56 protein-coding genes are annotated in these 52,036 nt (G+C 66.6%); 31 read left to right on the top strand and 25 right to left on the bottom strand.

The window, feature by feature from the left end; genetic code table 11:
- Positions 1 to 25: 25 nt before the first annotated feature.
- From J1N50_RS09685 to J1N50_RS09710, 6 genes are all read right to left on the bottom strand, one after another.
- Positions 26 to 1,084: an enoyl-CoA hydratase/isomerase family protein gene (locus tag J1N50_RS09685; RefSeq protein ID WP_215353333.1), complete on the bottom strand. Its 1,059-nt coding sequence runs from the start codon at positions 1,082 to 1,084 to the stop codon at positions 26 to 28.
- Positions 1,081 to 2,226 (bottom strand): acyl-CoA dehydrogenase family protein, encoded by a 1,146-nt coding sequence (locus J1N50_RS09690; RefSeq protein WP_215353334.1) that lies wholly within the window; start codon positions 2,224 to 2,226, stop codon positions 1,081 to 1,083. The genes J1N50_RS09685 and J1N50_RS09690 overlap by 4 nt, the downstream gene beginning before the upstream one ends.
- Before the next feature lie 48 nt (positions 2,227 to 2,274).
- On the bottom strand, positions 2,275 to 2,583 hold the full coding sequence (locus J1N50_RS09695; RefSeq protein WP_246553321.1) for a GIY-YIG nuclease family protein: 309 nt from the start codon (positions 2,581 to 2,583) through the stop codon (positions 2,275 to 2,277).
- Positions 2,584 to 2,625: 42 nt separating this feature from the next.
- Positions 2,626 to 3,030 (bottom strand): RidA family protein, encoded by a 405-nt coding sequence (locus J1N50_RS09700; protein ID WP_343227863.1) that lies wholly within the window; start codon positions 3,028 to 3,030, stop codon positions 2,626 to 2,628.
- Positions 3,023 to 3,322: an I78 family peptidase inhibitor gene (locus J1N50_RS09705; protein WP_215353336.1), complete on the bottom strand. Its 300-nt coding sequence runs from the start codon at positions 3,320 to 3,322 to the stop codon at positions 3,023 to 3,025. The genes J1N50_RS09700 and J1N50_RS09705 overlap by 8 nt, the downstream gene beginning before the upstream one ends.
- A gap of 100 nt (positions 3,323 to 3,422) precedes the next feature.
- Complete coding sequence (locus J1N50_RS09710) at positions 3,423 to 4,916, bottom strand: CoA-acylating methylmalonate-semialdehyde dehydrogenase (RefSeq protein ID WP_215353337.1); 1,494 nt, start codon at positions 4,914 to 4,916, stop codon at positions 3,423 to 3,425.
- A gap of 97 nt (positions 4,917 to 5,013) precedes the next feature.
- On the opposite strand from J1N50_RS09710, the gene J1N50_RS09715 reads away from it, so the two are divergent.
- The 7 genes from J1N50_RS09715 (at position 5,014) to J1N50_RS09740 (ending at position 17,562) form a co-directional block, all read left to right on the top strand.
- The gene (locus tag J1N50_RS09715) at positions 5,014 to 5,901 is read left to right on the top strand and encodes a LysR family transcriptional regulator (protein WP_215353338.1); all 888 of its coding nucleotides are present in this window, start codon (positions 5,014 to 5,016) and stop codon (positions 5,899 to 5,901) included.
- Positions 5,902 to 6,039: 138 nt separating this feature from the next.
- Positions 6,040 to 7,218, top strand: coding sequence for an efflux RND transporter periplasmic adaptor subunit (locus J1N50_RS09720; protein ID WP_215353339.1), 1,179 nt, complete (start codon positions 6,040 to 6,042; stop codon positions 7,216 to 7,218).
- 6 nt (positions 7,219 to 7,224) lie between these two features.
- A complete protein-coding gene (locus tag J1N50_RS09725) occupies positions 7,225 to 10,419 on the top strand; it encodes an efflux RND transporter permease subunit (RefSeq protein ID WP_215353340.1) in 3,195 nt (1,064 codons plus the stop codon).
- Positions 10,416 to 11,822, top strand: a complete 1,407-nt coding sequence (locus J1N50_RS09730; protein ID WP_215353341.1) for an efflux transporter outer membrane subunit — start codon at positions 10,416 to 10,418, stop codon at positions 11,820 to 11,822. Before J1N50_RS09725 ends, J1N50_RS09730 begins: the two co-directional genes overlap by 4 nt.
- Before the next feature lie 211 nt (positions 11,823 to 12,033).
- Positions 12,034 to 12,834: an ImuA family protein gene (locus tag J1N50_RS09735; RefSeq protein WP_215353342.1), complete on the top strand. Its 801-nt coding sequence runs from the start codon at positions 12,034 to 12,036 to the stop codon at positions 12,832 to 12,834.
- Entirely contained in the window at positions 12,725 to 14,275 is a 1,551-nt protein-coding gene (locus J1N50_RS17800) for a Y-family DNA polymerase (RefSeq protein ID WP_246553323.1), read from the top strand. The genes J1N50_RS09735 and J1N50_RS17800 overlap by 110 nt, the downstream gene beginning before the upstream one ends.
- Positions 14,272 to 17,562, top strand: coding sequence for an error-prone DNA polymerase (locus J1N50_RS09740; RefSeq protein ID WP_246553325.1), 3,291 nt, complete (start codon positions 14,272 to 14,274; stop codon positions 17,560 to 17,562). Before J1N50_RS17800 ends, J1N50_RS09740 begins: the two co-directional genes overlap by 4 nt.
- Positions 17,563 to 17,726: 164 nt before the next feature.
- Here J1N50_RS09740 and J1N50_RS09745 read toward each other — a convergent pair whose 3' ends face one another.
- Entirely contained in the window at positions 17,727 to 18,548 is an 822-nt protein-coding gene (locus tag J1N50_RS09745) for a flagellin N-terminal helical domain-containing protein (protein ID WP_058456370.1), read from the bottom strand.
- 247 nt (positions 18,549 to 18,795) lie between these two features.
- On the opposite strand from J1N50_RS09745, the gene fliE reads away from it, so the two are divergent.
- From fliE to J1N50_RS09830, 17 genes are read left to right on the top strand one after another with little or no spacing between them, the layout of a single operon-like run.
- Entirely contained in the window at positions 18,796 to 19,140 is a 345-nt protein-coding gene (gene fliE, locus J1N50_RS09750) for a flagellar hook-basal body complex protein FliE (RefSeq protein ID WP_058456371.1), read from the top strand.
- A 3-nt stretch (positions 19,141 to 19,143) separates the two neighbouring features.
- The gene (fliF, locus tag J1N50_RS09755; protein ID WP_215353344.1) at positions 19,144 to 20,805 is read left to right on the top strand and encodes a flagellar basal-body MS-ring/collar protein FliF; all 1,662 of its coding nucleotides are present in this window, start codon (positions 19,144 to 19,146) and stop codon (positions 20,803 to 20,805) included.
- Positions 20,798 to 21,838, top strand: a complete 1,041-nt coding sequence (locus tag J1N50_RS18025) for a flagellar motor switch protein FliG (protein WP_215353345.1) — start codon at positions 20,798 to 20,800, stop codon at positions 21,836 to 21,838. Before fliF ends, J1N50_RS18025 begins: the two co-directional genes overlap by 8 nt.
- Positions 21,831 to 22,433, top strand: coding sequence for a FliH/SctL family protein (locus tag J1N50_RS09765; protein WP_215353346.1), 603 nt, complete (start codon positions 21,831 to 21,833; stop codon positions 22,431 to 22,433). The genes J1N50_RS18025 and J1N50_RS09765 overlap by 8 nt, the downstream gene beginning before the upstream one ends.
- Complete coding sequence (locus tag J1N50_RS09770) at positions 22,430 to 23,761, top strand: FliI/YscN family ATPase (RefSeq protein WP_215353347.1); 1,332 nt, start codon at positions 22,430 to 22,432, stop codon at positions 23,759 to 23,761. The genes J1N50_RS09765 and J1N50_RS09770 overlap by 4 nt, the downstream gene beginning before the upstream one ends.
- Positions 23,758 to 24,201 carry a hypothetical protein gene (locus J1N50_RS09775; RefSeq protein ID WP_215353348.1) on the top strand — a complete coding sequence of 148 codons (444 nt, stop codon included), beginning with the start codon at positions 23,758 to 23,760 and terminating at the stop codon, positions 24,199 to 24,201. The genes J1N50_RS09770 and J1N50_RS09775 overlap by 4 nt, the downstream gene beginning before the upstream one ends.
- Positions 24,198 to 25,511 (top strand): flagellar hook-length control protein FliK, encoded by a 1,314-nt coding sequence (locus tag J1N50_RS09780; RefSeq protein WP_215353349.1) that lies wholly within the window; start codon positions 24,198 to 24,200, stop codon positions 25,509 to 25,511. Before J1N50_RS09775 ends, J1N50_RS09780 begins: the two co-directional genes overlap by 4 nt.
- A gap of 17 nt (positions 25,512 to 25,528) precedes the next feature.
- Complete coding sequence (locus J1N50_RS09785) at positions 25,529 to 26,146, top strand: flagellar basal body-associated FliL family protein (protein WP_215353350.1); 618 nt, start codon at positions 25,529 to 25,531, stop codon at positions 26,144 to 26,146.
- Positions 26,143 to 27,057: a FliM/FliN family flagellar motor switch protein gene (locus J1N50_RS09790; RefSeq protein ID WP_215353351.1), complete on the top strand. Its 915-nt coding sequence runs from the start codon at positions 26,143 to 26,145 to the stop codon at positions 27,055 to 27,057. Before J1N50_RS09785 ends, J1N50_RS09790 begins: the two co-directional genes overlap by 4 nt.
- Entirely contained in the window at positions 27,050 to 27,382 is a 333-nt protein-coding gene (gene fliN / locus J1N50_RS09795; RefSeq protein WP_058456577.1) for a flagellar motor switch protein FliN, read from the top strand. Before J1N50_RS09790 ends, fliN begins: the two co-directional genes overlap by 8 nt.
- Positions 27,382 to 27,663: a flagellar biosynthetic protein FliO gene (locus tag J1N50_RS09800; protein WP_215353352.1), complete on the top strand. Its 282-nt coding sequence runs from the start codon at positions 27,382 to 27,384 to the stop codon at positions 27,661 to 27,663. Before fliN ends, J1N50_RS09800 begins: the two co-directional genes overlap by 1 nt.
- Positions 27,653 to 28,453: a flagellar type III secretion system pore protein FliP gene (gene fliP / locus J1N50_RS09805; protein WP_246553327.1), complete on the top strand. Its 801-nt coding sequence runs from the start codon at positions 27,653 to 27,655 to the stop codon at positions 28,451 to 28,453. Before J1N50_RS09800 ends, fliP begins: the two co-directional genes overlap by 11 nt.
- 3 nt (positions 28,454 to 28,456) lie before the next feature.
- Positions 28,457 to 28,726, top strand: a complete 270-nt coding sequence (locus J1N50_RS09810) for a flagellar biosynthetic protein FliQ (RefSeq protein ID WP_058456574.1) — start codon at positions 28,457 to 28,459, stop codon at positions 28,724 to 28,726.
- Positions 28,727 to 28,735: 9 nt separating this feature from the next.
- Complete coding sequence (gene fliR / locus J1N50_RS09815; RefSeq protein ID WP_215353353.1) at positions 28,736 to 29,518, top strand: flagellar biosynthetic protein FliR; 783 nt, start codon at positions 28,736 to 28,738, stop codon at positions 29,516 to 29,518.
- A 3-nt stretch (positions 29,519 to 29,521) separates the two neighbouring features.
- Entirely contained in the window at positions 29,522 to 30,661 is a 1,140-nt protein-coding gene (gene flhB, locus J1N50_RS09820; protein WP_215353354.1) for a flagellar type III secretion system protein FlhB, read from the top strand.
- 59 nt (positions 30,662 to 30,720) lie between these two features.
- Complete coding sequence (gene fliD, locus J1N50_RS09825) at positions 30,721 to 32,091, top strand: flagellar filament capping protein FliD (protein WP_215353355.1); 1,371 nt, start codon at positions 30,721 to 30,723, stop codon at positions 32,089 to 32,091.
- A gap of 8 nt (positions 32,092 to 32,099) precedes the next feature.
- Positions 32,100 to 32,495, top strand: coding sequence for a flagellar export chaperone FliS (locus tag J1N50_RS09830; protein WP_215353356.1), 396 nt, complete (start codon positions 32,100 to 32,102; stop codon positions 32,493 to 32,495).
- 129 nt (positions 32,496 to 32,624) lie between these two features.
- Here the strand turns inward: J1N50_RS09830 and J1N50_RS09835 are convergent, their stop codons facing one another.
- The 14 genes from J1N50_RS09835 to J1N50_RS09900 all read right to left on the bottom strand — a co-directional run bounded on the left by J1N50_RS09835 (position 32,625) and on the right by J1N50_RS09900 (position 43,425).
- A complete protein-coding gene (locus tag J1N50_RS09835) occupies positions 32,625 to 33,692 on the bottom strand; it encodes a sigma-54 interaction domain-containing protein (protein ID WP_246553329.1) in 1,068 nt (355 codons plus the stop codon).
- A gap of 181 nt (positions 33,693 to 33,873) precedes the next feature.
- Entirely contained in the window at positions 33,874 to 34,731 is an 858-nt protein-coding gene (locus J1N50_RS09840; RefSeq protein ID WP_215353358.1) for a flagellar motor protein MotB, read from the bottom strand.
- Positions 34,732 to 34,735: 4 nt separating this feature from the next.
- A complete protein-coding gene (gene motA, locus J1N50_RS09845; RefSeq protein ID WP_215353359.1) occupies positions 34,736 to 35,599 on the bottom strand; it encodes a flagellar motor stator protein MotA in 864 nt (287 codons plus the stop codon).
- Between the two features lie 91 nt (positions 35,600 to 35,690).
- Positions 35,691 to 36,521, bottom strand: coding sequence for a flagellin N-terminal helical domain-containing protein (locus J1N50_RS09850; protein WP_215353360.1), 831 nt, complete (start codon positions 36,519 to 36,521; stop codon positions 35,691 to 35,693).
- Between the two features lie 13 nt (positions 36,522 to 36,534).
- Positions 36,535 to 37,860 carry a flagellar hook-associated protein FlgK gene (gene flgK / locus J1N50_RS09855; RefSeq protein WP_215353361.1) on the bottom strand — a complete coding sequence of 442 codons (1,326 nt, stop codon included), beginning with the start codon at positions 37,858 to 37,860 and terminating at the stop codon, positions 36,535 to 36,537.
- Positions 37,857 to 38,174, bottom strand: coding sequence for a rod-binding protein (locus J1N50_RS09860; protein WP_082657903.1), 318 nt, complete (start codon positions 38,172 to 38,174; stop codon positions 37,857 to 37,859). The genes flgK and J1N50_RS09860 overlap by 4 nt, the downstream gene beginning before the upstream one ends.
- The gene (locus tag J1N50_RS09865; RefSeq protein WP_425516935.1) at positions 38,171 to 39,280 is read right to left on the bottom strand and encodes a flagellar basal body P-ring protein FlgI; all 1,110 of its coding nucleotides are present in this window, start codon (positions 39,278 to 39,280) and stop codon (positions 38,171 to 38,173) included. The genes J1N50_RS09860 and J1N50_RS09865 overlap by 4 nt, the downstream gene beginning before the upstream one ends.
- A gap of 14 nt (positions 39,281 to 39,294) precedes the next feature.
- Entirely contained in the window at positions 39,295 to 39,954 is a 660-nt protein-coding gene (locus J1N50_RS09870; RefSeq protein WP_215353362.1) for a flagellar basal body L-ring protein FlgH, read from the bottom strand.
- Positions 39,935 to 40,723 carry a flagellar basal-body rod protein FlgG gene (gene flgG, locus J1N50_RS09875; protein WP_058456564.1) on the bottom strand — a complete coding sequence of 263 codons (789 nt, stop codon included), beginning with the start codon at positions 40,721 to 40,723 and terminating at the stop codon, positions 39,935 to 39,937. Before flgG ends, J1N50_RS09870 begins: the two co-directional genes overlap by 20 nt.
- 12 nt (positions 40,724 to 40,735) lie before the next feature.
- Positions 40,736 to 41,479: a flagellar basal-body rod protein FlgF gene (flgF, locus tag J1N50_RS09880; protein ID WP_215353363.1), complete on the bottom strand. Its 744-nt coding sequence runs from the start codon at positions 41,477 to 41,479 to the stop codon at positions 40,736 to 40,738.
- Between the two features lie 34 nt (positions 41,480 to 41,513).
- The gene (locus tag J1N50_RS09885; protein ID WP_215353364.1) at positions 41,514 to 42,344 is read right to left on the bottom strand and encodes a flagellar hook-basal body complex protein; all 831 of its coding nucleotides are present in this window, start codon (positions 42,342 to 42,344) and stop codon (positions 41,514 to 41,516) included.
- A 24-nt stretch (positions 42,345 to 42,368) separates the two neighbouring features.
- Entirely contained in the window at positions 42,369 to 42,677 is a 309-nt protein-coding gene (locus J1N50_RS09890; protein ID WP_215353365.1) for a flagellar hook assembly protein FlgD, read from the bottom strand.
- Between the two features lie 2 nt (positions 42,678 to 42,679).
- On the bottom strand, positions 42,680 to 43,087 hold the full coding sequence (gene flgC / locus J1N50_RS09895) for a flagellar basal body rod protein FlgC (protein WP_215353366.1): 408 nt from the start codon (positions 43,085 to 43,087) through the stop codon (positions 42,680 to 42,682).
- Positions 43,084 to 43,425 carry a flagellar basal body rod protein FlgB gene (locus J1N50_RS09900; protein ID WP_204992580.1) on the bottom strand — a complete coding sequence of 114 codons (342 nt, stop codon included), beginning with the start codon at positions 43,423 to 43,425 and terminating at the stop codon, positions 43,084 to 43,086. The genes flgC and J1N50_RS09900 overlap by 4 nt, the downstream gene beginning before the upstream one ends.
- A 278-nt stretch (positions 43,426 to 43,703) precedes the next feature.
- On the opposite strand from J1N50_RS09900, the gene J1N50_RS09905 reads away from it, so the two are divergent.
- From J1N50_RS09905 to J1N50_RS09930, 6 genes are all read left to right on the top strand, one after another.
- Complete coding sequence (locus J1N50_RS09905; protein WP_215353367.1) at positions 43,704 to 44,210, top strand: flagella basal body P-ring formation protein FlgA; 507 nt, start codon at positions 43,704 to 43,706, stop codon at positions 44,208 to 44,210.
- 170 nt (positions 44,211 to 44,380) lie between these two features.
- Positions 44,381 to 44,677 carry a flagellar biosynthesis anti-sigma factor FlgM gene (gene flgM / locus J1N50_RS09910; protein ID WP_058456558.1) on the top strand — a complete coding sequence of 99 codons (297 nt, stop codon included), beginning with the start codon at positions 44,381 to 44,383 and terminating at the stop codon, positions 44,675 to 44,677.
- Positions 44,677 to 44,976, top strand: coding sequence for a hypothetical protein (locus tag J1N50_RS09915; protein ID WP_215353368.1), 300 nt, complete (start codon positions 44,677 to 44,679; stop codon positions 44,974 to 44,976). The genes flgM and J1N50_RS09915 overlap by 1 nt, the downstream gene beginning before the upstream one ends.
- A gap of 79 nt (positions 44,977 to 45,055) precedes the next feature.
- Positions 45,056 to 45,895, top strand: a complete 840-nt coding sequence (locus J1N50_RS09920; RefSeq protein WP_215353369.1) for a transglycosylase SLT domain-containing protein — start codon at positions 45,056 to 45,058, stop codon at positions 45,893 to 45,895.
- Positions 45,895 to 48,012, top strand: a complete 2,118-nt coding sequence (gene flhA / locus J1N50_RS09925; protein ID WP_215353370.1) for a flagellar biosynthesis protein FlhA — start codon at positions 45,895 to 45,897, stop codon at positions 48,010 to 48,012. The genes J1N50_RS09920 and flhA overlap by 1 nt, the downstream gene beginning before the upstream one ends.
- Positions 48,002 to 48,748 carry a sigma-70 family RNA polymerase sigma factor gene (locus tag J1N50_RS09930; protein WP_215353371.1) on the top strand — a complete coding sequence of 249 codons (747 nt, stop codon included), beginning with the start codon at positions 48,002 to 48,004 and terminating at the stop codon, positions 48,746 to 48,748. The genes flhA and J1N50_RS09930 overlap by 11 nt, the downstream gene beginning before the upstream one ends.
- 43 nt (positions 48,749 to 48,791) lie before the next feature.
- Here the strand turns inward: J1N50_RS09930 and J1N50_RS09935 are convergent, their stop codons facing one another.
- The 4 genes from J1N50_RS09935 to J1N50_RS09950 are packed head-to-tail and all read right to left on the bottom strand — an operon-like array spanning position 48,792 to position 50,657.
- Positions 48,792 to 49,289, bottom strand: a complete 498-nt coding sequence (locus J1N50_RS09935) for a MarR family winged helix-turn-helix transcriptional regulator (RefSeq protein WP_215353372.1) — start codon at positions 49,287 to 49,289, stop codon at positions 48,792 to 48,794.
- A gap of 20 nt (positions 49,290 to 49,309) precedes the next feature.
- A complete protein-coding gene (locus tag J1N50_RS09940) occupies positions 49,310 to 49,729 on the bottom strand; it encodes a hypothetical protein (RefSeq protein ID WP_058456552.1) in 420 nt (139 codons plus the stop codon).
- Between the two features lie 22 nt (positions 49,730 to 49,751).
- Entirely contained in the window at positions 49,752 to 50,129 is a 378-nt protein-coding gene (locus tag J1N50_RS09945) for a hypothetical protein (protein ID WP_215353373.1), read from the bottom strand.
- A gap of 48 nt (positions 50,130 to 50,177) precedes the next feature.
- On the bottom strand, positions 50,178 to 50,657 hold the full coding sequence (locus J1N50_RS09950) for a response regulator transcription factor (RefSeq protein WP_283404306.1): 480 nt from the start codon (positions 50,655 to 50,657) through the stop codon (positions 50,178 to 50,180).
- Positions 50,658 to 50,845: 188 nt separating this feature from the next.
- Between J1N50_RS09950 and J1N50_RS09955 the strand changes: the two genes are divergently transcribed.
- The gene (locus J1N50_RS09955; protein ID WP_215353375.1) at positions 50,846 to 51,982 is read left to right on the top strand and encodes an aminotransferase class V-fold PLP-dependent enzyme; all 1,137 of its coding nucleotides are present in this window, start codon (positions 50,846 to 50,848) and stop codon (positions 51,980 to 51,982) included.
- Positions 51,983 to 52,036 lie beyond the last annotated feature (54 nt).

Here is a 52,036-nt window from a genome sequence, read left to right on the forward strand (position 1 = left end):
CCCCCGCTTTCGCGGGGGCGACGATCTAGGCGAGCGGGGTCCATTTCTCTTTTTCGGGCAACGGCTCGAAAATTGCGTCGATCCAGTCTTCGGTGACGGCCTCTGCGGTCGGCGGGTCCCATTTCGGGCTGTTGTCCTTGTCGATAATCAGCGCACGGACGCCCTCGATGAAGTCGTGCATCCGCACGACGCGGCTGCCGATCGCATATTCCTGTGTCATCTGCGCCGCAAAGTCGTGCATCGCGGCGCCTTCCTTCAGCTGGCGCAGCGCGACCTTGCACGTCTGCGGCGATTTCGAATGCAGCGCCGCAAGTTCCTTCTCCGCCCATTCGCCGCCATCGGCTTCGAGCGCGGCGAGGATGTCCTCATAGGTGTCGCTGGCGAACAGGCGGTTGATCTTGTCGATCTGGTGGGTGATCGCGGCAGGCGGCGCGGTGACCGACAGTTCGCCCAATATGCCACCGATACGGTCGGGGTGCTGCGCGATGCGCTCTTTCGCCTCGGCGAGCTTCTCCGACGGCAGATAATGCGTCGCGAGGCCGAGCGCCAAACATTCCGCCCCATCGAGCCGCGCGCCGGTAAGCGCAAGGAACACGCCGACGCGGCCTTCGAGGCGCGGCAGATACCAGCCGCCGCCGACGTCGGGGAACAGCCCGATCCCCGTCTCGGGCATCGCGAAGCGCGTATGCTCGGTCGCAACGCGATATTTCGCCGGCTGCGAAATGCCGACGCCGCCGCCCATAGTGATGCCGTCCATGAAGGCGACGACGGGCTTGGCGTAGGTGAACAGCAGATGGTTGAGGCGATATTCGGTGTGGAAGAAGGCGCGGGCTTCGACGCCGTCCTTCGCACCGCTCTCCGCCAGCATGCGGATGTCGCCGCCGGCGCAGAAGCCGCGGCCCTCGCTATGGTCGACGATCACCGCCTCGACGGCGTCGTCATCGCGCCATTCGAGCAGCGCCTCGATCATCGCCTCGCACATCGGCAGGTTGAGCGCGTGGATCGCCTTCGGGCGGTTGAGCGACAGACGGCCGATCCGGCCATCGGTCGAAATCAAGACATCGTCTGTGTGATGAGGGGTCATTGGCGCAGCAGATCCCTTCCGACGATCATCCGCATCACCTGGTTCGTGCCTTCGAGGATCGAATGGACGCGCAGGTCGCGCCAGAAACGCTCGATCGGATAGTCCTTCAGATAACCGTAGCCGCCGAACAGCTGGAGCGCGTCGTTGACGATCTTGCTGCCATTGTCGGTCGCAAGCCGCTTTGCCATCGCCGAGAAGCGCGACTTGTCGGGGGCGTTGGCCGTCACCTTCGCCGCGGCAAGATAGAGCAGGGCGCGCGCGGCTTCGAGGTCGGTCGCCATGTCGGCGAGCATGAACTGGGTGTTCTGGAAATCGGCGACCGGTTGGCCGAACTGCTGGCGGTCCTTGGTGTAGGCGATCGCCTCGTCGAGGCAGCGCTGCGCGCCGCCGAGCGAGCAGGCGCCGATATTGAGGCGGCCGCCGTCGAGCCCCGCCATCGCGAAACGGAAGCCGTCGCCCTCGGCGCCAACCAGATTCTCCACCGGCACGCGGCAATCCTCGAAGATCACCTGCGCGGTGGGCGAGGCGTTCCAGCCGAGCTTCTTCTCGGGTGCGCCGAAGCTGAGGCCCGGCGTATCCTTTTCGACGACGAGGCAGGAAATCCCTTTGGACTTCTCTTCGCCGGTGCGGACCATGCAGACATAGATGTCGTTGACCCCGGCGCCCGAGATGAACTGCTTGGTGCCGTTCAGCACATAATGGTCGCCGTCCCTTTTCGCCGTCGTCTTGAGCGCCGCGGCGTCGGACCCCGACCCCGGCTCGGTCAGGCAATAGCTCGCGATCTTTTCCATGCTCACGAGGTCGGGCAGAAAGCGCGCCTTGATCCCGGCGCCGCCGAAGCGGTCGATCATCCACGTCGCCATATTGTGGATCGAGACATAGGCGCTCGTCGCGGGGCAGCCATAGGCCATCGCCTCCATGATGAGCGCGGCTTCCAACCGGCCGAGCCCGATGCCGCCCGATTCCTCGGCGACGTAGATCGCACCGAAGCCGAGCTCGCCCGCGGCCTTCCACACGTCGACGGGATAGTGGCTCTTCTCGTCCCATTCGGCAGCGAAGGGCGTGATGCGGTCCGCGGTGAACTTGCGCGCCATATCCTGAATGGCGAGCTGGTCGTCGGTAAGCTGGAACTGGTCGGTCATTTCTTTTTCTCTTGCGTCATGCTGACGAAAGTCAGCATCCATTCCGAACTAGGGTAAAGGCGAAAAGCCGAGCCCGACGGCCCGATCCTCCCAAAAGGGGTTTTCCTTCTCGATCAGGGCGATCTTCCAGTCCCGCTTCCACGCCTTGAGCTGTTTTTCGCGCGTGATCGCCGAATCCATCGAGCCGTGCATCTCGTAGAAGACGAGCCGCTTTACGCCATAACGCTTGGTGAAGCCGCCTGTCAGGCCTTCGCGATGTTGATGAATGCGCGCCATCAGGTCGGATGTCACGCCGATGTAGATGGTGCCGTGACGGCCGCTCGCCATGATATACACGCACGGATACCGCTCGCGCAATTTGCGCCTCCCGACAAAGCGCCGAATGGATGCTGACTTTCGTCAGCATGACGAGTCCGACAAAATGGCTTCGGCTTCGATTTCGACTTTCCACTCGGGGCGGATCAGGGCGGGGATGACGAGCATCGTCGATGCCGGGCGGATATCGCCAAACATCGCGCCATGCGCGCGGCCGACGAGATCGGCGTCGGCGGGATCGGTAATGTACATGCGGGTGCGCACGACGTCGGCAGGCGAGCCACCGAGCGCTTCGAGCGCCTCGCGAATGATCGTCAGGCAGCGCGCCGCTTGCGCGCCCGCGTCGCCCGGCGTCGAGGTGCCGTCGGGCTCGATCGGCGCGCAGCCCGCGACGTCGATGCGATTCCCCACCCGAACCGCACGGCTGTAGCCATAGACGGGTTCGAAAGGCGAGGCAGAGCTGTGGTTGCGACGCGCCGGATCAGCCACAGGTGACCCGCTCGATCTTGTAGGCGTCGTCATACATGATGTTCACGCGATCCTGCCGGTAATCCATCGTCATCGCCGAACGCGGCGGGCCCCAGCGCAAGGTGCGCGCGCCGGTCGCCTTGAGCACCGCAGCGCCGACCTCGGGCGTTGCGGTCTGCCCGACGAAAGAGGCGCCGCCGTCGGCATTGCACGTCATCGGAGGAGGCGCGGGCGCCGGTTCGGTTCCGTCACCCATCGTGGCGCAGGCGGCAAGCGGCAGCATGGCGGCGGCGGCGACAAAGCGAATATCCATGTCTGTTCTCCCCTGATGGCACCACCCCGATGGCGGCAGCGCGACCATAGCCCGGCGACCCTCGCGCGTCGATGACGGGAAAGCGCCGAACCGGCCCGGCTCACCCCATCGTCGGGATGACGAAGGCGTTGCCGCCGTCGGGCGAGCCGTCGGGCCAGCGCGCGGTGACGGTCTTGACCTTGGTCCAGAACTTCACGCCTTCCATGCCGTGCTGGTTGGTGTCGCCGAACGCCGACCGCTTCCAGCCGCCGAAACTATGGTACGCGACCGGCACCGGGATCGGCACGTTGATGCCGACCATGCCGACGTTGACGCGCGCCGCGAATTCGCGCGCCGCGTGGCCGTTGCGGGTGAAGATCGCGACGCCGTTGCCGTACTGGTGCTTCGACGGCAATTCGAGCGCGGTCTCGAAATCGGGGGCGCGGACGATCTGCAGCACCGGGCCGAAGATTTCCTCCTTGTAGCTTTCCATGTCGGTCGTGACATGGTCGAACAGGGTCGGGCCGACGAAGAAGCCCTTTTCATGTCCCTGCAGCGTGAAGCCGCGGCCATCGACAACGAGTTCGGCGCCCTCGTCAGCGCATTTCGCGATCCACCCCTCGACCTTGTCCTTGTGCGCCTGCGTCACGACGGGGCCGTAATGCGCCTCGGCATCGGTCGACACGCCGACTCGCAGCGCCTCGATCGCCGGGATCAGCTTGTCGCGGAGGCGGTTTGCGGTGTCCTCGCCGACGGGAACGACGACCGGCAGCGCCATGCAGCGCTCGCCCGCCGAGCCGAAGGCCGCGCCGGTCAGATCGTTCACGACCTGGTCGAGATCGGCATCGGGCATGACGATGCCGTGGTTCTTCGCGCCGCCCATCGCCTGCACGCGCTTGCCGTTCGCGACGCCGCGATTGTAGACATAATGCGCGATATCCGACGAACCGACGAAGCTGACCGCGCCGATGTCGGGATGATCGAGGATCGCGTCGACCATTTCCTTGTCGCCATGGACGGTCTGGAAAATGCCTTCGGGCATACCCGCTTCGAGAAAGAGTTCCGACAGGCGCACGGGGACCGAGGGGTCGCGCTCGCTGGGCTTCAGAATGAAGGCATTGCCGACCGCGGTCGCGACGCCGCCCATCCACAGCGGAATCATCGCGGGGAAGTTGAACGGGGTGATACCCGCGCCGATGCCGACCGGCTGGCGCATCGAATAGACGTCGATGCCCGGCCCGGCGCCCTGCGTATATTCGCCCTTCAGCACATGCGGGATGCCGCAGCAGAATTCGATGACCTCGAGGCCGCGCTGGATGTCGCCCTTCGAATCGGCGATCACCTTGCCATGTTCGGCCGACAGCATTTCGGCGAGCTGGTTCATATTGGCTTCGACGAGCCGCTTGAATTCGAACATCACGCGTGCGCGGCGCTGCGGGTTGGTCGCGGCCCAGGCGGGCTGCGCGGCCTTGGCAGCGGCGACGGCGCGGTCGAGAACAGCGCGGTCGCCGAGCGCGACCCGCGCCTGCACGCCGCCGTTGTTGGGGTCGAGGACGTCGCCGAAGCGAGCGGAGCCGGCGGAACCGCCGACGATGTGATGGTCGATCTGTCGCATATCCGAATCTCCCGTAAGATGTTGCCGCTGCCACAGCCGAGTTGCGGGGCGATTGCAAGGGATAGACTTGCAGAGTCACCCTGCATATTTGCAGGTTATGGACTGGGACAGGCTGCAATATTTCCTGATGGTCGCACGCCATGGCACGCTCGCGCGCGCGGCGGCGGCGCTGCATGTCGATGCGACGACCGTCAGCCGCCAGGTCAGCGCGCTGGAAGCCGCGCTGCAGCAGACCTTGTTCGAACGCGCGCCGACGGGGTTCGTTCTGACCGCGGCGGGCCGGGCGCTCGTTCCGCACGCCGAAGCGATGGCGGCGGCGGCGGCGCGCATCCATTCGGCGCAGCCGGGCGGGTCGGCGTTGTCGGGGCAACTCCGCGTCAGCGTCTCCGAAGGCTTCGGCAACAGTTTCATCGCGCCGCGCCTGGGCAAATTCGTCGCGGCGCATCCGGAGCTCGAGATCGACCTCGTCGCCTCGTCAGGCTTCCTCAATCCTTCGCGGCGCGAGGCCGATATGGCGGTGCTGCTTGCACGGCCCAGAAAAGGCCCGCTGATCACGCGCAAGCTGTCGGACTACAGCCTCGGCCTTTACGCCCCCGCCGACCGGCCCGACTGGCAGGATGCGGTCGCCGCGGCGCCGCTGTCGCGCGCGGGCATTCCGGTGATCGGCTATATGCCCGACATCCTCTATGCGCCCGAACTCGACTATCTCGGCGAGATCGAGCCGGGCCTTCGCGCGAACGTCCGCTCTTCGTCAATCCTCGCGCAGCGGCGAATGATCGCCGGCGGCGCAGGGGTCGGCGTGTTGCCCTGCTTCCTCGCGGGCGACGATCCCGCGCTGGTCCGCGTGCGCCCCGACCAGACGATCGCGCGCGCTTTCTGGCTTGCGCTGCACCGCGACGTCGCACCGCAGCCGCGCATCCGCGCCTTTATCGACTGGCTCGACGGCGAGGTGCGCGAGAGCCGGACGCTTCTCGTCCCCGCCTGATCTGCAACGCACCCAAATTGTCGCACTTTGTCGCAAGTGCCTGAAAGCGCTTGCATGGGGCAATGCGATGGGCTGAATAGCCCGAATCCGACGCTTTACTCCCCCGCCGCCCGGCCTAACCCGAGACGGATTTTTCGAATGACGATGACGAAGCCGCCGCTCCTGATCGGAGCCCTGTGCGCCCTGACGCTTTCGCTCGGCGCCTGTTCGGGCAAGCAAGAGGAAGGCCGCGGCAATCGCGCCGCGCAGGTCGGCTATGTCGTGGTCAAGCAGGAGCCGGTGCCGCTGACCACGTCGCTCGGCGGGCGCACGGTCGCTTTCGAGACGAGCGAGGTCCGGCCGCAGGTGAACGGCATCATCCGCCGCCGTCTGTTCACCGAGGGCGGCTTCGTGCGCGCCGGCCAGCCGCTCTACCAGATCGACGCCAGCCTCTATCAGGCGGCGGTCGACCAGGCCGCCGCGAACCTCGCGAGCGCGCGCGCCAGCGTGCAGGCGGCCGAAGAGAAAGCCAAGCGCTTCGAACCGCTCGCCAAGATCCAGGCGGTATCGCAGCAGGATTACAGCGACGCACTCGCGCAGGCGCGCAGTGCGCGCGCCGCGGTGGCGCAGAACGCCGCCGCGCTCGAAACCGCGCGGATCAACCTGCGCTACACGACGCTGTCGGCGCCGATCAGCGGGCGTATCGGACGCAGCCTGGTGACACCGGGCGGGCTCGCGAGCGCAAACCAGGCGACCCCGCTGGCGGTAATCCAGCAGACCGACCCGATCTATGTCGACATGCAGCAATCGAGCGCCGACCTCACGCGGCTGCGCCAGGCGCTGGCGAGCGGCGGAGTGACCCCCGGCAGCACCTCGGTCCGGCTGAAGCTGGAGGACGGCAGCGACTATGGCTTTGCCGGCACGGTGCAATTTTCCGAGGTCACGGTCAACGAAGGCACCGGGACCGTCACGCTGCGCGCGCGCTTCCCCAATCCGCAGGGGCTGCTGCTGCCTGGCATGTTCGTGACCGCGCTGTTCGACCAGGCGGTCAACCCGTTCGCGATACTGGTCCCGCAAGCGGCGGTGCAGCGCGATTTCGACGGATCGGCGTTCGTCTATCTGGTGGGCAAGGACAATAAGGCGGCGCGGCGCAAGATCGTCGCCGAGCGTACCGTCGGGCCGAACTGGGTCGTCACCGGCGGGTTGAAGCCCGGCGACAAGGTCATCACGCAGGGGGTCGGCAATCTCAAGGCGGGGGCGCCGGTCAAGCCGGTTCCAGCCGGCAGTCCGCAGCGCTTGGGGGCAGGTGCGGGCAAGGGCGAAGCAAAAGGGAAATAGGCCCCCATGTCGCGTCTCTTCATCGACCGGCCGATCTTTGCCTGGGTGCTGGCGATCATCGTCATGCTCGGCGGACTCGGCGCGCTGCGCGCGCTGCCGATCGAGCAATATCCCGACATCGCGCCCGCGCAGGTCAACATCCGCGCGACCTACCCCGGCGCCTCCGCCGAGGCGATCGAGAACAGCGTCACGCAGGTACTCGAGCAGCAGCTGACCGGGATCGACGGCCTGCTCTATTTCAGCTCGCAATCCAGCTCGCGCGGGCAGGCGACCATCACCGCCATCTTCGCCAAGGGCACCGATCCCGACATCGCGCAGGTCCAGGTCCAGAACAAGATCGCCTCGGCGATCTCGCGCCTGCCGGCGCAGGTGCAGAGCCAGGGCATTCGCGTCACCAAAGCCAATTCGGATACGCTGCTGCTCGTCGGCGTCTATGACACCACCGACACGCGCTCGTTTCAGGACGTGTCGGACTTCCTGTCGTCGAACATCCAGGATCCGCTGTCGCGCGTCGAGGGGGTCGGCGACGTCAACGTCTTCGGCTCGCCGCACGCGATGCGCATCTGGCTCAACCCGCAGCGGCTCGCCGCGGTGTCGCTGATGCCCGGCGATGTCGTCACCGCGATCACCGCCCAAAATGCCGAAGTCGCGGCGGGCGAGGTCGGCGGCACGCCGGCGCCGCAAGGCCAGATGCTCAACGCGACGGTCACCGCGCAGTCGCGCCTCCAGACCGCCGAGCAGTTCGAAAATATCGTGCTGAAGACGCTCCCCGACGGGTCGAGCGTGCGGATCAAGGACGTCGCGCGGGTCGAGATCGGCGCCGAAAGCTATGCGACGATCGTCCGTATCAACGGCCATCCGGGCGCGGGCATGGCGATCTCGCTCTCGCCCGGCTCCGACGCGCTCGAAACCGCCGACCGCGTCAAGGCGCGCATGGAGGAACTCTCGGCCGATTTCCCCGACGGGCTCACCTACAGCTACGCCAACGACGCGACCGCCTTCATCAAGCTGTCGGTGAGCGAAGTGCAGAAGTCGCTGTTCGAGGCGATCCTGCTCGTCATCGTCGTGATGTTCGTCTTTCTGCAAAGCTGGCGTGCGGTGCTGATCCCGGCGATCGCGGTGCCCGTCGTGCTGCTCGGCACCTTCGGCGTCTTTTACATATTGGGTTTCAGCATCAACACGATGACGCTGTTCGGGCTGACCCTCGCGATCGGCCTGCTCGTCGACGATGCGATCGTCGTCGTCGAGAATGTCGAGCGCCTGATGGAAGAGAATCCCGGCATGTCGGCGCGCGAGGCGACGATCCAGTCGATGAAGGAGCTGCAGGTCGCGCTGATCGCCATCGCGCTCGTGCTGTCGGCGGTGTTCCTGCCGATGGCCTTCTTCGGCGGCTCGACCGGGGTCATCTATCGCCAATTCTCGGTCACGATCGTCTCGGCGATGGCGCTGTCGGTGCTCGTCGCACTGATCCTGAGCCCGGCGCTGACCTCGACCCTGCTCAAGCCGAAGACGCACGGCGACGCGCCCGACAAGCCGGATCGCTTCCCGCGCGCCCACGCCGCGATGAAACGCGCACAGGACGGATTCAACAGCTGGTTCGACCGCTCCGTTAACGCCTATGTCGGGAGCGTCACCAAGGTCGTCGACCGCAAATGGCTGTTCCTCGGCATCTATGCGCTGATCCTCGTCCTGCTTGCGGTAATGTTCCTGCGGCTGCCGAGCGGCTTCCTGCCGAACGAGGATCAGGGCCGCGTCCAGATCCAGTTCCGCCTGCCTGCGGGCGCGACGCAGGAGCGCACGCTGCAGGTGCGCGACCAGATCGAGAAATATCTGCTCACCGAGGAAAAGGCGAATGTCGGCGCGCTCTTCCTCGTCGCGGGCGGCGGGGGCGGCGGCGCGGTCGGCCAGAATACCGGGCAGGGCTTCATCAACCTGATCGACTGGGACAGCCGACCGGGCAAGGAAAACACCGCCGACGCGATCGCCGAGCGGACGCGCAAGGCGTTGTCGGGGATTCGCGACGCGCAGGTGTTTGCGCTCGTTCCGGGCGCGGTGCGCGGGCTCGGCGATGCGTCGGGCTTCACGATGGAGTTCCAGAACCGCAGCGGGATGAGCCGCGACGAATTCGTCGCCGCGCGGGAGAAATTGCTCGCCGCCGCCAACGCCAACCCGAAGCTGACGTCGGTGCGCCTCTCCGACCTTCCCGACGTTGCGACGCTCAAGATCGACATCGATTCGCAGCGGCTGACGGCGTACGGCCTCACCAACAGCGATGTAAACAACACGCTCGCGACCGCGTGGGGCGGCCGCTATGTCAACGACTTCATCGACCAGGGCCGCGTCAAGCGCGTCTATGTGCAGGGCGACGCGCAATATCGCGCCAAGCCCGAGGATCTCGGCCAATGGTATGTCCGCTCGTCGGACGGCGAGATGTCGCCCTTCTCGGCCTTCTCGAAAATCGGCTGGTCGACGACGCCGAGCAGCACCTCGCGCTTCCAGGGCGTGCCCGCCTTCGAAATCTCGGGCCAGCCGGCCCCCGGCACGAGCTCGGGCGAAGCGATGGACGAGATGGAGCGGATGGCCGCCGAAATCCCCGGCACCAGCGTCGCGTGGGCGGGTTCCTCCTATCAGGAACGGCTGTCGTCGGGGCAGGCGCCCCTGCTCTATGCGCTGTCGCTGCTCGTCGTCTTCCTGTGCCTCGCGGCGCTCTATGAAAGCTGGTCGATCCCGCTCGCGGTGTTGCTGGTCATTCCGCTGGGGCTCGTCGGCTCGGTGTTCGCGGTGACGCTGCGCGGGCTCGAGAATGACGTTTATCTGCAAATCGGTCTGCTCACGACGATGGGGCTCGCGGCGAAGAATGCGATCCTGATGATCGAGTTCGCCGAGCAGGAAGAGAAAAAGGGCAAACGCGTGATCGAGGCCGCGGTCGAGGCGGCGCGCATCCGTCTCCGCCCGATCCTGATGACGAGCTTTGCCTTCATCTTCGGCGTGCTGCCGCTCGCGATCGCGACCGGCGGCGGCGCGAACAGCCGCGTCGCGATCGGCACCGCGGTGATCGGCGGCATGCTGACCGCCGCGCTGCTCGCGATCTTCTTCATCCCGCTCTTCTTCGTCCTGGTCCGCCGCGGCGTGCGCGACGGGCTCGCGGCGGTCCGGCGCCGGATCGAGAAGCGCAGAACCCGACGGGAGGCGGCGACATGAAGCCTGCTTCGCTCCTGATCGCCGCGTCCTTGCTGCTCGCGGGCTGTTCGCTCGCACCGAAGACGGTGCTGCCGGCACCGCCGGTGCCGCAGAGCTGGCCGGTCGGCGACGCCTATCTCCTCCAGAGCGAGGAAGCGTTGCCGCTACTGTCGTACAAGACGGTGTTCACCGACGTGCGATTGCAGAGCCTCGTCGATCGGGCGCTCGTCAACAACCGTGACCTTCGCGCCGCCTATGCCAATGTCGCCGCCGCGCGGGCGCAGGCACGCGTCAGCCGCGCGGGGCAGTTCCCCGCGCTCGGGGTCAGCGCGGGGGCGGGCTATTCCGATAATGGCGGTACCGGCGGCGGCGCGGGGGATTTCTCGCTGCGCGGCGGCGTCACCGCGTTCGAGCTCGACCTGTTCGGCCGCCTCGCCAACGCCGCCGAATCCGACCGCAACAGCGCGCTCGCGACCGAGGCCGCGTCACGCACCGTGCGCGTCGCGCTGATCGCCGATCTTGCGAGCGCCTGGGCCACTTACGGCGCCGACCGCGATCTGCTGAAGATCGCCGAGGACACCGCCGCCAATGCGCGCGAGAATGTCCGGCTGACGCAGGCACGGCTCGACGGCGGGGTCGCGCCGCGCACCGACCTGCGCCAGGCCGAACAGATTCTCGCCACCGCCGAGGATTCGATCGCGCAGCAGAAGACCGCGCTGGCGCAGGACGAAAATCTGATCCGGCTGCTCGTCGGCGGCGACATCGACCGCGGTCTTCTCCCCGCGGGCCTCGCCGAGGTGACGCCGGGCGTCGTCTCGCTCCCCGCCGGGGTCAATTCGCAGATATTGCTCCGCCGCCCCGATGTGATCGAGGCCGAATATCGCCTGCGCGCCGCCAATGCCGACATCGGCGTCGCGCGCGCGCGGCTGTTTCCGACGATTTCGCTCACCGGGCTGCTCGGTTTCGCGAGCGACGCGCTCGGCAGTCTCTTCGACGGCGGCTCGTTCAACTGGTCGGTCGGCGGCGACGCCACCGCGACGATCTTCGACTTCGGCGGCCGCCGCGCAGGGGTCGACGTCACCAAGGCGCAGCGCGATGCCGCGCTCGCAAGCTATGAGGGCGCGATCCAGACCGCGTTCCGCGAGGTCGCCGATGCCCTCGCGGTGCAGGGCACGATCGCCGAGCGCGTCCGCGCTGCGGCGGCGAACACCTCTGCCGCCGCCGACACCGCAATGCTGACTGACGCGCGCTACAAGGGCGGCGTCGACAGCTTCCTCGCCAGCCTCGACGCGCAGCGCAGCCTTTATGCGGCGCGGCGGAGCGAGATCGGGATGCAGCTGCTGCTCGTCAGCACGCGAATCGCGCTGTTCCGCGCATTGGGCGGCGACAGCAGCGCGGGTTCTGATGCGCAAAGATCGCGTTAGAATATTTCACGCGAAGACGCGAAGGCACTGGTTCGGGCCGACAGACCCCTTTCTTCGGCAAGGGAGGCAGCCGGCCGCGTCGCCCAGAGAGAAGGCCGCTGCGCGGCAGGCGCAACCTCTTCGCGTCTTCGCGTGAAACAAATTCGTACAGCACCGATGTCTTGACAGATGCCCTCGCTCACGCGCTAATGGAACATATCAGGAACAAATGATGCGCGAGTCGTCTTACCCTCTCGCCGGGCTGCGCCAACGCATCGCCCGGATCGCCGCCAGTGGCGGCACGGAAAGCCGCCCGGCCGAGGGTTGGCTGGCGAGCGGCCACGCCGATTTCGACGCCGCGCTCGGCGGCGGGCTCGCGGTCGGGCGCACGCATGAATTTTTCGCCGCCGACGCCCTCGACGGCACGAGCGCCGCGGCTTTCGCTGCGCTGCTCGCGCTCCGCACCCCCGGCACGGCGCCGCTGATCTGGCTGCGCACCGCCGATGCGGCGAGCCGAACCGGACACATCTATGCTCCGGGAATCGCCGAGCTCGGCGGCGACCCCGACCGGTTGCTGCTTGTCGAGACTCCCGACCCCAAAATGCTGCTCGCTTGCGCGAACGATGCGATCCGATGCGCAGGGTCGGCGGCGGTGATCGTCGAAAGCTGGGGGAAATTCCCCTTGCTCGATCTCACCGCCGGGCGCCGCCTTGCACTCGGCGCCCGCGATGCCGGGACGACGCTCCTGATGCTGCGCCTCAATGCCGTGCCGACACCGAGCGTCGCCGAGACCCGCTGGAGCATCGCCGCGGCGGCCTCGCGCGAACTCGAAGCCAATGCGCCCGGCGCGCCCGCCTTCGACCTCGAACTGCTGCGCTGGCGCGCGGGCCCTGCGGGTGGCCGCTGGCGACTGGACTGGAACCATGACGACAAAAGCTTTGGCCACGCCTTCGGGGAGCCGGCGCTATCTGGCGCTGTTCTTCCCGTACCTGCCCGCCGAACGGCTCTGTCGCACGGCGCAGCAGCCGCCTGACGCCCCGCTGGTCTTCGCCGAAAAGCAGCGCGGCGCGCTGCGCATCGCGAGCGTGGACGCGCAAGCGCAGGCGGCCGGGCTCCGCGTCGGCATGCCGCTTGCCGACGCGCGCGCGCAGGTCCCGAGGCTGATCATCGTCCAGCATGATCCGGTCGCCGATCATGCGTGGCTCGACCGGCTGGCCCTCGGCTGCAACCGCTACACGCCGCTCGTCGCGCTCGACGTCCCCGACGGGCTGATCCTCGACATCGCCGGGGCCGAGCATCTGGCAGGCGATGAGGCGGGTCTGGTCGCCGACGCCGAAATGCGCCTGTCGCGGCTCGGCATGAGCGTGCGGCACGCATTCGGTCCGACCGCCGACGCGGCGCGTGCACTCGCGCGCTACCAGACGCGGCCTGCGCCCGATGAAGCCAGTGCGATCCGCCGGCTTTCCGTTGCCGCGCTCGAACTCGGGGCGGAGGCGACGACCGCGCTCGTCCGCGCCGGACTCAAGACGATCGGCGACCTCGCGAGCCGCCCGATGGCGAATATCGCCGCGCGCTTCGGCGCCGGCGCCGCGGTGGCGCTCCGCCGCATCTTGGGCGACGCGCCGAGCCCGCTCGACCCGCGCATCGCGCCGCCGCCGGTCGCGGTCGAGCGCCGCTTCGCCGAGCCGCTCGGCAGCACCGCGCATGCGACCAGGGTGCTGGCCGAACTTGCCGATGAAGCGATCGCGGATTTGCTCGAACGCGGCAAGGGCGGGCGCCATTTCCGCGCGACCTTCTTTCGCAGCGACGGGCTGGCGCGCAGCATCGAAGTCGAGACCGGCCATGCGACCCGCGACACGCGCCTTGTCATGCGGCTGTTCGCCGAGCGGATGGACGGACTCGCCGACCCGCTCGACCCCGGCTTCGGCTTCGACATGATCCGTCTTTCCGTCCCGCGCCTCGACCCGCTGGGCGCAACACAGCTGAAGCTGGAAGGCGGCGAAGTGCGGGCGGCGGCGATGGACGAGCTCGTCGACCGGATGACGACGCGGCTCGGGCGGCGACGTGTCAAAAAATTGATAGCCGAGGACACGCATATTCCCGAGCAGGCGCAGCTCGCGCTCCCCGCGATCGACGCGCCGGCGCCGCTGCCCTGGCAGATGCCGGAGCCCGGCGAGCCGCCTACACGCCCGTTCCACCTGTTCGACCCGCCGCAGCCGATCGAGGTGATCGCCGAGGTTCCCGACGGCCCGCCGCACCAGTTCCGCTGGCGCCGCGCGACGCACGCCGTGCGCCGCTACGAGGGGCCCGAACGCATCGCCGCCGAATGGTGGCGCCGCCGCGACAATGGCGGGCTGACCCGCGATTATTACCGCGTCGAGGACGTCCACGGCCGCCGCTACTGGCTCTTCCGCCACGGGCTTTACGACGAAAAGCCCGACCCGCGCTGGTACATCCACGGTGTGTTCGCATGAACCCCGAACCACCGACCGAACCCGGTTTCGCCGAACTGGTCGCCGCGACCAACTACAGCTTCCTGCGCGGGGCGTCGCATCCGGCCGAGATGGTGGCCGAGGCGATCGCGCTCGGCATGGCCGGCATCGGCATCGCCGACCGGAACAGTGTCGCGGGGGTGGTGCGGGCATGGGCTTTTCTGAAAGAGTTGCAGGTCAAAAATCCCAAGGCAGCAGAAGGCTTCCGGCTGGTGGTCGGTGCAAGGCTCGTCTTTGCGGACGGCACGCCCGACATCGTCGTCTATCCGGTCAGCCGCCATGGCTGGGGCCGACTGACCCGCCTTCTGTCGATCGGCAATCTGCGCACCCAGAAGGGCGGCTGCATTCTCGAACTGGGCGACCTGCTCGACCATTGCGAGGATCTGCTGCTGATCGCGATGGAGGGCGATGAGGAATTGCTTCGCACCCTCAAACGCAAACGGCCGAAATCGGTCTGGCTGGCCGCCACGATGCCGCTGTCGGGTGCCGACACTCGGCGCCTGGCCCAACTCCAACGCGTATCGGCAGCGACAAATATCCCGCTGCTCGCCACCAACGACGCGCTTTATGCAACTGCCGCCCAACGCCCGCTTCACGACATCGTGACCTGTATCCGCGAAGGCGTGACCGTTCAGAAGGCAGGCAAACTGCTGCGCGCCAATGGCGAACGCCATCTGAAGGCGCCTGCCGAAATGAAGCGGCTGTTCGCAGAGAGCCCGGAGGCGATTGATGCCGGCACCAAGCTGCTCGCCCGTATCAATTTCGACCTCGAAGATTTGCGCTACGAATATCCGCACGAGCCGGTGCCGCCGGGCTGGAAGCCGTTCAACTATCTCCACCATCTGGTGAAGACAGCGGCGGAGAAACGCTATGGCGCACCGCTGAAGCCCAAAATCCGCAAGATGATCGGCCACGAACTCCGCCTGATCCGACGGCGGAACTATGTCTATTATTTTCTGACCGTTTACGATCTCGTCCGCTTCGCACGCGCGCAGGAGCCGCCGATCCTGTGCCAGGGGCGCGGATCGGCCGCCAACTCGATCGTCTGCTTTCTGCTGGGCGTCACCTCGGTCGATCCGGACGAGCACAAGCTGCTCTTCTCCCGCTTCGTCTCGGCCGAGCGTGACGAACCTCCCGACATCGACGTCGATTTCGAACATGAGCGGCGCGAGGAGGTCATTCAGTATATTTACGACCGCTACACGCGCGATCGCGCCGCGATCGCGGCAACCGTCATCCACTATCGCCCGCGCAGCACGATCCGCGAGGTCGGCAAGGCGCTGGGGCTGAGCGAAGATGTCACTGCGCGGCTTGCCGACACGAGCTGGGGAAGCTGGGGAGACGAGGTGCCGGTCGAACGGCTGGTCGAAGCAGGGCTCAACCCGCACAATGGCGAAATCGAGCGCCTGCACCGCTTTGTAAGCGAACTGCTGAAAGCACCGCGCCACCTGTCACAGCATGTCGGCGGCTTCGTCCTTACCGAAGGGCGGCTCGATGAGCTGGTCCCCATCCACAATGCCGCGATGGAAGACCGAACCTTCATCGAATGGGACAAGGACGACATCGACGCATTGGGACTGATGAAGGTCGACGTGCTCGCACTCGGAATGCTCACCTGCATCCGCAAATGCTACGACCTGATGCGCGAACATGGGCTGGGCGACCACACGCTGGAGCTCGATATCGATTCCAAGGATCCCGCCGTTTACGACATGCTGTGCCGGGGCGACAGCATCGGCGTTTTTCAGGTCGAGAGCCGCGCGCAAATCAATATGCTCCCGCGCCTGCGGCCCCGGAAGCTCTACGATCTGGTCGTGCAGGTTGCGATCGTCCGGCCCGGACCGATCGAGGGCGATATGGTGCATCCCTATCTGCGCCGCCGGAACGGGGAGGAGGAGGTCGAATATCCCTCGCCGGCGCCGCCGCACGATCCGAACGAGCTTAGGGAAGTGCTGGGTCATACTTATGGCGTGCCACTCTTTCAGGAGCAGGCGATGAATCTGGCGATCACCGCCGCCGGCTTCACGCCCGAAGAGGCCAATGGACTGCGCCGCGCGATGGCGACCTTTCGCAATGTCGGCACGATCGACAATTTCCGCGACAAGATGGTCGGCGGCATGGTCGCGCGCGGATACAAGCAGGATTTCGCCGAACGCTGCTTCAAGCAGATCGAGGGTTTCGGCAGCTATGGCTTTCCCGAAAGCCACGCCCAATCCTTCGCGCGGCTCGTCTATGTCTCGTCATGGATCAAGCACTACCACCCCGCCGTCTTCGCGTGCGGAATTCTCAATTCGCAGCCGATGGGCTTCTATGCCCCCGCGCAGCTTGTGCGCGACGCGCGCGAGCATGGGGTCGAGGTGCGCGAAGTCGATGTGAATGCGAGCGGTTGGGACAACAGCCTCGAACGCCGCGACGACGGCTCGCTCGCGTTGCGGCTCGGGTTCCGGCAGGTCGACGGGTTTCGCGAGGAGTGGGCGAAGGCGATCGCCGACGCGCGCGGCACCGTCCCTTTTGCTTCGATCGAGGAGCTCGCGCGCCGCGCCAACTTGCCTTCACGCGCGCTGCGGCTGATTGCCGCTGCCGACGCCTGCCGGTCGATGGGGCTCGACCGGCGGCCGGCGCTGTGGGATGCGCGACGGGTGCGTCAGGGCGTGCTGCCGCTGTTCGGCGCGGCCGAGGCGAACGAGCTGGGGTTCGAGGAAGATGCGCAGCTCCCGCCGACGCCGATGGTCGAGCATGTTCTGACCGATTACCAGACGACGCGGCTGTCGCTGAAGGGCCATCCGATGGCCTTCCTGCGCGGCGATCTCGCACGCGAAGGCATATTGAGTGCCGCCGAGGTCGCGGCCGCGAAGAACGGAGCGATCGTCCGCACCGCAGGCGTCGTGCTGGTCCGCCAGCGGCCCGGCAAGGGCAATGCGATCTTCATCACGCTCGAGGATGAGGGCGGGATCGTCAACATATTGCTGTGGGCGCGCCATTTCGAACGCTATCGCCGCGCAGTGATGGCGTCGCGGCTGATGCTCGCCGAGGGCGAGGTGCAGCGAAGCAAGGAGGGCGTCATCCACCTGATGGCGACGCGGATCGTCGACCGCACGCCCATGCTCGAAGCGCTGGGCGACGATCGGCGTTTCGTACCCGATCTCTGCCGTGCCGACGAGGTCAAGCATCCGCAAGTGCCGCGCGGACGGTCCGAAGGCGACTATGCGCAGCGCCACGGCCATCCGCGCAATGTGCGCATCCTGCCCAAATCGCGGGATTTTCATTGAAGAGCTTTGGCCCGGCTGACGCCGGGAACGGGCTGGAACCGCGCCTGTTCGGTCACGCCGAAACGGAAAACAAGGATGCCCCGGCTGTGGGGAGCCGGGGCATCGGATCAGGCCAATAAAGGGACCAACCAAAGTTGGCCTGAACTGTTTGCGATGGTTATCTTTTAGCCGCGGAGCAGGTTCATCACGCCCTGCGCGCTCTGGTTCGCCTGCGCGAGCATCGCGGTCGACGCCTGCGACAGGATCTGGGCAGCGGCCAGCTTGGTCGATTCCGCCGAGAAGTCGGTGTCTTCGATGCGCGAGCGCGATTCGTCGAGGTTGGTGACGCGGGCCGACAGGTTGTCGACGGCCGCGGTCAGGCGGTTCTGCTGCGCACCGAGGTTGGCGCGTTCACCGGCGACCGTGGTGATCGCGGTGTCGAGCGTCGCCAGCGCGCCGGTGGCACCGGCGGCAGTCGCAACCGACAGCGCGTTGACGCCGAGCGTCGTGGCGGTGAGGTTGCCGATCGTGATGTTCACGACTTCGGTCGAGTTGATGCCGGTCTGGATGTCGAAGCCGGCGGCAACGCTGCCGTCGAGGAGCTTGTTGCCGTTGAAGGTCGTCTGCGTCGTGATATCGCCGATCTGCGAGATCAGCGCGGTGACTTCCTTCTGCACCAGCGCGCGGTCGGCGTCGGCCAGCGTGCCGTTCGAAGCCTGCATGGCCAGTTCACGCATACGGACGAGGATGTCCGAAATGCTGGCGGCGCCGCTGTCGGCGGTCTGAGCGAGCGAAATGCCGTCGTTCGCGTTACGGATCGCCTGCGTGAAGCCCTTCGAAGCGGCGTTCATGCGGGTCGCGACGGCGAGGCCGGCGGCATCGTCCTTCGCGCTGTTGATGCGCTTGCCCGACGACAGGCGTTCCATCGCCTGCGACTGCATGCGCTCGGCAACACGCGAGCTGTTCTGGGCGCGGAGCGCGCTCACATTGGTGTTGATGACAGTCATGTTGTTCCTTTCCGGCCTCGATGGCCATTCCCGTGATGTGAGGGCTCGAGGAGCGGTCACGGATGCAGTAACGGCGGGCGGCGGCGGCGATTAAGCCGGCGTGTCAAAAAAATGCCGAAGGCAGCGTTAAGCCTGATCCGCATTCATATATCCCGCTGGAAAAGCGCCATAAAATTTTTTGGCACACGCTTTGCATTACTCTTTGGGCGTGCGGTCGACCGCTGCGCACCAGGACGGATGAAAGCTTATGAGCACGATTGACCCGAGCCGGCTGTTGCAGATGCGCAGCACGATTCTCAATCAGAACCAGGCGCTGCAGCGCGCCGCGGGCCGCGGTGCCGCGGACGGCATCGAGGGCGGCGTCGGGGGAACCCCCGATTTCGGCGCCGCCATCAGCAACGCCCTGCAACAGGTCAACAACCAGCAGGCAAAGGCGAGCGAACTCAGCGAAGCCTATGAGCGCGGCGACACGCACGACATCGTCAGCGTGATGATCGAGCGCCAGAAGGCCTCGCTCGGCTTCGAGACCACGCTGCAGGTCCGCAACAAGCTGCTCTCCGCCTATCGCGACATCATGAACATGCCGGTGTAACCCATGGCCGAAACCCAGACCCTCGTCCCCGTCAACGATACCACGAACCGCCTGCCGGTCCCCGGCCTTGGCGGCCGCTTTGCGCCGGTGCAGGATTTCGTCCGCCAGCCCGCCGTCCAGCGCGCCTTGCCGATGATCGCGACCAGCGCCGCCATCGGTATCGCCGCGCTCGCCTATTTCATGACGAGCACCGCCCCGCAGGCGCAGCTCTTCGCCGGGCTCGACGACAGCGACAAGGCGGCGGTCGCCGACGCGCTGCAGTCGCAGGGGATCGCGCACACCATCGACCCGACCACCGGATCGCTGACCGTCGATGCCGACAAGCTCTATCAGGCGCGCATTGCGCTCGCCGGACAGGGGCTGCCGAAGGCGCAGCCGAACGGTGACAGCCTGATCGCCTCGCTGCCGATGGGATCGAGCCGCGCGATCGAGGGCGAAACGCTGCGCTCGGCGCGCGAGGCCGACCTGTCGCGCACGATCGAGACGATCGACGCGGTCAAGGTCGCGCGCGTCCATATCGCCGCCGCCGAGCCCAGCCTCTTCGTCCGCGAGGACAAGCCCGCGACCGCTTCGGTGATGCTGACGCTGCAGAACGGCCGCTCGCTTTCGGACGGCCAGGTCCAGGCGATCCGTTTCCTCGTCGCGTCGTCGGTTCCCGGCATGAACGCCGACGAGGTGCAGGTGATCGACCAGCGCGGGTCGCTGCTGAGCGACGGCGTGTCGAACGCCGACATGAAATCCTTCCAGCTCCAGACGCAGATGGAAGAGCGCTTCCGCCGCGCGCTCGACACTTTGCTCGGGCCGATGCTCGGCGCCGGAAACTATAGCGTCGAGGTCCACGCAGATGTCGACATGTCGGAAAGCCAGGCGACGCGCGAAAGCTTTCCCAAGGACGACCGGGCATTGACCAGCGAACAGGTCACGCGCACCGTCAGCGGCGAAGGCAATGCGCCCGCCGTGGGCATTCCCGGCGCGCTGTCGAACCAGCCGCCGCAGGCGTCGACCGTCACCGACACCGCGCCGCTGCCCTCGGCGCCGGGCGCCCCGGCCCCGGCGCAGACGAACAGCAACGAGAATGCGACCCGCGCCTATGAGGTCGGCCGCGAGATTTCGGTCACGCACCAGCCGCAGGGCCAGCTCCGCCGCGTCTCGGTCGCGGTCGCGCTCAATCAGGGCAAGAAGGCGCTGACCCAGGCCGACATCGCGAAGATCGACGCACTGGTGAAGGGCGCGGTCGGTTATGACGCGACGCGCGGGGACCAGGTCGCGATCAGCCAGCGTCCCTTCGCCACGGTCGAGGACACCGCCCCCGCCTTCTACGACGCCCCCTGGTTCCTGCCGCTGCTGAAGCAGGTCGGCGCGGTGCTCGCCGCGATCCTGGCTTTCTTCTTCATCGGCCGCCCGATGATCAAGGCGGCGAAACAGCGCGCCGTCCAGCGCGCCGAACGCGAGACCCAGCTCGAGGAGACGCTGCTGGCGGTCGCCGACAATCAGGCGTCGCGCGCGGCGAGCCAGCGCCCGAGCAACGAGATCACGCTCGAGATGATCGAGGCGGCGCCGAGCTATGAGGCGCGCGCCAACCTGGTGCGTGCTTTCGTCCGTCAGGACTCGGCGCGCGCCGCGCTCGTCGTCCGCCAGCTGATGCAGGAGGGCACCCGTGGCTGACGAGATCGACACCCTCGACGAAGCCCCCGCCACCGCCAAGCCGGCGATCGAGGGCGCCTCGGCCGCGGCGATCCTGCTGATGCTGCTCGACGAAAGCGAAGCGGCAACGATCCTCAAGCATCTCGATGCCGACGAGGTTCGCCAGCTGGCGCGCTCGATGTTCGACTCGGCGAACGCCAGCGAGGCGCAGATCGACCTCGCGCTCAGCCATTTCGTGTCCGAAAGCCGCAACGTCAGCGCGCTCGCCGTCGGCGCCGATACGCGCATCCGCACCGTGATCCACGAAGCGGTCGGCAATGTCCGCGCCGACAATATCCTCGCCGCCGTCGCGCCGCAGTCGAGCGCCGCGTCGCTGGAAATGCTGCGCTGGATGGACGTCGACGCGATCAGCGCGCTGCTCGCCAACGAACATCCGCAGGTCGGCGCACTGATCCTGTCGGTGCTCGTCCCCGACGTCGCGGCCCGCGCGATCGAGACCCTCGACGAGGCGCTGCAGTCCGAACTGGTCCTGCGCGCGGCGCAACTCACCGCGGTTCCCGCCGCGGCGATAGAGGATCTCGAATCGGTCCTCGCCGCCGCCAATGTCAGCGGCCAGCGCGTCGCCAAGCAGCCGATCGGCGGGCCGAGCGACGTCGCGAAGATCATGAAGAAGATGCCGAAGCAGCTCAGCGAACGCACGATCCGCGCGCTCAAGAAGCAGGACAAGCTGCTCGCGCAGATCATCGAAGAGGAAATGTTCATCTTCGAAAATCTTCGCGATCTCGATGCCAAGAGCCTCGGCACCGTGCTCCGTTCGGTCGACGCGGCGCAGCTCGCGATCGCCCTCAAGGGCACCGACGCCGATATGGTCGACCGCTGCCTTGCCACCATGTCGAAGCGCGCGTCGGAAACGATCCGCGACGAGATGGCGGAGATGACGATGGTCAAGCGCGTCGACGTCGACGAGGCGCAGAAGGCGATCATGCAGGTCGTACGTCAGATGGCGTCCTCGGGCGAGATCATGATCGCGGGCGCCGGAGACGATTATGTCTGACCGCGCCGCCGAAACCACCGCCATCTCGCTCGCCGCCGTCATGGCGCAAAGTCGCGGCTTCCGCCCGATGCAATTCGGCATGGCGCGCGCCGCCGAGATCGTGCCGGTCGAACGCTTCGATGCCGAAGCGGCTCCCGCCGACGATCCGTTCGCGCTCGGCCTGGCCGAGGGCCAGCGCCTCGCCGAAGCGGGCTTTGCGGTCGAACGCGACCATCTGCTCGCACTCGTCGCCGGCGCCGAGGCGCTGCAGGACGAGCCGAGCGAGGAGCTTGCGCAGCTCATCGCCGAAACGGTCGAGCGGCTTGTCCGCCAGATCGTCGAAAGCGCGCCGATCGACGGCGACTGGCTCCGCGCGCAGGCCGAAACCGCCGCCGCGATGGTCGCCGAAGCCGACAAGGCGCGCACATTGTGGGTCAATCCCGCCGATGCCGCGCTGCTGATGGACGCGCCGATCGCGCTCCCGATCGAGGCCGACCCGTCGATGGCGCGCGGCACCGTGCGCATCGAAACCTCGGCCGGCTGGATCGAACATGGCCGCGCCGTCTATTTGAACGAATTGCGCGCCGCGCTCGGCAGCGAGGGACTCGCCGCATGACGCGCCGCCTTGCCATGACCGCGCAGCAGCTTCTGGCGCCCGTCGAACTCGGCGACGCGAGCCCGCGCCGCATCGGCACGCTGGTCGCGCACGAAGGCATCATGCTCGAAGTGTCGGGTTTTCCCCAGCCGCTCGGCAGCAATGTCCGCATCAAGTCGGCGAACAATGACTATGTCTATGGCGAGGTCGTCGGCTTTCGCGGCCACCGCAGCCTCGTCCTGCCGTTCGACACCAACATGCCGCTGGTCACCGGCGCGCCGGTCGAGCCGCACGGCGCCTCCTCGATGGTCACCGTCGGCAAGGCGCTGCTCGGCCGCATCATCGACGCACAGGGCAATCCGCTCGACGGCCGCCCGCCGGTCAAGTCGCATTTCCAGTGGCCGCTCGCCGGCCGCAAGGTCAATCCGCTGCGCCGCGGCCGCGTGACCAAGCCGCTCAACATGGGCGTGCGCGCGATCAACGGCCTGCTCACCGTCAGCGAAGGCCAGCGCGTCGCGATCATCGCGGGCTCGGGCGTCGGCAAGTCGGTGCTGATGGGCCAGATGATCGCGGGTACCGAATGCGACGTGATCGTCGTCGGGCTGATCGGCGAGCGCAGCCGCGAGGTCAGCGACTTCGTCGAGACCAAACTGCCGCCCTCGGTCCGCAAGAAGTCGGTCGTCGTCGCGGTTCCCGCCGACCATCCGCCGCTGCTGCGCCTGCGCGCCGCGATGCGCGCGACCGCGATCGCCGAAAGCTTCCGCGCCGACGGAAAGAAGGTGCTGCTGCTGATCGACAGCCTGACCCGCGTCGCGCACGCGCAGCGCGAGATCGGCCTGACGCTCGGCGAACCGCCGACGATGAAGGGCTATCCGCCCTCGACCTTCGCGCTGATCCCCTCGCTCGTCGAGCGCGCGGGCAACGACAATGCGACCGGCGGATCGATCACCGCGCTCTACACAGTGCTCGCCGACGGCGGCGACATCGACGACCCCGTCGTCGACTCGGCGCGCGCGATCGTCGACGGTCATATCATCCTGTCGCGCACGCTCGCCGAACAGGGCGTCTATCCTGCGATCGACGTCGCCCGGTCGCTGTCGCGCACGATGGCCGATTCGGTCGATCCCGACCATGCGCTCGCCGCAGCGCGCTTTCGCCAGCTCTGGTCGGCCTATGAAGAGAATCGCGATCTGATGCTGATGGGCGCCTATGTCGCCGGCGGCGATCCGGTGCTCGACGAAGCCATCGCGCGCCGCGCCGACCAGCTCGCCTTCGTATGCCAGGCCGCCGGCAGCCAGGTCGATTTCGCCTCCTCCCGCCAAGCCCTGATTGAAGGATTTTCTGCATGAACGCCCGCACCGCACGCCGCAAACGCATCATCCGCGTGCGCACCGTCGAACATCAGATGGCGGAAGCCAATCTCGCGCGCGCCACCGGCGAGCTCGCGAGCCTGGTCGAGCTGTCGAAGCGTCTCGAAACGCTGCGCGCCGACCTCGCGGTGGCCAAGGGCGAAGTCGCGGGCCGCGCGCTCAACACGATCGGCGAGCTCGGGATGCGGCTCGACATGGCGAAGGAAAATCTCGTCGCGCCGCTCGTCAATGCGAGCAGCCGCCGCGATCAGGCCGGCGTCGTCGCGCAGAGCGCGATGGTGAAGGAAGAATCGGCGGTTCGCCTCTACGAGCGCAGCCGCCTGTCCGATGCGCGCGAGCAGGAACGCCGCACCGACGCCAACCGCCCGCATCGCCGCCGCGCGATGAGCCTGCGCCTGCTCGACGGCGGTGCGGCATGATGGCCTCGCTTCCCCAGACCCCGGCGCAGACCGGCCTCGCCTCGATTCTCGCCGCGCTCGGCACCGCCGCGCCCGCGAACGAGAGCGGTGTCGAAGGCGGCTTCGGGCAGCTTCTTGCGAATTTGCCGATCGCCGCGCCGACTACGCCCGCCGCCGCCAATCCTTTCGGTGTCTCGACTTCCATCCAGGCCCCGAACGCGCTGCCGGTCGTCGGCGCATCGGCCGATGCCGACGCATTGCCCGCGCCAGCGTCGACCGCAACGCCGCAGGCGGTATCGCTGTTCGGCTTGCCGCAGCCCGTCATCGATACGCCGGTCGACACCGCGTTGCCCGACCAGACCGCCGTCAAAGTTTCGACAGCACCGGCCGCCGGGACGGCCCCCGCGGTCGATGCCGCGGCTGCGGCCGCCAGCCTGCTGATCGCGGTCGCCACGCCGACCAAGGCGACGGCGCCCGCGAACGACAAGGCCAAGCCGGTTGCGCCGGACGAAGCAAACGCCGCCCTCGATGGCGAAGCAGCGGCCGCCACGCCCGCCGCGTCCGTTCTGCTGCCCGTCGCCGCGATCGTTGACGCGCCGGTCGCCGCCAACACGGTCGCCGCCGCCGCCCCGACCGCCGACAAGCCGGTCGCGCAGAAGGCTTCGAAGACCACCGCACCCGCCGCAGCGTTGCGCCCGGCGGAGTCGGCGTCGCCCACAGTCGTCGGCAAGCCCGCCGAAGCCGCGACAACGCAGCAGCCGACGACCGTCGCCGTCGACCCCAAGGCCGCCAAGCCCGCAGTCGATGCCGCCGCTTCGATGGCCGTGCTCTTTGCCCAGCCCGACCTGCAGGGCGCCGCGCCGCTGGCCGAGGCCGCAAAGGCCGCGCCGGTCGCAGAGCGCGTGCTCGACACCGCCAGCGACGACCAGTGGATCGCGCAGCTCGCCGCCGACATCGCAGCGACCAAATCCGACAAGGGCGAACTCAGCTTCCGCCTGATGCCGCGCCACCTCGGACGCCTCGACGTGTCGATGCTGGCGGGCGACGAGGGCGTCACGCTGCGCCTCGACACGCAGCATGAAGCGACCGCGACGATCGTCCAGACCGCACAGCCGCGCCTTGTCGAGGATCTGCGCCAGCAGGGCGTGCGCGTCGCCGAAGCGCAGGTGACGCACACTCCGGCAGAAGCCGGGCGCCAGCAGATGCAGCAGCACCAGGGCCAGGGCCGCGGCCCCGCCCCCGATGCGAGCCACCTCATCGAAACCGCCGCCGAGCGGCATGACAGCGAAACCGACGAACGCACCGCGGGTCACCGCGGCCGCTTTGCCTGACCAGGAAGGACCTGACCATGAGCAAGGACAAAGCCCCTGAGGGCGCCGAACCCAAAAAGGGTGGCAAGATGAAGAAGCTGCTGATGCTGGGCATCGGCGGCACCGCGCTGATCAGCGCGGGCGCAGGCGCCGGCATCTATCTGGGCGGCGGCCTTGGCGGCCATGAAGCGAAGCCCGAGGATCATTATCCGAAGCTTGTCGTGCGCAACGAGGGCGAGGAAGCCGCTGCTGCCGAAGGCGAAGAGGGCAAGGAGCCCGCGCCGAAGGTCGGCACCGTGTCGGTGCCGAACGACCGCTTCAAGGTCGATCCGCGCAAATATGAGATCACCTATTACCCGATGACCGACGCCTTCACGACCAACCTCGCCGACGGTTCGGGCTTCCTGCAGGTCGGGATCAGCCTGTCGACCTTCTACGACGGCAAGGTGATCAGCAACATCAAGCGCCAGCAGGTGCCGATCCGTTCGGCGGTACTGATGGTGCTCGCCGAACAGGATCCGGCGCTGCTCTCGACCTCGCAGGGCAAGCAGCAGCTCCAGCGCCAGTTGACCAATGCGATCAACGACGTCCTGCGCGAAAAGGAAGGCTTTGGCGGCATCGACAATGTCTATTTCACGAGCCTGGTGATCCAGTGAGCCTCGAACCGAAACCCATCGACACCTCGGCGAAGCAGGCTGCCGACGCAAAGGCGTCGCTGCTGCTGCGCAAGGCGGAGGACAGCTACGCCTTTCCGGTGCTCGACAGCGTCGGCAACCAGTTCGCGCGCAGCTTGCGCGACCTCGTCCGCGCGCTGGGCGCGCCGACGGTCAATGTCGAACGCGCCCCCGCAGTGCAGATGCGGTTCGCCGACTGGTGTCAGGACGTCTCGCCGGGCCTGTTCTGGCGCTATCACGCCCCACCCCTCAAAGGCCCGGTGCTGCTCGCCGCAACGCGTCCGCTCGTCCTCCAGCTCGTCGACATCTTCTATGGCGGCAAGGGCCAGCTCGGCAGCGAACGCGAAGAACTGACCGACGCCGAAGAGCGTTTCGCCGCGCGCCTCGGCCGCGACATGGGAATGCAGCTCGCTGCGGCGTGGAAGGCCGGGATCGAACCCGAACTCGACTGCGTCACCAGCGATCCCGCAAAGCTCGCGGCGGTCCGCGCCGACGACGAACTGCTCGTCCAGCGCTTCACGCTGCGCGGCGGGGTGTTCGAGGGCCGCACCATCCTCTGCGCCTATCCGCAGGCCGCGCTCCGCGGCATCGCCGGCGCCGACCCGATGCCCGAGATGCGCGATGCGCCCGCGATCGACCCCGAATGGACCGCGACTCTCAACAAGGCGCTCAAGTCCGTGCGTCTTCCGGTGCGTTCCGTGCTCGCGCGTCCCGAGATTCCGCTCGTAAAATTATTGTCGCTCGAGGTCGGTGATATCATTCCGTTAACCATTCCGCGCAATGTTCCGGTAACCGTCGCCGGCCGCAGTTTCGCGTCCGGCAGCATCGGGGAAGCCAATGGGAATGCTGCCATCATGATTGAGACTATCGAAAAGGGATCGGACCATGACTGACATGAGCGAAGCCCCCGGCCGCACCGACCGTCGCGACAGCCGGACGATCGCCGGCGCGCCCAATTTCGACCTGCTCGCGGGGGTCTCGCTGCGCGTCTCGGTCGAGGTCGGATCGACCTCGATGACGCTCGCCGAACTGCTCGCGCTTTCCGACGGCAGCGTCGTCGAACTCGACCGCGCCGCGAACGAGCTGCTCGACATCTATGCCAACGGCACGCTGATCGCGAAGGGCGAGATCGTCAGCGTCGACGGGCGATACGGCATCCAGGTCGCCGAACTCGTCGCGCCCGACCGCGGCATCGCGGGCTTCGAGCGGAGAGGCTGATGTTCGAATATATTCTTCGGCTGCTCATCCTGCTGCCGCTCGTCGGCGGCATGGCGTGGGGCAGCCTGTGGCTTTGGAAACGCGTCCAGATGGGCGTGCCGTTGACGCCGGGCGGCGCCAGGCAGGCGCGGCCGGTCGAAATGGTCGGCGTGTTGCCGCTCGGCCCCGGCACCAAACTTGCGGTCGTCGAATTCGCCGGACAGCAGATTCTGCTCTCGGTCTCGCGCGGCAATGTCACCCGCCTCGCCGACAACAGCCAGGGCGACTTCCATGCCGGCTAAGACGCCCGTCAAGGGATTGACGCCGCGCGCCCGCTGGCTGCGCCGCGCCGCCATCGCGGGCGGCATCGCGCTTCTCGCGACGGCCGCGCCCGCGCTCGCGCAGGAAGCCGACGCCAGCGGACTGACCCGCGCCGTCAACGAAATCGGCGGCAACGGCCGCCCGCTGTCGCTATCGCTGCAGATCCTCGTCCTGATGAGCCTGCTGACGGTGCTGCCGTCGCTGCTCCTGATGATGACCAGCTTCACGCGCATCATCATCGTGCTGTCGATCCTGCGCCACGCGCTCGGGCTCCAGCAGACGCCGCCGAACCAGGTGCTCGTCGGCCTCAGCCTCTTCCTGTCGCTGTTCGTGATGCAGCCCGTGATCAGCGAGGTGAACCGCGTCGCGATCGAGCCCTATGGCCAGGAACAGATCGATATCGGCACCGCCGTCACCCGCTCGGGCGACGCGCTGCACGGTTTTATGATGACCCAGACACGCAAGTCCGACCTGATGATGTTCGCGAAGATCGCCAAGGCGCCGACCTATGCGAGCCCGAAGGACGTGCCTTTCTCGATCCTGCTGCCCGCCTTCGTCACCAGCGAGCTCAAGACCGCCTTCCAGATCGGCTTCCTGATCTTCCTGCCCTTTCTGGTCATCGACCTGATCGTCGCATCGGCACTGATGTCGCTGGGCATGATGATGCTGTCGCCGACGGTCATCTCGATGCCTTTCAAGCTGCTGCTCTTCGTCCTCGTCGACGGCTGGGCGCTGACGATGGGTTCGCTCGCCTCCTCTTTCGGAACCTAGACGATGGAAGCCGATTATTTTGTCGGACTTGCGCAGCAATCGCTTTGGGTGCTCGCGCTCGCCTCGGCGCCGATCCTGATCCCGATTCTCGTCGTCGGCGTGCTGCTCGGCATGGTGCAGGCCGCGACCTCGATCAACGAACAGACGCTGAGCTTCGTGCCCAAGCTGATCGTGACCGCGATCTGCCTCGCGATCTTCGGCAGCAGCATCCTCGTGCTGCTGACCGATTTCACCCGCGACCTGTTCGCGGAGATCCCGAATCTGGTCCGCTAGGACCGCGCGATGGTCCCGGCCGAAATCCCGAATGTCGAAGCGATGCTCCAGCTCTGGATGCTGGGGATGATCCGCCCGGGCGCGGCCTTCATCGCCGCGCCGGTGTTCGGCGCCGCCAATGTGCCGGTGCAGCTCCGCCTCGTCATCGCGCTCGCGGTCGGGGTTCCCGCTGTTGCCGCGTCGGGGATGACGCTGCCGCCCGAAGGTATCGTCTCGGTCCCCGGTTTCCTGATGATCGTCGGCGAGGTCGTGATCGGCCTCGCGATCGGTTTCGTGCTCCAGATGGGGCTCGCCGCCGCGCTGCTCGCGGGCGAAACGATCAGCAACACGATGGGCCTCGGCTTCGCATCGATGGTCGATCCGCTGAGCGGCACGTCGAGCAGCGTCGTCGGGCAATTTCTCTCGATGCTCGCGACCGCGCTCTTCCTTGCCGCCGACGGGCATCTGCTGCTGATCCGGATCATCGTCGACAGCTATAATGCGCTCCCGCCCGGCAACGCCTTTCCGTCCTTCTCCGCGATCGGCGGGCTGTTGCGGTTCGCGAGCCTGATGTTCGCCGCCGGGCTGACGATCGCGCTGCCGGTCGGCTTCGTGCTCGTGCTCGTCCAGATGATCATGGGCGTGATCGGACGATCGGCGCCCGCGATGAACCTGTTCGCGGTCGGCCTGCCCGCGACCTTGCTCGCCGGCGTCGTCCTGCTCGGGGTCGCCACCCCGGCAATGGCCGAGGCGATCGCGCGTTTCCTGTCCGACGCGCTCGACATGGCGCGCGTCCTCGCCGCGGGGCGCTGAGCGATGGCCGGAACGACCGAACGCGACCAGAAGACCGAACAGCCAACCGCGAAGAAGCTCGCCGATTCGGCGCGCGAAGGCGATGTGCTGATGTCGAAGGAGCTTGCGACCGCGCTGATGATGCTCGCCGGCGCCGGCTGGCTGTTCGCCGCCGGCGGCTGGCTCGTGCAATCGGCAGGCGAACTTCTGAAGCGAGGGCTGACGCTGGGCGCCGACGATGTCGCGCATTTCGCGCCCGGCGAGGCGGTGATGCGCAATGGCGTCGAAATCCTGTTGCCGCTTTCGAGCCTATTCGCGCTCGCTTTGGTCGCGAGCGTCGCCGCCCCGGCGATGCTCGGCTCGTTCGGCTGGCGCGGCAAGGCGATCGCCTTCAAGGGCAACCGGATGAACCCGCTCTCGGGAATCAAGCGCATCTTCGGTCCGCAAGGCCTGATCGAACTGGTCAAGTCGCTCGCCAAGGTGCTCCTGCTCGGCACCATCGGCTATTGGCTCGTCGCGAACAGCCTGCCCGCGATCATGTCGATGGCGCAGGCCGACCTCAACGGCGCGATCGGGCTGGCCGGCAAGTCGGTCGGCCATGCGATGCTCGCGATGGCCGGCGGCCTCGTGGTCATCGCGCTGATCGACGTTCCCGCGCAATGGTATCAGCGCAACCGCCGCCTGATGATGAGCAAGCAGGAGGTGAAGGAGGAGATGCGCCAGTCCGACGGCGCCCCCGAACTCAAGCAGGCGCAGCGCCAGCGGCAGCACGAGATACTGAGCGGTTCGGCGCGCAAGGCCGTGTCGGATGCGACCGTGGTCCTCACCAACCCGACCCATTTCTCGGTCGCACTCCGCTATCGGCCCGGCCAGGATGCCGCGCCGGTCGTGGTCGCGCGCGGCCGCGGCGACGTCGCGCTGTCGATCCGCGAACTGGCACGCGGCGCCCATGTCCCGATCCTCGAATATCCGGCACTGACCCGCGCGATCTACTTCACCGCGCGCGCGGGGCGGACGATCCCCGAGGAATTGTTCGTCGCGGCCGCGACCGTCCTAGCCTTCGTCTTCCAGCTCGAACGCGCGGTCGCCGAGGGGATCTCGAAGCCATCGGTCGACGTGCCGCCGTCGCACCGCTTCGACCCCGAAGGCCGCCGACAAAATTGACCCTTCGGCGCTTAAGACACCGGAATCCCGGCCGTTAAGAAGCTCGAAGGATATTCACCATGGTTACATCGATCGCCTCTTCGCTCGGCGCCGGGTCGGGAATCGACATCGCAAAGCTGGTCAGCGACCTGTCGTCGGCGTCGCGCGAGCCGAAGGTCGCGCGTCTGGGCGGCCTGATCACCGCCAACACGGCGCGGATCAGCGCGGTATCGCAGGCGCGGTCGGATCTTGTCGGCTTTGCCGATTCGCTCGAACAGATGATTTCCGACGGGTCGCTGCGGAGCAAGCCGACAGTGTCGGACGAAAGCGTCCTAGCCGCGACCGCCCGTGCGGGCCTGCAAGCCGACAAATTCGCCGCAACGATTGTCGTCAACAGCCTTGCCCGCGCGCAGAGCAGCTATTCGGGCGTCGTCGCCGACAAGACGGCAGCGATCGGCACCGGAACGATGACCCTGACCGTCAACGGGGTTGCAAAGACGATCACCGTCGGCGCGACGAACAACAGCCTCGAGGGGCTCGCCACCGCGATCAACGCCAGCGGCGCCGGGGTGACCGCTTCGATCATCTCCGACCAGGGCGGCAGCCGCCTGATCCTGAAAGGCGCGACGGGCGCCGCCAACGCCTTCACGCTCACCGCCGACGGCGCCGCCGATCCGGGGCTCAGCGCTTTTGCGACCAATGGCGGCCTCTCGGTCGGCCAGACCGCCGCGAACGCCGAATTCACGCTCGACGGCGTCGCCTTCAGCCGCGCGTCGAACACGATCGACGACGTCGTGCCCGGCATATCGTTGACGCTCAAGAAGGCCGCTCCCGGTCAACCGGTCGACCTTGGCGCGAGCCGCCCGCTCGATATGATCAAGCAGACCGTTGGCGATTTCGTCGACGTCTATAACCAGCTCAAGAAGAGCCTGCAGGCGGCGTCGAAACTGTCGGGCGCCACGACGGGGCTGCGCGAGCTGGAACGCGAGCTCAATACGCTCGTCACCAAGGTGCTCACCAGCCATGGCAGCATCAACAGGCTCTCCGACATCGGCGTCTCGACCGCGAAGGACGGAACGCTGACGCTCGACAAGGTCAAGCTCGACGCGGTGCTGGCGTCGGACGCCGGCGCGGTCGAGGGGTTGTTCAATCCCCTTCGCGACGGCACGCACAATCCGGTCACCGACCCGGGCATCGCGGGCGCGCTAGACGCAATCCGCGACAAGGCGGTGGCGACCGACGGCGCGATCGGCCGGCTGGAGAAATCGCTGGCCGACAAGGGCACCTCGCTGTCGAAGGAACTCGAAAAGGTCGAGACCCGCGAAGCGGCGTACAAGGCGCGGCTTGAGAAGCAATATTCGCAGCTCGACGTCAAGCTGAACGCCTTCAAGGCGACGCAGGCCTATCTGGAGCAGCAGATCAAGCTGTGGTCCAATTCCAATAACGACTGATGGTACCGATGACGACCGCCACCGCCTCGACCGTCCGCGCGACCGGACTCTATCGCCGCCTGCAGAACGAAAGCCGGGCAAGCGCGGCCGACCCGATCGAGCTCGTGACCATGCTCTATGACGAGCTGGAGACCGCGGTGGGCGTACTCGCGGCGATGGTGCGCCAGGGGCAGCGCGTGTCGGCGACCGAACCCGCGCACCGCGCCCGCGCGATCCTGATCGGACTCGACGTCGGGCTCGATCACGAGAATGGCGGCGACGTCGCCGAGGCGCTCGCCCGCGTCTATCGCAGCATGCGGCGCAAGCTCGACAATGCCGTCGCCGCGAACGATGCCGACGAGCTCGACGAGCTGCTCAAGGGCATTGTCACCGTCAGTTCGGCCTGGCGCCAGCTGCGCCAGTAATTTGTCACGACCCTGAAAAGGGTTCGGCACCGGCCGCTTCCCCGCTGCCGCCAAAGGTGGGGACAGGCGACAGAGGGAATGATGCGACCGGTGCCGAATTCAGCGGCGCCGAAACTGGTGGGGTAGTTATCAGGCGGCCTGCTGCTGAACTCCATATTTGCGCATCTTCTCGATCAGCGTCGTGCGCTTCAGGGTCAGGAGGCGCGCCGCCTCCGAGATGATGCCGTCGGCGAGGTCGAGCGCATTGTGGATCTGTTCGAGCTCGATGTTTTCGATCTCGCGCTTAAGGTCGATCGGGCGGCCCGGGGCCGGCGTTTTGGCGAAGGGCATCGGCGCGGGCTGGCCGTCGTCGATCGCGGCAGCAGCGATCGGAGCAGCCGGGCGCGGCGCCAACACCGCGGTCGGATTCAGAAGCATGGCGACGTCGTCGGCGCCAAGCGTCTCGCCGCCGTAAAGCACGCTGGCGCGCTCGACGAAATTGCGCAGTTCGCGAACATTGCCCGGCCAGCGATGCTCCATCAGCACCGCGAGCGCGGCGTCGTCATAGCGGCATTTGGTTTCGCCGGGCATGTTGCGCTGGAAATGGCGGATCAGCGCCGGAATATCCTCGACCCGCGCCGCGAGGCTCGGAACCTGCAGGACAACGACGCCGAGGCGGAAGAAAAGGTCCTCACGGAAACGGCCGTCGGCGACCGCGGTGCCCATATCCTGGTGGGTCGCCGAGATGACGCGGACGTCGACTTTCTTCATCTCGCTGCTGCCGACGCGGACGATCGTCCGGTCTTCGAGCACGCGGAGAAGTTTGACCTGCATGTCGAAGCGCATGTCGCCGATTTCATCGAGGAAGAGCGTCCCGCCCTCGCTCGCTTCAAAATGCCCGATGCGGCGGGCGTGGGCGCCGGTGAAGCTGCCCTTTTCATGCCCGAACAGCTCGGATTCGATAAGGTCGGCGGGAATGGCGCCGCAGTTGATCGCCGAGAAGGCCTTGCCCGAACGGATGCCTTCATCGTGGATCGCGCGGGCGACCAGTTCCTTGCCCGAGCCCGAGGGGCCGCAGAGCATGACCGATGCATTGGAGCGGGCGACCCGCCGGATCATTTCGCGAAGCTGGACCACCGCCGGGCTGTGCCCGATGATCAGCGCCTCAAGCGCCGAGCGATCCTTTCCATTCTGTCCAACAGTCTGCCCCACGGTCATTTTCGTCTCCACCGCGCCCCCCATTCGGCGCCCTCTTGATGGAGACAGAAATTGAGGAAAATGGTAAACGAATGATTATCCAAATTAACACAACCCATTGAAAACAAAGCATTATTGCCAGACTGGCAGTAATGTTGGCGCAATTTGGTCGTTTACGAATTTTAATACTGCCAGATTGGCTCTATTTCTCGTCCCCGACCCGCCAGCCGAGGGTGATCGAGATCCGGCGGTTGCGCGGATCGAGCCGGTCGACCGGGTTATAGGGCTCGCGATCGGCGACGCCCTCGATGCGCGCGTAGCGGCTGCCGTCGACCCCGCGGTACTCCAGGAAGTTGCGAACCACCTCGGCGCGGTCGACCGACAGGCGCCAGTTGTTCATGCCCGTTTTGGTCGACCAGGGCGCGGCATCGGTATGGCCGCGGATCATCACCCGGTTCGACGTCTCGGCGATCGGCTTGGCAATTTCGCTGAACAGCTTCGCGCCGGCGGGCGTCAACTGGCTGGTGCCCATGGCGAACATCGAGAAGTCGGCATCGTCGACGACGTCGATGCGCATCCCCTCGGTCGTCACGGTGAAGCGCAGGTTGCGCGCAAGGCGCTTGAGCTCGCCCTTTTTCTGGACGCGCTCCATCATCGATTTCGCGACCTGCGCGAATTTCTCCTTTTCGCGCTCGCGCCCCGCCGCTTCCTTCGGGCCGCCGACGGCGTCCTTGGGGATGGTCAGCGAGCGTGTGCCCGTCTGGCCCGCGCGGTGCGGATAGCGGTCGGCCGAGACGATCGAATCGCCGCCGAACAGGCTTGCCCCGCCGGCGCTCTCCTGCTTGGTCTTGACGATCGTCGGCGCGAAATAGTCCGCGAGCGCCTTGCGCTGCTTCTCGGTCGTCGCGCCGAGCAGCCACATCAGCAGGAAGAAGGCCATCATGGCGGTCACGAAGTCGGCATAGGCGACCTTCCACGCGCCGCCGTGGTGGCCGCCATGGCCTTCCTCGATCACCTTCTTGACGATGATCGGCCGGACGAGATTGGGACGCGCGGCCACTACCCTACCTCCCCCGCATTCCGTCGAAGACTTCCGCAAAGCTCGGCTGGTTATGATGATCGACACCCGAGCGTGCCGCCTCGATCACCAGCGGCTGCGGATGGCCGTGGAGCGACGCGATGATGAGTTGCTTCACCGTGTGATAGATGGCGGCGTCGCTTTCGATCACCGCCTTGGCGCGGTTCGCGAACGGGCCGACAAGACCATAGGCCAGGAGCACGCCGAGGAAGGTGCCGACGAGCGCCGAACCGATCATGCCACCGAGGATCGCCGGCGGCTTGTCGATCGAGCCCATCGTCTTCACAACGCCGAGCACCGCGGCGACAATGCCGAGCGCGGGCAGCGCGTCCGCGAGGCCCTGCAGCCCTTCGGCGGGCTTCAGCGCATGATGGCGATGGCTCTTCAGCGCATTGTCCATGACATCCTCGACCGCGTGCGGATCGAGCGTACCCGACGACACGACGACGAGGCGCAGCGTGTCGCAGATCAGGTGGACGAGCGTATCGTCCTTCAAAAGCTTGGGATATTGCTGGAAGAGCGGCGAGGACTTGGGATCCTCGATATGCGGTTCGACCGCGACCGGGCCCTCGGTGCGCATCATCTTCATGAGCGTCGAGACGAGCAGAATGACGTCGAGATAATCCTGTTTCTTGTATTTCGGTCCCTTGAACACGGCGGCAAGGCCGCCGCCGAGCGCTTTCAGCTCGGCACCCGAATTGCCGATGATCAGCGATCCGACCGCGGCACCGCCGATGATCAGCATTTCGTGCGGAAGCGCGTGCATGACGGGGCCAAGATTGCCACCCGTCATCGCGAAGCCCCCGAAGACCAGCAGGATCAGTACGACGATGCCGACGACGGGAAACATGCGCGCTCAACTCCGATCGGGCTGGCAGCCCGGAAAATTCATGGGACGTCTGTTATGCTTAACGGCAGCGGGCCGGAGATATTGAGGCCGCTCAGTTCAAAAGATCGAACATTGTCTGCCGGTTGATCTTGGCGAAGGCTGCCTGCGCGGCGCTGAGCGTCAGATCCTGGGCGTTGAGCAGCGCGATCGCGCTTTCGAGATCGGTGTCCTCGACCGACTTGCGTTCGTCGGCGATCTCGATCCCGCGCGCCGCGAGTCCTTCGCCGATCCGTTCGAGCCGTCCGGCAGAAAGGCCGATGACGGCATTCTGGTTGGCGACATGGTCGATCGCGGCGGTCAACGTATCCAGACCGGCGGTCATCGCGGGCTTGTTTCCCGCACCGACAGCGGTCGCAATGTCGCGCAGGCCGGTCGACAGGCTGTTGCCGCCGATGACGAAGACATCGGCCGCCGGCGGCACCGCCGCGAAGCTGACATCCGAATCGAATCGGATGACGCGGGCGTTCCCGGAAGCGAACAGCGGTTCGCCGTTCGAATCGCGCGTTGCCGCCAGCCCGTCGATTTCGTCGGCGATCGCGTTCAGTTCGGCGGCGATCGTCGCCCGGTCGGCGGGCGCCAGCGTGTCGGTCGAGGCCGAGAGCGTCAGCTCGCGCGCGCGCGTCAGAAGGCCGCTGACCGACTGGAGCACCCCGTCGGCCTGCGCGGTCTGCGCTTCGGCCGATTTGATATTCGCAGCCCAGCTCGCCATGCTCGCCTGCGTCGTGCCGATCGTCTGGATGCGGCGCGCGGCGACCGGGTCGTCGGACATGCGCTGGAGCCGCTTGCCGGTCGAGATCTGGATCTGCGTCCGTTCGAGCGCCTCGGCGAGCTTGCCCTGGCGGGCGATCTCGCGCGTCATCTTGTTGCCAACGGCGTTAATCATCTCGTCCGCTCCCTTAAATCGAGTTCAGCAGCGTCTGCATCGTCTCGCGCGCGACCTGGATCGTGCGCGCGGCGGCCGAATAGGCCTGTTGGAAACGGATCAGCTCCGACGCTTCCTTGTCGAGGTCGACCTGGCTGACATTGTCGCGCGCCGCGGCGGCCGCGTCGGCGCGCGTCGCCGCGGCCGCATCCTGCGCGCGCGCCGAGGCGGTCGCCTGAGCCTGCGTCGCCATATGCCCCGACCAGACCGTCTCGGGGCCGGTCGCGCCGCGCATCGTCCCGAACGCCAGCATATTGCCGTTGGTGCTCGTCGCATTCGCTGCGGCAACCTGGTCCGGGGTCAACGCCGCGGCCGTGAGGGTCGCAGCGCTGGCTCCGGTGAAAAGCGGCTGCCCGCCCGTTCCGTTCGCGTCGATGCCGGCCTGGTGCGCGGCGTTGAGCTGGCTCGCGAATTGCGTCGCCATCGTGTCGAGCCCGGCGCGCTGGTCGGCGACATGATCGGCGGCCTGCGCGAACCCGGCAAGCTCGCCGGTGGCGGTCGCGAAAGGCGAACCGCCGACCGAATAGGAAAGGCGTCCGTCCGCCGCCGCCGTGACCGCGATCGGCGTGACCACGCCGCCGCCGACGAGCAGATCGCCGCTGCCGGCGGCGCGCAGCGTCACCGCGCCGTGCGTATCGAATGTCGCGCTGACCCCCGCCTGCGACGACAGCTGGTCGAGCAGCCGGTCGCGTTCGTCGAGCAGCGCCGCCTCGTTGGTCGAGCCCGGCCGCGCCTTGCGCAGCCCGACGTTGATCTGTTCGAGCGCGGTCAGATTGGCGTTGAACTTGTCCACGCCGGCCGCGGCCGCGCCCGATATGCCGTCGGCGAGGCCCGACAACTGGCCGGCGGCCGTGCGGAAGCCCGACGCGACGTCATCGACCGCCTGCAGGAACTGGCTGCGCAGTGTCTTGTTCGACGGGTCGGCGGTCAGCAGGTCGGCGGTCGTGTAAATCTTGTTGAGCGCGGTCTTGATGCCGTTTGTGTCGTCGCTGAGCGCACCTTCGACGCGGTTCATCCATTCGAGCCGCGTTGCGGCGCGTTCGGAATCGCCGCTCGAGATGCGCGCATCCTCGATCAGCCACTGCTCGACCGAGCGCACCACGCCCTTGATATTGACCCCGCCCGGGGTAACCGACCCGCTGTAGAGCACCATGTTGCTGCCCGCAGGCACCTCGCCCAGCTCGAGCCGCCGCCGCGCATAGCCCGGCGTCTGGGCGTTGGCGATATTGTCGCCGACCATCGAGAGCGCCTTCGAATAGGCGCGCAGTCCCGTATAGCCGATGCTGAGAAGGTCGCTCATTGGACGCCTCCGCCGAGCGACGTCGGCCCGCCGCCCAGACCGCGGAACTGGCGCTCGACCATGTCGGCGATGCCGAACTGGCGCAGCGCCGCCATCGAATCGGCGGTCTTTGCGTCGGCCATCTCGCGGAAATTGTCGGTCGCGCTCGACCCGAAAATGTCGTCGGCAAGCTTCGCCTGCCGCATCGACGCCATCAGCTGGCGCAGGATCACGGCCTCGAAAGCCTCGGCCGCCTTGCGCAGCCCGCCGTCGCCGCCGCCGGCCGCAGCGGGCGTGGGCGTCGGCGCACGGGTGGAGGAAATGGGCGTCGTCATATGATCACCAGTTCCGCAGTCAGCGCGCCGGCCTGGCTCAGCGCTTCGAGGATGGCGACAAGGTCGCCGGGAGGGACGCCCATGCGGTTGATCGCATCGACGAGCTGCGAAAGCGAAGCCGTGGGCTTGATCATCATCACCGGGCGATATTCCTGCTCGACGCCGATCTCGCTCGACGGCTCGATCGCGGTCTGGCCGCGGCTGAACGGTGCGGGCTGCACCACCGTCGGCGATTCCTTGATCGAGACGGTCAGCTTGCCCTGCGTCACCGCCGCGGTCCCGACGCGAACCGCGCCGTTGATAACGACCGTTCCGGTGCGGGCATTAACAATGACTTTTGCAGGCGGTTCGGCCCGGATGACGTCGAGATTCTCGATCCGGGACATCAGGCGCATCCGTTCGTCGGCGCCGCCCGAGGCGCGGATCGCGATGCTGGCGCCGTCGATCATGACAGCCGACCCCGGCAGCGACTGGTTGATCGCGTCGGTGACGCGTTGCGCATTGGTCGCGTCGAACTGATGGAGGTTGAAGGTGAGCTGGTCGGTGGCGGTGAATCCGGTATCGACCGCGCGCTCGACGGTGGCACCGCCGGCGATGCGGCCGCTCGACGGCACATTGACGGTCAGCTTCGACCCGTCGGCGGCATCGACACCGAGTCCGCCGATGACGAGGTTGCCCTGCGCCATCGCATAGATCTGGCCGTCCGCGCCATAGAGCGGCGCGAGCACCAGTGTGCCGCCGCGCAGGCTCTTCGCCTTGCCGATCGCCGACACGGTGATGTCGAGGCGCTGGCCGGGCTTCGAGAAAGCGGGCAGTTCGGCGGTGATCATCACCGCGGCCGCATTCTTGAGCGCCGGATTGACCCCGGCGGGCAGCGTCAGGCCGAAGCGCGAGACCGCGCCCTTCATTCCCAGCGTCGAATAATCGAGGCTGTCGTCGCCCGTGCCCGCGAGACCGACAACGATGCCATAGCCGGTGAGCTGGTTCGCGCGCAGGCCCTGGAACTGGCCCATATCCTTGATCCGTTCGGCCTGCGCCGGTGCGGCGACCCCGCAGCTCGCGACAAGCAGCAGGAGGAGGGTGATGAGGGTCGGACGCCTGGTCACTGGATTATCCTCTCTCAGAACGGGCTGATGATCGAGAAAAAGCGCTGCAGCCAACCTTGCTTGCTGGCGCGCGCGATCTCGCCCTTGCCGACGTAGCGGATGTTGGCGTTGGCGACGCGCGTCGACAGGATGCGGTTGTCGGGACCGATGTCGATCGCGCGGACGATGCCCGAAATCTGGACGCGCTCGTCGCCGCGGTTGAGCGTCAGCAATTTCTCGCCCTTCACCAGCATCGTGCCGTTCGGATAGACGGCGGCGACGGTCACGCTGACCTCGCCCGACAGCGCGTTCGACTGCGACGCGTCGCCCTTGCCCTTGAACTGCTGCGTGCCGCTCGCGCCGACATCGCTCGGGTCGAACAGCGAGAACGGGCCGGTCGACGGCGGCGTCAGGCCGATGCTGCCGTCGCGCTGGGTGTTGGCGGCGTTGCTTTTCGTCGCTGCGGTGCGCTCGACGAGCTGGATCGTGATAATGTCACCGACCTGCCCCGCGCGCCCGCCCGAGGTGAGCGGCGTGTAGCCGCCCTGGAAGATCGCGCCGTTCGACGGCGGCGGGGGCGGCGGCGCGGGCATCGACACCGAAAAGGCATCGGGCGCGACCTTGTCCTTCGCGGCGGCCGGAGCGGCCACGAGCACCAAGGCGATCAGGCCGAGGTTAGAGAGTCTGCGCGGCATTTTTCATCATCTCGTCGGTGGCCGAGATCATCTTCGAATTGACCTCATAGGCGCGCTGCGTCTCGATCATGTCGACGAGTTCCTCGACGACATTGACGTTCGATCCTTCGAGCATCCCGCCGCGCAGCGAGCCGCGGCCCTCCTCGCCGGCGCCGCCGACCAGCGGCGCCCCCGAGGCCTGCGTTTCGACGAGCAGATTGTTGCCGATCGCCTGCAATCCCGCGGGGTTCGAGAAGCGCGCGATCTCGATGCGGCCGAGTTCGGTCGCGCCTTCCTGTCCCGGCACGCTCGCCGACACGGTGCCATCGGCGCCGATGGTGATGCTCGACGCATCCTCGGGGATCTGGATCTGCGGCTGGAGCGGCTTGCCGTCCGAGGTCACGATCGTGCCGTCGGGCGAGCGGCCGAAGTTGCCGGCACGGGTATAGCCGATACGCCCGTCGGGCATCTGCACCTGGAAATAGCCGGCGCCGTCGATCGCGACGTCGAGGCCGTTGCCGGTCGTCGCGAACGTGCCCTGCGTATCGATGCGCGCGGTGCCGCTGAGCGCGACGCCGGTGCCGAGGTTGAGGCCGGTTGCATAGCGGTTTTCCGCGGTCGACGGCGCGCCCGGCTGCGTCATCATCTGATAGCTCAGCGTCTCGAAGCTCGCGCGGTCGCGCTTGAAGCCCGTCGTGTTGACGTTGGCGAGGTTGTTCGCGATCACCTGCATCCGGAAGCCCTGGGCATCCAGACCGGTCCGCGCGACGTGAAGGGCACCGAAGCTCATTTCAAATTCTCCTTAACGGGGCAGCTGCATCAGGTTGGCGGTCGCGCTGTCCATGTCGCGCGCGTCGGTGATCATCTTGAGCTGCGTGTCCCAGCTCCGGCTCGCCTCAATCATCTCGACGAGCGCGGTGGTGGCGGCGACGTTCGACCCTTCGATCGACCGGGTGACGAGCCGCGCTTCGGGATCGTCGGGAAGAATCCCGCCCCCCTTCACGCGGAACAGCCCGTCGATCCCCTTGACGACATCCGAACCCGCCGGAGTCGCCATCCGCAGCCGGTCGACCTCCTGCGGATTCTGCGGGTCGCCGCCGTTCGGCACGACCCAGATCCGGCCTTCGGCATCGATGCTGATCGAGTCGGCGGGCGGGATCGTGATCGGCCCCTGCGCGCCCTGTACCGGGCTGCCGTCGCCGGTGGTCAAAAGGCCGCTCGGCGACAACTGCAGGTCGCCGCGGCGGGTATAGGCTTCCTCGCCATTCTTCGCCTGCACGACGAGCAGCGCATCGCCCTGCACCGCAACGTCGAGGTCGCGGCCGGTCTGGGTGATCGTGCCAGCCTTCATATCGGCGCCGAGCACCTCTTCGGAGGCGACGGCACGCGTATCGAACCCCTCGCCCTTCAGCCACAGCGACTGGGCTTCGGCCATGTCGGCCCGGAACCCCGGCGTCTGGGCGTTGGCGAGATTGTTCGCGATCGCCGTCTGCCGGGCCATGCTGCCCCGCATCGCGGTCAGGCTGGTGTAGATGAGGCGGTCCATCTGGATACTCCCGGCAGGCGGTCAGTCGCGGGTCTTACGTGCGCATGTTGATGACGGTCTGGGTCAGCGTCGACGCGCCCTCGATCGCCTTGGCATTCGCCTGGAAATTGCGCTGCGCGGCGATCAGCATCACCAGCTCCTCGGTGATGTCGACGTTCGAGCGTTCGAGCGTGCCCGAGCGGATCGTGCCCATCGGGCCGTTGGTCGCGGCGTCGATCGTCGGCGGTCCGCTCTCACCGGTCGACTGCCAATGCGCGTCGCCGATGGGGCGCAATCCTTCCATCGCCGGGAAGGTCGCCATCGCAACCTTGCCGAGCACCTGGTCTTCGCCGTTCGCAAAGGTCGCCGTGACGAGGCCGTCGAGGTCGACCGAGACGTTGATCAGCGAGGCGGTCGGATCGCTCGGTGCGCCATCGGGCAGAACGAAGTCATAGGCGCCCGCGAGCGTGCGGTCGGTGACGTTGCCCGCAGCATCGACGGGAAGCAGCTGGAGCTTCTGGCCGGTCGAATCGATGACGGTGCCATCGGGCAGCGGCGAGAACGCGCCGTTTCGCGTATAGGTGACCTGGTTGCGCGGCGGCTCGCCCTTGACGATGAACAGCCCCTCGCCGACGATCGCAAGGTCCAGCGTCTTTTCGCTCGTCTCGTAGGAGCCCTGCGTGAACTGCTGGGTGATGCCGATCAGGCGCTGGCCCTGGCCTGCGACGGTCTTCGTCGACTGCGTCGGCGACGAGGCGAAGATGTCGCCGAATTGCGCCTTGCTGCGCTTGAAGCCGATCGAATTGGCGTTGGCGATGTTGTTCGAGATGACCGACATGTCGGTCTGGGCGCCCTTGAGGCCCGAAAGCGAAGTATAGAACGACATGGACTTATCCTTCCTGCGAAATGATTAGGTGGTCGGCGTGGCCGGCGGCGTCGCCGGAGGCGTCTGGCCGGCCTTGATGTCCTTGAGCAGCGCGGTCTGCGCCGCGAGCTGTTCGGAAATGCTCTTCAGCACCGTATTGGTCTCGCTCACCCCGGCGAGGCTGGAGAATTGCGCCATCTGCGCCACCATCTCCTGGTTATCGACCGGGTTGAACGGATCCTGCGACGACAGCTGCGCGGTCATCAGGCGCAGAAAGTCGCTCTGGCCGAGCTGCTGGCCCTTGAGCTGGGTCGGCGTGTAGTTCTGATATTGCGAACCGATGGAATCGACCATGATTACTGTCCCAACCGCAGCGTTTCGTTGATCAGGCCCTTTGCGGTTTCGAGGACCTGAACATTGTTCTGATACTGGCGCGCCGTCTCGACCATCTCGACCAGCTCGGCGGCGCTATCGACCGCCGCCTCCCACACATTGCCGTCCTTGTCGGCGAGCGGGTTCGACGGATCATGGCGCTTCGACGGCGCCATCCTGCCCGTCGTGACCTGGTCGACCTGCACGGTCGCACGGCCCTGCGCGTCCATCACGGTGCGGAACACGGGCTTCAGCGAGCGGAACGCTTCCTTCTCGCTGCCCGCGACCGTGCCCGCGTTCGCGAGGTTCGACGCCGTGGTGTTGAGCCGGACCAGCTGCGCCGACATCGCGCGGCCCGAAATGTCGAAGACCGAGAAATTGCTCATCGTCATTCGCCCTTGATCGCGCGCGTCAGCGTGTTGACGCGCCCCTGGAGGAAAGAGAGGCTCGAGCGATAGGCGAGCGCATTCTCGGCGAACGCGGTCTGTTCGGTCGCCATCTCGACCGTGTTGCCGTCGAGCGAGGGCTGGACGGGCACGCGATAGGCGATCGCGCCGTCGGTCGAGGCGCCCTGGCTTGCAAGGTCGAGCGCCTTCGAAAAGTCGAGATCGCGCGCCTTGTAGTTGGGCGTGGCGGCATTGGCGATGTTCGACGCGAGCATCATCATGCGCTGGCTGCGCAGCTGGAGCGCCGTCGCGTGCAGGCCAAAGAGCTTCTCGGTTGCCATCATCATCTTCCCTTGCTTGCCGCAGTGGACGGGCTGGCCGGCCGGCGCGGGCACGCGGAATAACACCAAGGCATGATGCAATCGCCGTGCCAAAATCTATTTATCTTTGCTTTTCAAATATATGTGCCGGTCGCTCGATCATCCGCCGCGGCCCCGGACGGCAGCTCGTCAAAAGATTGACGTGGCGCCGTGCCACCACACGGAATTCCGCGGGAAAGCCCGACTGGCACGCATCCTGCAGTTCGATTCCGTGGAATTTTGGACCAACAAGGATTGTCGCCATGACCCGCAAGATCGTCGCCTGCCTCGCTGCAAGCCTGACCGCGCTTCCCGCTGCCCATGCACAGCAGGCGATGCAGGACTGGCAGCCCGTCGACGCGATCGCGCAGACCGTCGCCAATGCGATGGGTCGCGCCGCCGTGCCGATCGATCGCCGCATCAAGCTGGCGCGCTGCCCCGAACAGCCGGCCATCACCGCGCTCGACGCGCAGACGCTCGCCGTCCGCTGTGCGCCGCTCGGATGGCGCCTGCGCGTCCCGCTCACCGGTCCGGCGGGCGCGGCGCCCATGCAAGCAGGCTTTGCCGCCCCCGCGCCGACGGCACCCGTCGTCCGCCGCGGCGACAATGTCCGCGTGACGATCGAAAGCGAGACTTTCACGGTCAGCTATTCGGCCATCGCGACGCAGGACGGCCGCCTTGGCGAGACGATCGCGCTGCGCGGCAATGACGCGAAAAACATGTTGAGCGCCGTCGTCACCGGCCCCGGCCGCGCGCGGATGGCCGACTGACAGGCGTCACACTACCAAGCCCCACTGGCCCGGCGGCGTCGGCTTTCCGACACGCCGGGTTTCTTTTTTGATTTTTTCGGTAACCACCCCTTAATCTCCGCACGCGCCGTCCGTTAAAGCCTTGTGAGACGCATCCGCCGTTCGTTCGGGCGGGGCAGATGGAGGCAGTTATGTCGAGTGACGGCAAGATCGGGCAGGTGGGCGGCGTCAGCCGCACGGCCCCCGTGCGCAAGATCGCAGACAGCACGCTTGCGGCTGGCGCGGCGCCGCTTCGCACGGCCGCGCCCGACGCGCTGGCGGGCGCGAGCCTGATCCGCATCGCGAGCGACCTCGCGTCGATGCCCCCGCCGGTGGACAGCGCACGCGTCGCCTCGCTGCGCACCGCCATCAACCAGGGCGGCTACCGCGTGGACGCGGCGACGATCGCGCTCGCGATGCTGAACTATGCACAGGGGCGCACCGAATAATGCCGATCGAGGATGTCCAGGCCAAGCTCGACCTGCTGGTCGGTGCGCTCGACGGACAGGACGCCGGCGCGATCATCGCCGCGACCGAGGAACTGGCGACGGCGGTGATCCTGTTTCGCGGTGCCGCGATCCCGGCAGGCAGCGAAGCCGAGGCGCGGACGCTGATCACACGGACGCTGGCGCAGCTCGAAGCCGCCGCGATGCGGATCAACCTGCTCAAGGACTGGACGCGTCAGAGGATTGACATGAACCATGCGATCCGCGGCACAAAACCCCGGGGGCTTGCCTTAACCTACTGACAAACCCTATTTTCCGGCCAGCTTCCGGAAAATGGCACGATGATTGCTTTTGGTTCGCTGAAAGAGCGGAACCCAAGGCATGAACCTGATCAACCCTTCTGCGACACCTGCGCCCGTTTCCGGGGCTCCCGGCGCCGTTCCCGTACTGGATGCCGTGCAGAATGCATCGGCGCGAACCGGGGTCGATTTCGACTATCTGGTCGATGTCGCGCGGGTGGAAAGCCGCTTCAACCCGACCGCCAAGGCACCGACCTCGTCGGCGCGCGGGCTTTACCAGTTCACCAAGCAGACCTGGCTCGCGACTTTGCGCCGCCACGGCGCCGACCATGGGCTCGGCTGGGCTGCGAATGCGATCGGTCAGGATGCATCGGGGCGGTTCAGCATCGCCGACCCGATGCTGCGCGACCAGATCCTCGGCCTGCGCAACGACCCTGTTGCCGCGTCGAACATGGCGGCGGCGCTGACCTCCGACAACCAGGACTATATCGAAAGCCGCACCGGGCGCGCCGCCGAGCCGGTCGACCTGTATCTTGCGCATTTTCTGGGGAGCGCGGGCGCCGCCCGCTTCCTCGGCGCGTGGAGCGACAATCCCGACCAGCCCGGCGCGACGATGATGCCCGACGCCGCAGCAGCCAACCGCCCGGTCTTCTACAACGCCGACGGCAGTATGCGCAGCCTCGGCGAAATCCGCGAATTCTTCCGCGCCAAGCTCGAAGCCGATGGTGGCGCCGGCATGATGCCCGGCGCGCCCGCTCCGGCGTCCGGCTGGCGAATGCAGATGGCAAGCGTCAGCGGCGCCAACGGCGGCGGGCGCCCGCCGCTCCCGATGATGGATATCCAGCCCATGCCGAAGAAATTGTCGATGGACTTCGCCGCGAGCGCGTATCGCCGCCTCGCCTCGCTGGGGGGAGGCGCCTGATGGGCGGCCTGAAACTCGGCAACTGGCCCCGCATCGCGGGCGCCGCGGCTTTGCCCGCGGCGATGTTGATTCTCGTCGCGCTGATGGTGATCCCGGTATCGCCGATCCTGCTCGATATCAGCTTCGTCGCCAACATCATGCTCAGCCTCGCGATCCTGATGGTCGCGATGCAGGCGTCGAAACCCCTCGATTTCTCGTCCTTTCCGACCGTGCTGCTGCTCGCGACCTTGTTCCGCCTCGCGCTCAACGTCGCCTCGACGCGCGTGGTTCTCGTTCACGGGCACCAGGGTACGGCGTCGGCCGGGCATGTTATCGAGGCGTTCGGCCAGGTGCTGATCGGCGGCGACTATGTCGTCGGGTTGTTCGTCTTTTTCGTGTTGATGATCATCAATCTGGTCGTCATCACCAAGGGTGCGGGCCGCGTGTCCGAAGTGTCGGCACGCTTCACCCTCGACGCCTTGCCCGGCAAGCAGATGGCGATCGACGCCGATCTCAACGCCGGCCTGCTCACCCCCGACGAAGCGAAGGCGCGCCGGCAGGAAGTGGCGACCGAAGCCGACTTCTACGGCTCGATGGACGGCGCCTCGAAATTCGTGAAGGGCGACGCCGTTGCCGGCTTGCTGATCCTGTTCGTCAATATCGTCGGCGGGCTGATCCTTGGCATTTTCAGCCACGGCCTCTCCTTCCCGGAGGCCGGCAGCACCTATGTCACGCTCGCGATCGGCGATGCTCTCGTCGCGCAGATCCCGGCGCTGCTGCTGTCGATCGCCGCCGCCGCGATCGTCACCCGCGTTTCGTCGCCGCACGATCTGTCGGGCCAGATCGGCAGCCAGTTCGCCTCGCCGCATGTATGGTTCGCGGTGAGCGGCGTGCTTTTCGTCCTCGGCCTCGTCCCCGCGATGCCGCAGATGCTGATCCTCCCCGCATCGGCCATCGCCGGCACGATCGGCTGGCAGCTGCGCAAGGCCGCGCAGGTCGCCGAAGCCGCGCCGCCGCCCGCAACACCCGCGCCCGACCCGCACCACATCGAATGGGCGGACGTCAGCGACGTCGGGCCGTGCCAGCTAGAAATCGGCTATGCGCTCGTTGCGCTCGTCGACGAGCGCAAGGGCGCGCCGCTGATGACCCGCATCACCGGCATCCGCCGCCAGCTGTCGAAGGAACTGGGTTTCGTGATCCCGCCGGTGAAGGTCACCGACGACCTGTCGCTGCCGGGCAACGCCTATCGCATCGCGGTCGCCGGGGTGATCGTCGGCGAGGACGAGGTCTATCCCAACGAGATGCTCGCGCTCGACGCGGGCGACCTTGTCACCACGGTACCCGGCAGACCCTGCAAGGATCCCACCTTCGGGCTCGACGCGCTGTGGATTCCCAAGGCGTCGCAAAATGACGCGATCGCCGCGGGCTATACCGTCGTCGATCCGTCGACGGTCGTCGCGACGCACCTCAACAACAGCATCGTCGCCTCGGCGTCCGAGCTGTTCGGCCTCGACGATGCGCAGGCGCTGATCGACAATCTGAAGTCGCAATATCCGCAGCTCGCTCAGAGCCTGAGCCCGCAGGGCTATGCGCTGCCGCGCGTCGCCGCGCTGTGCAAGGCGCTGCTCGTCGAGCGCATCCCGCTGCGCGACTTCCGCAAGATAGCCGAGGCGATGGTGGCGATCGCCGGCCAGCAACTCGGCGATGCCGACCTGGTCGAGGCGGTGCGCCAGCGCATCGGCGCGCTGATCGTCCAGACGATCGTGCCCAGCCGGATGCCGCTGCCCGTGGTGACCTTCGCCCCCGAGGTCGAGGTGCTGCTGAACCAGGCAGTGCGCGCGAATCCGGGCGCCGAATGGCCGTTCGAGCATGGCATGGCGATGAAGATCATCGAACAGATCGGCGACGCTGTCGAACCGCTGCTGCTCTCGACACGCAGCTTCGCGCTCGTCGCCTCGCCGCTCTGCCGTTCGGCGCTGTCGCGGCTGGTACGCGCGACCTTCCCCGACGTCGCGGTCATTTCCTACCTCGAAATCCCGGCAAACAAGGCGACCGAGATCGTCGCGACGATCGGCGCCGAAGTCCCGCGCCTCAACGCGCCCGATGCCCAGATGAAGGACGAGCCCCATGAAAACTGAGCCCGCCGAACAATTTGCGGCGGCCAAGGCCCGCGCGCCGCGCCTCGGCGGTTATGGCGAGAGCGCCGAGACGCTGATCGAGGAATATGCGCCGCTGGTGCGCAAGATCGCCTGGCAGGTCCATTCGCGCGTGTCGCGCACGAGCGACCTCGAGGATCTGATCCAGGTCGGGCTGATGGCCCTGATCGAGGCGAGCCGGACCTATGAGGAGCGCGGCTTCGCCTTCACCACCTATGCCACGACGCGCATCCGCGGTGCGATGATCGACCAGCAGCGGCGCGAGGCCGATATCGGGCGTTCGGCGATGGCGGCGGCGCGGCGGCTGCAGCAGACGCGCGCCACGCTCGAACAGAAGCTGATGCGCGCGCCGACGGCGGCGGAGATGGCCGAGGCGTTGGGGCTCCCGGTCGAGGACTATTTCGCGCTGGAAAAGAGCGCGACGCACGGCCGCTCGACGTCGCTCGACGAGCTCGTCGACGAGGGGAGCTTCCTCTTTGCCGACGACCGGCCGGACGCCGGTGAAGCGATCGAGCAGGACGGGCTGCTCAGGGCATTGCAATTATGCGTCGGCCGGCTTGGCGAGCGCGAACAGATGGTCCTGCAGCTCTATTTCTTCGAAGAGCTGAACCTGCAGGAGATCGGGCTGACGCTCGACGTCAGCGCGGCGCGCGTCTGCCAGATCAAACGCGACGCGATGGCGAAGATCGAACGGATGATGCGCGACATGACCGAATGAGGCCGGCGGCGGGAGGGGTGTGCCGCCAACCTCACCCCGGCAATCACGCGGCGCGGGTGTACCCGTTGCGCATCGCCGTACCGAATTTCTCGAAATAGCTCGCCATTTTCTCGGTGCCCGCCTCGGTCAGGCGGACGAGCGATCGACGGCGATCGCGCTCGTCGATCGACCGTTTCACGAGACCCTGCGCTTCGAGCGCCGCGATCATCCGCAGGCCCGAGGACAACGGAACGCCGGCCCCGGTCGCAAGATCGCTGGCGCTGAGCGTGCGGCCGTTCGCGTTGGCGAGCATGAGGTCGAGCATCATGTCCCACGTCGGCCCGAACATTTGCGCGGTGCCGAAATGCGTCCGGCGCATCCGCCGGACCTGGATGCTGAGCGCGAGCTGGTCGACCAGCCGCGGCTGCGCCTCGGCCGTCGGCAGGACGAAGCCCGGAACCGCCGCCTGCGCCTGCTCGTCGCCACCCTTCGCCAGCATGTCGTGAATCTGGTCGATGCGCGAGCGTATTTCCGCAATTTCCTGGTTCGAGAATTGCTGCATGTATCAAGACCCCTCGGGCACTAAATTCGAGCCCTGGTATCCTCTCTCCGTCTGGTCGAACCCGATGCGTACAGAATGACAAAAAGGATCGGGTAAGAGATATACATTGAAAGCAGCGCGTAGGGACGCGCCAATATCTCCGAAAACATCAGCTTCTGGACGTGACCGAAAATGGCGATCAACTGCCATCCGGTTATCCAATAGGGCCAGAAGCGCTGCGTTTTCAAAGCGATGACCCAGAAGCTCGCCAAAGCGACGACGTCTATCGCGAAGATACTATATTCAATATGCGACCAATTCGGTTTCGGTGCCAGAACGGTGGTGCAGACCGAGGCGAGCAATGCGGTGTACGCTGCCCAGCGTTCCAGGGGGCCGCCGCGCCACATCGCGACGGCCACCGTGAGCAGCAGAACCCCATAATAAATCGCCACGGTCCACATGTGGTTTGGTCCACCTTGTTGCTTAGGAAGCCTTCGCCAGCGGGAAGTGCGCGACCTCGGCCATGCCGCGATCTTCACCTGCCTCGACGAGCGACGCTTCGGGCGGTTTGACGCCCGCGCCGAACATGCGGGTGCCCAGGCCCACCTGCTTCTGCGTCGCGGTGAGCGCGATATGCGCGTCGGTCAGCAGCTGGCGAACCTCGCCCGCGGCGGCCAGCGCATTGGCGACCTTGGCCATCGCTTCCTGGCCGACGATCGCCGACATGTTGATATCGCGCCGCGCGGTAGGCAGGGTCGCCGCGAGCTGGGCGATCCGGATCATCGTTTCGTCGATGGCGTCTTCGGCCTGATGCAGTTCGGAGGCGATCTTCTTCGCCGCGGAAAGTCGTTCGTTCAGCATGTCTTCGGTCCTTGAAAGCGAATGCCGACGGTTTCCCCCCCGCAGCATTCAGGTCAAAACACGACCAAGACCAACAAGGATCGAATAGAGAGCGGAAAATGCCAATATGGTCGCAAAGGCGATCAGAATCGGCCAGATGATCCTTTCCATCAACCCGTGCCGGTTGGCCGGCTGGGACGCGGTAGGAAATGGCGAACCGATGTCGAAAAGCCGCCGGATCGAACTGCGCCCCGCACCGGCTTCATCGGCGGGGACGGCATCGCCTAGGTCGAACAATTGATATGTCAAAGGCTGATATGGCGTAACCTGGTCGAATACACCGTTACGAGCCAGGATCGTTGCGGCCTCTATTCTATTGGAAACATTAAGTTTTTTTAAGGCGCGCCGCACGCGTTCGTCGACCGTGTGCGGCGAAACATCCATAATGCGAGCGATTTCCTTGGAATTTTTGTGCTCGAAAACATGCCGCAACGTTTCAATCTGCGCGGCCGAAAGGAGGCTGATGTAATTGTCCGGATCACCCTGCACGCCCCGGCAATAGAGCATCAGGAGTCGAAATCAAGTTACGTGGATGCATGATTCGCGTATCATGTTACCCTAAAGTCTGCCGGTGAACAGTCGCTCAAACAGCCATATCGCGAACGCAAATCCGGACTTTCATCCGACCAAGCAATCATTCGCTGCCCATAGCGGACGGCGGGGCTAGAGCATTTCCCATGCCTAATCCCTCCTGTCGCACCCTTTTCGACATCCCTGACGATGTCGCCTATTTCAACACCGCGTACAACGCGCCGCTGCTTCGCGCTTCGCGCGACGCGCTCGTGTGCGCGGCAGGCGCGAAATTGCGACCTTGGGAGCGCGCGCCCGCCGATTTCTTCGCCGATGCCGAAACCCTGCGCGGCGTCTCCGCGACGCTCTTCGGCACCGCCGCCGAGAATTTCGCCATCGTGCCCGCCGCAAGCTATGGCATCAGTACCGCCGCGCGCATACTCGAGCCGCGGTTGCAGGCGGGCGACCATATCCTGCTGGCCGCGCAGGAATTCCCGTCGAATATATTCCCCTGGCAGCGGATCGCCGCCGAGCGCGGCGCGGCCATCCGGACCGCCGGGCGTCCGGCCGATGGCGACTGGACGCGGGCGGTGCTCGCCGCACTCGATCCGACGGTTCGTATCGCTGCACTTTCGGCGTGCCACTGGACCGACGGCGCCACCTTCGACCTCGTCGCGATCGGCGCGGCGTGCCGCGCGAACGGCACGGTCCTCGTTCTGGACGTCACCCAGTCGCTCGGCGCGGCGCCGCTCGACCTCGCTGCCGTGCGGCCCGACTTCATGGTTGCAGCGGGCTATAAATGGCTGCTTTGCCCCTATGGCTTTTCGCTGCTCTATGTCGATCCACGCTGGCACGACGAACGTCCGCTCGAGGAAAGCTGGCTGGCGCGAAGCAATGCGCAGGATTTCGCGCGCCTCGCCGATTATTGCGCCGAGTATCGCGCCGGCGCGCGTCGGTACGACGTCGGCGAGACCTGTGTGACGACCGTGTTGCCGGGCGCGATTGCGGCGCTTCGTCAGATCGAACAATGGGGAATTGCGGGTATCGCGGCGCGTTTGGGCGCGATCACCGACCGGATCGCGGCCGCCGTCGCGCCGCTCGGCTACGAAATATTGGCGCCGCACTTCCGCAGCCGGCACATCCTTGGCCTGTCGGTCGCCGGAGACCCGCAGGATCTGATCGGGCTTCTGCGTGCGCGCAACATCCATGTCAGCCAGCGCGGTGACGCGATCCGCATCGCACCGCACCTGCATGTGACCGACGCCGACGTCGACCGGCTGATCGAGGCGCTCGCCGGCGACTAGAGTGCGTTCGGTTTTGATTGAATCAAAACCGGCACTCCAGATTCTTGTTTTGCC

The sequence above is a fragment of the Sphingopyxis soli genome (genome assembly GCF_018682675.1).
Taxonomy (GTDB): Bacteria; Pseudomonadota; Alphaproteobacteria; order Sphingomonadales; family Sphingomonadaceae; genus Sphingopyxis; species Sphingopyxis soli.

Bases quoted from the DNA above. Each gene is read 5' to 3' on its own strand.
- J1N50_RS09920 (WP_215353369.1), top strand. From the start codon at position 45,056: ATGAACCTGATCAACCCTTCTGCGACACCTGCGCCCGTTTCCGGGGCT.
- J1N50_RS09870 (WP_215353362.1), bottom strand. From the start codon at position 39,954: ATGCCGCGCAGACTCTCTAACCTCGGCCTGATCGCCTTGGTGCTCGTG.
- J1N50_RS09885 (WP_215353364.1), bottom strand. From the start codon at position 42,344: ATGTCGTTCTATACTTCGCTTTCGGGCCTCAAGGGCGCCCAGACCGAC.
- J1N50_RS09705 (WP_215353336.1), bottom strand. From the start codon at position 3,322: ATGGATATTCGCTTTGTCGCCGCCGCCGCCATGCTGCCGCTTGCCGCC.
- flgM (WP_058456558.1), top strand. From the start codon at position 44,381: ATGTCGAGTGACGGCAAGATCGGGCAGGTGGGCGGCGTCAGCCGCACG.
- J1N50_RS17800 (WP_246553323.1), top strand. From the start codon at position 12,725: ATGACGACAAAAGCTTTGGCCACGCCTTCGGGGAGCCGGCGCTATCTG.
- J1N50_RS09745 (WP_058456370.1), bottom strand. From the start codon at position 18,548: ATGACTGTCATCAACACCAATGTGAGCGCGCTCCGCGCCCAGAACAGC.
- J1N50_RS09730 (WP_215353341.1), top strand. From the start codon at position 10,416: ATGAAGCCTGCTTCGCTCCTGATCGCCGCGTCCTTGCTGCTCGCGGGC.
- J1N50_RS09900 (WP_204992580.1), bottom strand. From the start codon at position 43,425: ATGATGGCAACCGAGAAGCTCTTTGGCCTGCACGCGACGGCGCTCCAG.
- J1N50_RS09735 (WP_215353342.1), top strand. From the start codon at position 12,034: ATGCGCGAGTCGTCTTACCCTCTCGCCGGGCTGCGCCAACGCATCGCC.
- J1N50_RS09940 (WP_058456552.1), bottom strand. From the start codon at position 49,729: ATGTGGACCGTGGCGATTTATTATGGGGTTCTGCTGCTCACGGTGGCC.
- fliD (WP_215353355.1), top strand. From the start codon at position 30,721: ATGGTTACATCGATCGCCTCTTCGCTCGGCGCCGGGTCGGGAATCGAC.
- J1N50_RS09685 (WP_215353333.1), bottom strand. From the start codon at position 1,084: ATGACCCCTCATCACACAGACGATGTCTTGATTTCGACCGATGGCCGG.
- J1N50_RS09775 (WP_215353348.1), top strand. From the start codon at position 23,758: ATGAACGCCCGCACCGCACGCCGCAAACGCATCATCCGCGTGCGCACC.
- J1N50_RS09905 (WP_215353367.1), top strand. From the start codon at position 43,704: ATGACCCGCAAGATCGTCGCCTGCCTCGCTGCAAGCCTGACCGCGCTT.
- J1N50_RS09835 (WP_246553329.1), bottom strand. From the start codon at position 33,692: ATGACCGTGGGGCAGACTGTTGGACAGAATGGAAAGGATCGCTCGGCG.
- J1N50_RS09765 (WP_215353346.1), top strand. From the start codon at position 21,831: ATGTCTGACCGCGCCGCCGAAACCACCGCCATCTCGCTCGCCGCCGTC.
- J1N50_RS09770 (WP_215353347.1), top strand. From the start codon at position 22,430: ATGACGCGCCGCCTTGCCATGACCGCGCAGCAGCTTCTGGCGCCCGTC.
- fliE (WP_058456371.1), top strand. From the start codon at position 18,796: ATGAGCACGATTGACCCGAGCCGGCTGTTGCAGATGCGCAGCACGATT.
- J1N50_RS09690 (WP_215353334.1), bottom strand. From the start codon at position 2,226: ATGACCGACCAGTTCCAGCTTACCGACGACCAGCTCGCCATTCAGGAT.
- J1N50_RS09915 (WP_215353368.1), top strand. From the start codon at position 44,677: ATGCCGATCGAGGATGTCCAGGCCAAGCTCGACCTGCTGGTCGGTGCG.
- J1N50_RS09715 (WP_215353338.1), top strand. From the start codon at position 5,014: ATGGACTGGGACAGGCTGCAATATTTCCTGATGGTCGCACGCCATGGC.
- motA (WP_215353359.1), bottom strand. From the start codon at position 35,599: ATGTTTCCCGTCGTCGGCATCGTCGTACTGATCCTGCTGGTCTTCGGG.
- J1N50_RS09785 (WP_215353350.1), top strand. From the start codon at position 25,529: ATGAGCAAGGACAAAGCCCCTGAGGGCGCCGAACCCAAAAAGGGTGGC.
- J1N50_RS09810 (WP_058456574.1), top strand. From the start codon at position 28,457: ATGGAAGCCGATTATTTTGTCGGACTTGCGCAGCAATCGCTTTGGGTG.
- J1N50_RS09740 (WP_246553325.1), top strand. From the start codon at position 14,272: ATGAACCCCGAACCACCGACCGAACCCGGTTTCGCCGAACTGGTCGCC.
- J1N50_RS09725 (WP_215353340.1), top strand. From the start codon at position 7,225: ATGTCGCGTCTCTTCATCGACCGGCCGATCTTTGCCTGGGTGCTGGCG.
- flgK (WP_215353361.1), bottom strand. From the start codon at position 37,860: ATGAGCGACCTTCTCAGCATCGGCTATACGGGACTGCGCGCCTATTCG.
- fliP (WP_246553327.1), top strand. From the start codon at position 27,653: ATGCCGGCTAAGACGCCCGTCAAGGGATTGACGCCGCGCGCCCGCTGG.
- J1N50_RS09710 (WP_215353337.1), bottom strand. From the start codon at position 4,916: ATGCGACAGATCGACCATCACATCGTCGGCGGTTCCGCCGGCTCCGCT.
- J1N50_RS09830 (WP_215353356.1), top strand. From the start codon at position 32,100: ATGACGACCGCCACCGCCTCGACCGTCCGCGCGACCGGACTCTATCGC.
- flgF (WP_215353363.1), bottom strand. From the start codon at position 41,479: ATGGACCGCCTCATCTACACCAGCCTGACCGCGATGCGGGGCAGCATG.
- flhA (WP_215353370.1), top strand. From the start codon at position 45,895: ATGGGCGGCCTGAAACTCGGCAACTGGCCCCGCATCGCGGGCGCCGCG.
- J1N50_RS09935 (WP_215353372.1), bottom strand. From the start codon at position 49,289: ATGCAGCAATTCTCGAACCAGGAAATTGCGGAAATACGCTCGCGCATC.
- J1N50_RS09720 (WP_215353339.1), top strand. From the start codon at position 6,040: ATGACGATGACGAAGCCGCCGCTCCTGATCGGAGCCCTGTGCGCCCTG.
- J1N50_RS09955 (WP_215353375.1), top strand. From the start codon at position 50,846: ATGCCTAATCCCTCCTGTCGCACCCTTTTCGACATCCCTGACGATGTC.
- fliR (WP_215353353.1), top strand. From the start codon at position 28,736: ATGGTCCCGGCCGAAATCCCGAATGTCGAAGCGATGCTCCAGCTCTGG.
- flgG (WP_058456564.1), bottom strand. From the start codon at position 40,723: ATGAGCTTCGGTGCCCTTCACGTCGCGCGGACCGGTCTGGATGCCCAG.
- J1N50_RS09860 (WP_082657903.1), bottom strand. From the start codon at position 38,174: ATGACGACGCCCATTTCCTCCACCCGTGCGCCGACGCCCACGCCCGCT.
- J1N50_RS09780 (WP_215353349.1), top strand. From the start codon at position 24,198: ATGATGGCCTCGCTTCCCCAGACCCCGGCGCAGACCGGCCTCGCCTCG.
- flhB (WP_215353354.1), top strand. From the start codon at position 29,522: ATGGCCGGAACGACCGAACGCGACCAGAAGACCGAACAGCCAACCGCG.
- J1N50_RS09890 (WP_215353365.1), bottom strand. From the start codon at position 42,677: ATGGTCGATTCCATCGGTTCGCAATATCAGAACTACACGCCGACCCAG.
- fliN (WP_058456577.1), top strand. From the start codon at position 27,050: ATGACTGACATGAGCGAAGCCCCCGGCCGCACCGACCGTCGCGACAGC.
- J1N50_RS09800 (WP_215353352.1), top strand. From the start codon at position 27,382: ATGTTCGAATATATTCTTCGGCTGCTCATCCTGCTGCCGCTCGTCGGC.
- J1N50_RS09945 (WP_215353373.1), bottom strand. From the start codon at position 50,129: ATGCTGAACGAACGACTTTCCGCGGCGAAGAAGATCGCCTCCGAACTG.
- fliF (WP_215353344.1), top strand. From the start codon at position 19,144: ATGGCCGAAACCCAGACCCTCGTCCCCGTCAACGATACCACGAACCGC.
- flgC (WP_215353366.1), bottom strand. From the start codon at position 43,087: ATGACGATGAGCAATTTCTCGGTCTTCGACATTTCGGGCCGCGCGATG.
- J1N50_RS09850 (WP_215353360.1), bottom strand. From the start codon at position 36,521: ATGATTAACGCCGTTGGCAACAAGATGACGCGCGAGATCGCCCGCCAG.
- J1N50_RS09930 (WP_215353371.1), top strand. From the start codon at position 48,002: ATGAAAACTGAGCCCGCCGAACAATTTGCGGCGGCCAAGGCCCGCGCG.